This window comes from Microbacterium flavescens (genome assembly GCF_018588945.1).
Taxonomy (GTDB): domain Bacteria; phylum Actinomycetota; class Actinomycetes; order Actinomycetales; family Microbacteriaceae; genus Microbacterium; species Microbacterium flavescens.
In genome coordinates this window covers 284,645-341,102 of the sequence record NZ_JAFIWA010000003.1, presented here as the reverse complement: position 1 = coordinate 341,102, position 56,458 = coordinate 284,645, and the positions used below count along the sequence as shown (strand labels likewise).

The 56,458-nt window shown below is 69.7% G+C and carries 55 protein-coding genes and 4 tRNA genes (2 of these 59 cut by a window edge); 15 read left to right on the top strand and 44 right to left on the bottom strand.

Annotated elements, in window-relative coordinates:
- From carB to JX005_RS08430, 22 genes are all read right to left on the bottom strand, one after another.
- On the bottom strand, positions 1–719 hold the 5' portion of the coding sequence (carB, locus tag JX005_RS08535; protein WP_214467056.1) for a carbamoyl-phosphate synthase large subunit. The gene continues 2,569 nt to the left of window position 1, outside the view; only the first 719 of its 3,288 coding nucleotides appear in the window; the start codon lies at positions 717–719; its stop codon lies off the left edge, out of view.
- A complete protein-coding gene (carA, locus tag JX005_RS08530; RefSeq protein ID WP_214467055.1) occupies positions 719–1,891 on the bottom strand; it encodes a glutamine-hydrolyzing carbamoyl-phosphate synthase small subunit in 1,173 nt (390 codons plus the stop codon). Before carA ends, carB begins: the two co-directional genes overlap by 1 nt.
- Positions 1,888–2,397 carry a PH-like domain-containing protein gene (locus JX005_RS08525; protein WP_214467054.1) on the bottom strand — a complete coding sequence of 170 codons (510 nt, stop codon included), beginning with the start codon at positions 2,395–2,397 and terminating at the stop codon, positions 1,888–1,890. Before JX005_RS08525 ends, carA begins: the two co-directional genes overlap by 4 nt.
- The gene (locus tag JX005_RS08520) at positions 2,394–3,740 is read right to left on the bottom strand and encodes a dihydroorotase (RefSeq protein WP_214467053.1); all 1,347 of its coding nucleotides are present in this window, start codon (positions 3,738–3,740) and stop codon (positions 2,394–2,396) included. Before JX005_RS08520 ends, JX005_RS08525 begins: the two co-directional genes overlap by 4 nt.
- Positions 3,737–4,723 carry an aspartate carbamoyltransferase catalytic subunit gene (locus JX005_RS08515; protein ID WP_214467052.1) on the bottom strand — a complete coding sequence of 329 codons (987 nt, stop codon included), beginning with the start codon at positions 4,721–4,723 and terminating at the stop codon, positions 3,737–3,739. The genes JX005_RS08520 and JX005_RS08515 overlap by 4 nt, the downstream gene beginning before the upstream one ends.
- On the bottom strand, positions 4,720–5,250 hold the full coding sequence (gene pyrR, locus JX005_RS08510) for a bifunctional pyr operon transcriptional regulator/uracil phosphoribosyltransferase PyrR (RefSeq protein ID WP_214467051.1): 531 nt from the start codon (positions 5,248–5,250) through the stop codon (positions 4,720–4,722). The genes JX005_RS08515 and pyrR overlap by 4 nt, the downstream gene beginning before the upstream one ends.
- 122 nt (positions 5,251–5,372) lie before the next feature.
- Positions 5,373–5,912, bottom strand: coding sequence for a DoxX family membrane protein (locus JX005_RS08505; protein ID WP_214467050.1), 540 nt, complete (start codon positions 5,910–5,912; stop codon positions 5,373–5,375).
- Between the two features lie 176 nt (positions 5,913–6,088).
- Complete coding sequence (locus JX005_RS08500; RefSeq protein ID WP_214467049.1) at positions 6,089–7,663, bottom strand: Rieske 2Fe-2S domain-containing protein; 1,575 nt, start codon at positions 7,661–7,663, stop codon at positions 6,089–6,091.
- Positions 7,664–7,771: 108 nt separating this feature from the next.
- Entirely contained in the window at positions 7,772–8,182 is a 411-nt protein-coding gene (nusB, locus tag JX005_RS08495; protein ID WP_214467048.1) for a transcription antitermination factor NusB, read from the bottom strand.
- Between the two features lie 3 nt (positions 8,183–8,185).
- Positions 8,186–8,746 carry an elongation factor P gene (gene efp, locus JX005_RS08490; protein ID WP_214467047.1) on the bottom strand — a complete coding sequence of 187 codons (561 nt, stop codon included), beginning with the start codon at positions 8,744–8,746 and terminating at the stop codon, positions 8,186–8,188.
- A gap of 98 nt (positions 8,747–8,844) precedes the next feature.
- Positions 8,845–9,303, bottom strand: a complete 459-nt coding sequence (gene aroQ / locus JX005_RS08485; RefSeq protein WP_214467046.1) for a type II 3-dehydroquinate dehydratase — start codon at positions 9,301–9,303, stop codon at positions 8,845–8,847.
- A 12-nt stretch (positions 9,304–9,315) separates the two neighbouring features.
- Positions 9,316–10,620, bottom strand: a complete 1,305-nt coding sequence (locus JX005_RS08480) for an ion channel protein (RefSeq protein WP_214467045.1) — start codon at positions 10,618–10,620, stop codon at positions 9,316–9,318.
- A gap of 101 nt (positions 10,621–10,721) precedes the next feature.
- Complete coding sequence (gene aroB, locus JX005_RS08475; RefSeq protein ID WP_214467044.1) at positions 10,722–11,798, bottom strand: 3-dehydroquinate synthase; 1,077 nt, start codon at positions 11,796–11,798, stop codon at positions 10,722–10,724.
- The gene (locus tag JX005_RS08470) at positions 11,795–12,340 is read right to left on the bottom strand and encodes a shikimate kinase (RefSeq protein ID WP_214467043.1); all 546 of its coding nucleotides are present in this window, start codon (positions 12,338–12,340) and stop codon (positions 11,795–11,797) included. Before JX005_RS08470 ends, aroB begins: the two co-directional genes overlap by 4 nt.
- Positions 12,324–13,553: a chorismate synthase gene (gene aroC, locus JX005_RS08465; protein WP_214467042.1), complete on the bottom strand. Its 1,230-nt coding sequence runs from the start codon at positions 13,551–13,553 to the stop codon at positions 12,324–12,326. The genes JX005_RS08470 and aroC overlap by 17 nt, the downstream gene beginning before the upstream one ends.
- Positions 13,554–13,588: 35 nt before the next feature.
- Complete coding sequence (locus JX005_RS08460; RefSeq protein ID WP_214467041.1) at positions 13,589–14,461, bottom strand: shikimate dehydrogenase; 873 nt, start codon at positions 14,459–14,461, stop codon at positions 13,589–13,591.
- On the bottom strand, positions 14,428–16,149 hold the full coding sequence (gene mltG / locus JX005_RS08455; protein ID WP_214467040.1) for an endolytic transglycosylase MltG: 1,722 nt from the start codon (positions 16,147–16,149) through the stop codon (positions 14,428–14,430). The genes JX005_RS08460 and mltG overlap by 34 nt, the downstream gene beginning before the upstream one ends.
- Before the next feature lies 1 nt (position 16,150).
- On the bottom strand, positions 16,151–16,618 hold the full coding sequence (gene ruvX, locus JX005_RS08450; protein ID WP_214467039.1) for a Holliday junction resolvase RuvX: 468 nt from the start codon (positions 16,616–16,618) through the stop codon (positions 16,151–16,153).
- Positions 16,615–19,272, bottom strand: a complete 2,658-nt coding sequence (gene alaS / locus JX005_RS08445; RefSeq protein ID WP_214467038.1) for an alanine--tRNA ligase — start codon at positions 19,270–19,272, stop codon at positions 16,615–16,617. The genes ruvX and alaS overlap by 4 nt, the downstream gene beginning before the upstream one ends.
- Positions 19,273–19,334: 62 nt before the next feature.
- A complete protein-coding gene (locus tag JX005_RS08440) occupies positions 19,335–19,619 on the bottom strand; it encodes an ATPase (RefSeq protein WP_214467037.1) in 285 nt (94 codons plus the stop codon).
- Between the two features lie 170 nt (positions 19,620–19,789).
- Positions 19,790–20,419 (bottom strand): 30S ribosomal protein S4, encoded by a 630-nt coding sequence (rpsD, locus tag JX005_RS08435; protein ID WP_214467036.1) that lies wholly within the window; start codon positions 20,417–20,419, stop codon positions 19,790–19,792.
- Positions 20,420–20,616: 197 nt separating this feature from the next.
- Positions 20,617–21,900, bottom strand: coding sequence for a replication-associated recombination protein A (locus JX005_RS08430; protein WP_214467166.1), 1,284 nt, complete (start codon positions 21,898–21,900; stop codon positions 20,617–20,619).
- A 217-nt stretch (positions 21,901–22,117) separates the two neighbouring features.
- Here JX005_RS08430 and JX005_RS08425 point away from each other — a divergent pair, with 217 nt between their 5' ends.
- From JX005_RS08425 to JX005_RS08415, 3 genes are all read left to right on the top strand, one after another.
- Positions 22,118–22,420, top strand: a complete 303-nt coding sequence (locus tag JX005_RS08425; RefSeq protein WP_214467035.1) for a dioxygenase — start codon at positions 22,118–22,120, stop codon at positions 22,418–22,420.
- A gap of 102 nt (positions 22,421–22,522) precedes the next feature.
- A complete protein-coding gene (locus JX005_RS08420; RefSeq protein ID WP_307858533.1) occupies positions 22,523–24,184 on the top strand; it encodes a DUF349 domain-containing protein in 1,662 nt (553 codons plus the stop codon).
- Positions 24,185–24,267: 83 nt separating this feature from the next.
- Entirely contained in the window at positions 24,268–24,822 is a 555-nt protein-coding gene (locus JX005_RS08415) for a type IV toxin-antitoxin system AbiEi family antitoxin (protein ID WP_214467034.1), read from the top strand.
- On the opposite strand, the gene JX005_RS08410 is transcribed toward JX005_RS08415, so the two are convergent.
- The 12 genes from JX005_RS08410 to pdxS form a co-directional block, all read right to left on the bottom strand.
- Positions 24,809–27,058 carry a RelA/SpoT family protein gene (locus JX005_RS08410; RefSeq protein WP_214467033.1) on the bottom strand — a complete coding sequence of 750 codons (2,250 nt, stop codon included), beginning with the start codon at positions 27,056–27,058 and terminating at the stop codon, positions 24,809–24,811. The genes JX005_RS08415 and JX005_RS08410 overlap by 14 nt on opposite strands.
- 54 nt (positions 27,059–27,112) lie before the next feature.
- Positions 27,113–28,105 (bottom strand): protein translocase subunit SecF, encoded by a 993-nt coding sequence (gene secF, locus JX005_RS08405; protein WP_214467032.1) that lies wholly within the window; start codon positions 28,103–28,105, stop codon positions 27,113–27,115.
- Positions 28,105–29,844, bottom strand: a complete 1,740-nt coding sequence (gene secD, locus JX005_RS08400) for a protein translocase subunit SecD (RefSeq protein ID WP_214467031.1) — start codon at positions 29,842–29,844, stop codon at positions 28,105–28,107. The genes secF and secD overlap by 1 nt, the downstream gene beginning before the upstream one ends.
- A gap of 40 nt (positions 29,845–29,884) precedes the next feature.
- A complete protein-coding gene (locus JX005_RS08395; protein WP_214467030.1) occupies positions 29,885–30,328 on the bottom strand; it encodes a preprotein translocase subunit YajC in 444 nt (147 codons plus the stop codon).
- 83 nt (positions 30,329–30,411) lie between these two features.
- On the bottom strand, positions 30,412–31,440 hold the full coding sequence (gene ruvB / locus JX005_RS08390) for a Holliday junction branch migration DNA helicase RuvB (protein WP_214467029.1): 1,029 nt from the start codon (positions 31,438–31,440) through the stop codon (positions 30,412–30,414).
- Positions 31,433–32,053, bottom strand: a complete 621-nt coding sequence (gene ruvA / locus JX005_RS08385; protein ID WP_214467028.1) for a Holliday junction branch migration protein RuvA — start codon at positions 32,051–32,053, stop codon at positions 31,433–31,435. The genes ruvB and ruvA overlap by 8 nt, the downstream gene beginning before the upstream one ends.
- Positions 32,054–32,102: 49 nt before the next feature.
- The gene (gene ruvC, locus JX005_RS08380; RefSeq protein ID WP_214467164.1) at positions 32,103–32,666 is read right to left on the bottom strand and encodes a crossover junction endodeoxyribonuclease RuvC; all 564 of its coding nucleotides are present in this window, start codon (positions 32,664–32,666) and stop codon (positions 32,103–32,105) included.
- 78 nt (positions 32,667–32,744) lie between these two features.
- On the bottom strand, positions 32,745–33,503 hold the full coding sequence (locus tag JX005_RS08375; RefSeq protein WP_214467027.1) for a YebC/PmpR family DNA-binding transcriptional regulator: 759 nt from the start codon (positions 33,501–33,503) through the stop codon (positions 32,745–32,747).
- A gap of 125 nt (positions 33,504–33,628) precedes the next feature.
- Entirely contained in the window at positions 33,629–34,162 is a 534-nt protein-coding gene (locus JX005_RS08370; protein ID WP_214467026.1) for a DUF1697 domain-containing protein, read from the bottom strand.
- Positions 34,163–34,166: 4 nt separating this feature from the next.
- Complete coding sequence (locus tag JX005_RS08365; RefSeq protein ID WP_214467025.1) at positions 34,167–34,688, bottom strand: hypothetical protein; 522 nt, start codon at positions 34,686–34,688, stop codon at positions 34,167–34,169.
- Between the two features lie 32 nt (positions 34,689–34,720).
- Positions 34,721–35,317, bottom strand: coding sequence for a pyridoxal 5'-phosphate synthase glutaminase subunit PdxT (pdxT, locus tag JX005_RS08360; RefSeq protein ID WP_214467024.1), 597 nt, complete (start codon positions 35,315–35,317; stop codon positions 34,721–34,723).
- A 13-nt stretch (positions 35,318–35,330) separates the two neighbouring features.
- A complete protein-coding gene (gene pdxS / locus JX005_RS08355; protein WP_214467023.1) occupies positions 35,331–36,221 on the bottom strand; it encodes a pyridoxal 5'-phosphate synthase lyase subunit PdxS in 891 nt (296 codons plus the stop codon).
- A 117-nt stretch (positions 36,222–36,338) separates the two neighbouring features.
- On the opposite strand from pdxS, the gene JX005_RS08350 reads away from it, so the two are divergent.
- Positions 36,339–37,682 (top strand): aminotransferase class I/II-fold pyridoxal phosphate-dependent enzyme, encoded by a 1,344-nt coding sequence (locus JX005_RS08350; protein WP_214467022.1) that lies wholly within the window; start codon positions 36,339–36,341, stop codon positions 37,680–37,682.
- 7 nt (positions 37,683–37,689) lie between these two features.
- Positions 37,690–38,541, top strand: coding sequence for a pyridoxal kinase PdxY (gene pdxY / locus JX005_RS08345; RefSeq protein ID WP_214467021.1), 852 nt, complete (start codon positions 37,690–37,692; stop codon positions 38,539–38,541).
- 44 nt (positions 38,542–38,585) lie between these two features.
- On the opposite strand, the gene JX005_RS08340 is transcribed toward pdxY, so the two are convergent.
- A complete protein-coding gene (locus JX005_RS08340) occupies positions 38,586–39,143 on the bottom strand; it encodes an HIT family protein (RefSeq protein ID WP_307858532.1) in 558 nt (185 codons plus the stop codon).
- Between the two features lie 65 nt (positions 39,144–39,208).
- The gene (thrS, locus tag JX005_RS08335; RefSeq protein ID WP_214467019.1) at positions 39,209–41,200 is read right to left on the bottom strand and encodes a threonine--tRNA ligase; all 1,992 of its coding nucleotides are present in this window, start codon (positions 41,198–41,200) and stop codon (positions 39,209–39,211) included.
- Between the two features lie 189 nt (positions 41,201–41,389).
- On the opposite strand from thrS, the gene JX005_RS08330 reads away from it, so the two are divergent.
- Positions 41,390–41,602: a KTSC domain-containing protein gene (locus tag JX005_RS08330; protein WP_214467018.1), complete on the top strand. Its 213-nt coding sequence runs from the start codon at positions 41,390–41,392 to the stop codon at positions 41,600–41,602.
- A gap of 46 nt (positions 41,603–41,648) precedes the next feature.
- Here JX005_RS08330 and JX005_RS08325 read toward each other — a convergent pair.
- The 3 genes from JX005_RS08325 to JX005_RS08315 form a co-directional block, all read right to left on the bottom strand.
- Positions 41,649–41,723: transfer RNA gene (locus JX005_RS08325), tRNA-Val, on the bottom strand.
- A 23-nt stretch (positions 41,724–41,746) separates the two neighbouring features.
- Positions 41,747–41,820 (bottom strand) — tRNA-Cys (locus tag JX005_RS08320).
- A 56-nt stretch (positions 41,821–41,876) separates the two neighbouring features.
- Positions 41,877–41,949: transfer RNA gene (locus JX005_RS08315), tRNA-Gly, on the bottom strand.
- A 155-nt stretch (positions 41,950–42,104) separates the two neighbouring features.
- On the opposite strand from JX005_RS08315, the gene JX005_RS08310 reads away from it, so the two are divergent.
- Both JX005_RS08310 and JX005_RS08305 read left to right on the top strand, forming a co-directional pair.
- Positions 42,105–42,177, top strand: a tRNA-Val gene (locus JX005_RS08310).
- A 135-nt stretch (positions 42,178–42,312) separates the two neighbouring features.
- Positions 42,313–44,550: a glycoside hydrolase family 43 protein gene (locus JX005_RS08305; RefSeq protein ID WP_214467017.1), complete on the top strand. Its 2,238-nt coding sequence runs from the start codon at positions 42,313–42,315 to the stop codon at positions 44,548–44,550.
- An 87-nt stretch (positions 44,551–44,637) separates the two neighbouring features.
- Here JX005_RS08305 and JX005_RS08300 read toward each other — a convergent pair whose 3' ends face one another.
- The 3 genes from JX005_RS08300 to zapE form a co-directional block, all read right to left on the bottom strand.
- Positions 44,638–45,165, bottom strand: a complete 528-nt coding sequence (locus JX005_RS08300; protein ID WP_214467016.1) for a type II toxin-antitoxin system PemK/MazF family toxin — start codon at positions 45,163–45,165, stop codon at positions 44,638–44,640.
- 69 nt (positions 45,166–45,234) lie between these two features.
- Positions 45,235–46,476 (bottom strand): ammonium transporter, encoded by a 1,242-nt coding sequence (locus tag JX005_RS08295; RefSeq protein ID WP_214467015.1) that lies wholly within the window; start codon positions 46,474–46,476, stop codon positions 45,235–45,237.
- Positions 46,477–46,654: 178 nt separating this feature from the next.
- Positions 46,655–47,683 carry a cell division protein ZapE gene (gene zapE, locus JX005_RS08290; protein WP_214467014.1) on the bottom strand — a complete coding sequence of 343 codons (1,029 nt, stop codon included), beginning with the start codon at positions 47,681–47,683 and terminating at the stop codon, positions 46,655–46,657.
- Positions 47,684–47,804: 121 nt separating this feature from the next.
- On the opposite strand from zapE, the gene JX005_RS08285 reads away from it, so the two are divergent.
- Positions 47,805–48,707 (top strand): sulfurtransferase, encoded by a 903-nt coding sequence (locus JX005_RS08285; protein WP_214467013.1) that lies wholly within the window; start codon positions 47,805–47,807, stop codon positions 48,705–48,707.
- A 35-nt stretch (positions 48,708–48,742) separates the two neighbouring features.
- A complete protein-coding gene (locus JX005_RS08280) occupies positions 48,743–49,183 on the top strand; it encodes a SufE family protein (protein ID WP_214467012.1) in 441 nt (146 codons plus the stop codon).
- A 13-nt stretch (positions 49,184–49,196) separates the two neighbouring features.
- On the opposite strand, the gene JX005_RS08275 is transcribed toward JX005_RS08280, so the two are convergent.
- The gene (locus JX005_RS08275; RefSeq protein ID WP_214467011.1) at positions 49,197–50,417 is read right to left on the bottom strand and encodes an alpha/beta hydrolase family protein; all 1,221 of its coding nucleotides are present in this window, start codon (positions 50,415–50,417) and stop codon (positions 49,197–49,199) included.
- Positions 50,418–50,442: 25 nt separating this feature from the next.
- Between JX005_RS08275 and JX005_RS08270 the strand changes: the two genes are divergently transcribed.
- The 4 genes from JX005_RS08270 to JX005_RS08255 all read left to right on the top strand — a co-directional run bounded on the left by JX005_RS08270 (position 50,443) and on the right by JX005_RS08255 (position 55,662).
- Positions 50,443–51,033: a DUF3000 domain-containing protein gene (locus JX005_RS08270; RefSeq protein ID WP_214467010.1), complete on the top strand. Its 591-nt coding sequence runs from the start codon at positions 50,443–50,445 to the stop codon at positions 51,031–51,033.
- Positions 51,026–52,225 (top strand): ribonuclease D, encoded by a 1,200-nt coding sequence (locus tag JX005_RS08265; protein WP_214467009.1) that lies wholly within the window; start codon positions 51,026–51,028, stop codon positions 52,223–52,225. Before JX005_RS08270 ends, JX005_RS08265 begins: the two co-directional genes overlap by 8 nt.
- Before the next feature lie 72 nt (positions 52,226–52,297).
- Positions 52,298–53,503, top strand: coding sequence for a thiolase family protein (locus JX005_RS08260; RefSeq protein ID WP_214467008.1), 1,206 nt, complete (start codon positions 52,298–52,300; stop codon positions 53,501–53,503).
- Positions 53,504–53,514: 11 nt separating this feature from the next.
- A complete protein-coding gene (locus JX005_RS08255) occupies positions 53,515–55,662 on the top strand; it encodes a 3-hydroxyacyl-CoA dehydrogenase NAD-binding domain-containing protein (protein WP_214467007.1) in 2,148 nt (715 codons plus the stop codon).
- Between the two features lie 82 nt (positions 55,663–55,744).
- On the opposite strand, the gene JX005_RS08250 is transcribed toward JX005_RS08255, so the two are convergent.
- Positions 55,745–55,981: a PLDc N-terminal domain-containing protein gene (locus JX005_RS08250; RefSeq protein ID WP_214467006.1), complete on the bottom strand. Its 237-nt coding sequence runs from the start codon at positions 55,979–55,981 to the stop codon at positions 55,745–55,747.
- A gap of 40 nt (positions 55,982–56,021) precedes the next feature.
- Between JX005_RS08250 and JX005_RS08245 the strand changes: the two genes are divergently transcribed.
- Positions 56,022–56,458: the 5' portion of an N-acetyltransferase gene (locus tag JX005_RS08245; protein ID WP_214467005.1), read on the top strand. It continues 178 nt past the right edge of the window; 437 of the gene's 615 nt are visible here — the first part of the coding sequence; its start codon is at positions 56,022–56,024; the stop codon falls past the right edge of the window.

Below are 56,458 nucleotides of genomic sequence, written 5' to 3'. Positions count from 1 at the left end.
ACCGGGTCGACGTTCTCGATCGAGCACACGACGACGGTGTTGTCGGCGGTGTCGCGCATGAGCTCGAGCTCGTACTCCTTCCAGCCGAGGATCGACTCCTCGAGGAGCACCTCCGTCGTCGGGGAGTCGCGCAGGCCGGCGCCGGCGATGCGGCGCAGGTCGTTCTCGTCGTACGCGAAGCCCGAACCGAGACCGCCCATCGTGAACGACGGACGCACGACGAGCGGGTAGCCGAGCTCCTCCGCGGCGGCGAGCACCTCGTCCATGGTGTGGGCGATGCGGGATGCCGCGACATCGGCACCCGCGTCGAGCACCAGCTGCTTGAAGATCTGGCGGTCCTCGCCCTTGTTGATCGCCTCGAAGTCGGCTCCGATGAGCTCGACGTCGTACTTCTCGAGGATCCCGTGCTTGTGCAGGTCGATCGCGGCGTTGAGTGCCGTCTGGCCGCCGAGCGTCGGCAGGATCGCGTCGGGACGCTCCTTCGCGATGATCGTCTCGATCACGCGCCAGTTGATCGGCTCGATGTACGTCGCGTCGGCGAAATCCGGGTCGGTCATGATCGTCGCCGGGTTCGAGTTCACGAGGATGACGCGGACGCCCTCCTCGCGCAGCACGCGGCACGCCTGGGTGCCGGAGTAGTCGAACTCGCACGCCTGGCCGATGACGATCGGGCCGGAGCCGATGACGAGGACGGAGTTGATGTCGTCGCGCTTGGGCATCAGTTGTCGTCCTCCCGGACATCTTCGGTGGTTGAGCGAGTGCTCTTCACCAGCTCCGCAAAGCGGTCGAACAGGTAGTTGGCGTCGTGCGGTCCAGCGGCGGCCTCCGGGTGGTACTGCACCGAGAACGCCGGGATGTCGAGCGCCCTCAGCCCCTCGACGACGTTGTCGTTCAGCCCGACGTGGCTGACCTCGACGCGGCCGTAGCCGTTGGGGCTGTCGAACTCCCCCTCGACGGGGGCATCGACGGCGAAGCCGTGGTTGTGGGCGGTGATCTCGACGCGCCCGGTGGACTTGTCGAGCACCGGCTGGTTGATGCCTCGGTGGCCGAACGGCAGCTTGAAGGTGCCGAGACCCAGCGCGCGGCCGAGGAGCTGGTTGCCGAAGCAGATGCCGAAGAAGGGCAGCCGGTCGTCCAGCACGCCGCGCAGCAGCTCCACATGGTCGCCGGATGCGGCCGGGTCGCCCGGGCCATTCGAGTAGAAGACGGCGACCGGGTCGATGGCCCGGATGTCGTCGATGGTCACGTCCTGCGGGAGGACGTGCACGTCGAAGCCGCGCGCGGCGAGGTTGTCCACGGTCGCCTGCTTCACGCCGAGGTCGAGTACGGCGAGGTTGCCGATGCGCTCCCCCGTGGCCGGGGTCACCTGGGCGGCGGACACCGACACCTGCGCGGACAGGTTCATCCCCGCCATCTGCGGCGCGTCGCGGACGAGCTCCAGCTGCCGCTCGGGGTCGAGGGATGCGGCATCTCCCGAGAAGATCCCGCCCCGCATGCTGCCGGTCGCGCGGATGTGACGGGTGACCGCCCGCGTGTCGATGCCGCTGATGCCGACCACCCCGTCGCTCACGAGCGCGTCGTCGAGCGACTCGTCGGCGCGCCAGTTCGACACGACCCGGGATGGGTCGCGGACGATGTAACCCGACACCCAGATGCGGCGGGACTCCGGGTCCTCGTCGTTCATGCCGGTGTTGCCGATGTGCGGCGCGGTCTGCAGCACGATCTGGCCCGCGTACGAGGGATCCGTGAGGGTCTCCTGGTAGCCGGTCATGCCGGTGGCGAAGACGACCTCGCCGAGGGTGGTGCCGAGTGCGCCGTAGGCGCGGCCGACGTGGCGGGTGCCGTCCTCGAGGACGAGCACCGCGGGGTCGGACTGGAACAGGGAGGTCATGCGTCGGATCCCGTCTGGGTGGAGGTGCCGATGCCCGCGATGTCGTCTGCCACGGAGCGAGCCGAGACAGTCTGCGGACGGAGATAGGAGTCGACGACGGTGCCGTCGTCGAGGCGCCAGGAGAGGCGCAGGAGGCCGTCGCGCTCGACGACCCGGTCGATGGCGACGGTCGCCTGACCGGCGCCGACGATGCGGTCGGCGTCGATGAAGACGCGCGGGTGGCCCGTGAGATCGAGGGCGATCCCGGCATCGGCGATCGTGAGGTCTGCGCGCGACCGGTAGGCGAGGCCGCGGATCGAGAGTCGTTCGAGGGGCTGCTCGTGCCGGGTCGTCGCGACATACAGCACCGGCAGGACGGACCGGATCGCAGCGCCGGGCGGGATCTCCGCGACCGGAGCGCGCAGGCCGCTGTCACGCCGGCCGCGGCGCAGCCACGCCCACGTCCCGAGGGCGAGCAGCACGAGCGCTGCGCCGACCATGATCAGGATGGCGTTCTGCTGGCTCACGCGCGCACTCCCGGTGCGTCGAGCACGACGCCGTCGACGACGGTCGGGATGCCGGCGTGGAGGGTCCAGCGCACCTCGCCAGGAAGCTCCCGGCCGAGGTACGGCGAGTTGACGCTGCGGCCGCGCAGGTCGGCGGTCGAGAACGTGCGCACCGGCGCGGCGTCGTAGAAGGTCAGTGATGCCGGCTGCCCCTCGGTCAGGGGCGTGCCGTGCCCGCCGAGCCGCCCGATGCGCGCGGGCTCGCGCGACATCACGCGGGCGACGTCGCCCCACGTCAGCAGTCCGGTGTCGACCATCGCCTGCTGCACGACGCGCACCGCGCTCTCGAGACCCACCATGCCGTTGGCCGCCGCGTGCCACTCGCAGGCCTTCGCCTCGGCGGGGTGCGGCGCGTGGTCGGTCGCGACGATGTCGATGGTCCCGTCGGCGAGGCCCTCGCGCACCGCGAGCACATCCTCTTCGCGACGCAGTGGCGGGTTCACCTTGAAGCGCGCGTCGTAGTCGCGCACGAGTTCGTCGGTCAGCAGCAGGTGGTGGGGCGTCACCTCGGCGGTCACGTCGACGCTGCGTCGCTTGGCCCAGCGGATGATCTCCACCGAGCCCGCCGTCGACAGGTGGCAGACGTGCAGGCGCGACCCGACGTGCTCGGCCAGCAGCACGTCGCGGGCGATGATCGACTCCTCGGCGACGGCGGGCCAGCCGGCGAGGCCGAGCTCGGCCGACACCGCCCCCTCGTTCATCTGGGCGCCCTCGGTCAGGCGCGGATCCTGCGCGTGCTGCGCGATCACGCCGTCGAAGGCCTTCACGTACTCCAGCGCGCGGCGCATGATGAGCGGATCCCACACGCAGAAGCCGTCGTCGCTGAAGACGCGCACCTGGGCGCGGGAGTCCGCCATCGCCCCCAGCTCGGCGAGCCGCTCGCCCTTCTGGCCGACGGTTACCGCGCCGATCGGTTGAACCGTGACGAACCCGGCGGCCTCGCCGAGAGCGAGCTCCTGCTCCACGACGCCGGCGGTGTCGGCGACGGGCGACGTGTTGGGCATGGCGAACACCGCGGTGTAGCCGCCGGCCGCCGCCGCCCGAGAGCCGGTGAGGATCGTCTCGGATGCCTCGTAGCCGGGCTCCCGGAGGTGCGTGTGCAGATCGACCAGGCCCGGGAGGAGCACCAGTCCGTCCACGTCGACGACCGTCGCGCCGGCACGGCTCAGCCCGGTGCCGATCTCGACGATCGAGCCGTCCGCCACCAGGACGTCGGCCGCGTTGGAGCCTTCGATGAGCGCCCCGCGGAAGAGCAGGGTCTCGGCTGTCGAGTCGCCGTTCGCGACGGATCGAGACGCGCTCATCGTGGGTTCTCCTTTTCTGCGCCCGCTCGCGGGTCGTGGCCGCTCTCCGCTCCTGCCAGCAGCAGGTAGAGCGCGGCCATGCGCACCGAGACGCCGTTCGCGACCTGCTCGAGCACCGTCGAGCGGGGCGAGTCCGCGGCCTCTGCGGAGATCTCCAGTCCCCGGTTCATCGGCCCGGGGTGCATCACAATGCTATCTGCCCCGAGGGCCTCGAGACGCCGCGCGTCCAGACCCCAGCGGCGGGAATACTCCCGTTCAGTGGGGAAATACGCCGCATTCATGCGCTCCGCCTGAATCCGCAGCATCATGAGCGCGTCGGGCTCCCCCGCGATGGCCTCGTCGAGGTCGTAGACGATGCGCGCGGGCCAGGCCGAGACATCCTGCGGGATCAGCGTCGGCGGGGCAACGAGCGTCACATCGGCGCCGAGGGTGTCGAGGAGCCAGACGTTGGAGCGTGCGACGCGTGAGTGCAGGATGTCGCCGACGATCGTCACCCGGACTCCGGAGAGGTCGCGACCGCGGCTGTCCGCGCCGAACCGCCGCTTGCGGATCGTGAAGGCGTCGAGCAGCGCCTGCGTGGGGTGCTCGTGGGTGCCGTCGCCCGCATTGACGACGCCGGCGGTGATCCAGCCGCTCGTAGCGAGGGTGCGCGGAGCCCCGGAGGCGCCGTGACGGATCACGACGGCGTCGGCGCCCATCGCCTGGAGCGTCTGAGCGGTGTCCTGGAGAGACTCCCCCTTCGACACGCTCGAGCCCTTGGCGGAGAAGTTGATGACGTCCGCGCTCAGGCGCTTCGCCGCCGCCTCGAACGAGATGCGGGTGCGCGTCGAGTCCTCGAAGAACAGGTTGACGACCGTCCTGCCACGCAGGGTCGGCAGCTTCTTGACCTCGCGCAGCTGCGTGTCGGCCATGTCCTCGGCGACGTCGAGGATGCGCAGCGCGTCGCCGCGTGACAGCGTCTTGGTGTCGAGCAGGTGCCTCATGACTCGATCGTCACCTCCTCGGCCCCGTCGATCTCGGCGAGGCGGACGTTCACGCGCTCGTCGCGGGCGCTGGGGAGGTTCTTCCCGACGAAGTCGGGTCGGATGGGCAGCTCGCGGTGACCGCGGTCGACCAGCGTGGCAAGTCGCACGGCGGTCGGCCGCCCGATGTCCTGCAGGGCATCGAGGGCGGCGCGGATGCTGCGGCCGGAGAACAGCACGTCGTCGACGAGCACGACCACCCGGCCGTCGATTCCGCCCGGCGGGATGGACGTCGGCTGCGGGGCACGGGTCGGGTTGCGGTGCAGATCGTCGCGGTACATAGTGACGTCGAGTGCGCCGACGGGTATGGAGACGCCGCCGAAGTCCTCGACGAGCCCGGCGATGCGGTGTGCGAGGGTGACGCCTCGAGTGGGGATGCCCAGGAGGACCAGATTGTCGGGGCCCCTGTTGGACTCGAGGATCTCGTGGGAGATCCGAGTCAGGGCCCGTGCGATGTCGGCCTGGTGCAGCACGGTGCGCGTGCTCATCCGCCGCTCCCTTCTCCGCCTCACAGGACGGGGTTAAAGGTTGCTGGTGATCGTGGACCAGTCTAGGACACGACGAAGGCCGATCCCGAGCCGGGATCGGCCTCCGCCGTGTCGAGTGCGACTCAGCGCCGCGCGGCGGGCCCACGAAGCACGCGCGAGGCGACGACGAGGGCTGCGGCGATCAGCACCACGTTCTTGAAGATGTACTGGCCGGTGAGCGTCGGGCCCGCGGGGCCGAAGACCTCTGCGGGCAGCAGCACGATCGGAGACAGGATGCCGACGTAGGCCAGCCCGAGCACCAGCAGGCCGAAGCGAGCGAATGCTCCGCCGGCGATGAGCAGCACCCCCGCGGCCACCTCGATCACGGCGGTCGCGATCATCGCGGCCTGTCCGCTGACGAGGCCGAAGGTGAGCTTCTCCCACGTCTGGCTCACGAGCGCCTCCATCGGGCTGACGCCCGGGAAGAGCTTCAGCGCGCCGAAGACGGCGAAGACGGCTCCGAGGGCGATGCGCAGCGCCGGGATGCTCCACCGCTGCAGTGAGGCCTTCACCGCCGCCTCGGCGCGGGCTTCGCCCGCGAGCAGGGTGCGGAGCGGGTTCGGGCGGCTGACGGATGCGGAGCCGACGGCGCCAGCGGGGCCGTGGACGGGAACAGTGGTCATGGCGTGACTCCTTCGGGTTCTGATCGCCCGCGATCGCAGGCACGGTGATCAGGATCCGAATACCCCGCGCGGTGATACGCCGCCGCCCAGATTGGCACCGTCACCACACAAACCCTGCGGAAGAATCCGTCGGTCGTTGTGCGAGACCTACAAAGCCCCGGCGCCTGGCAGGCGGATCACGCAGCGGGAGCCGCGGTGTCGCGCTGCGCGTCCTCGTCGACCCGGCCCGCACGGATCGGGTGCCCCTGGCTCGTGAGGCACCTGCCGCTCGCGAGGTCCCACTTCCAGTCGTGCAGAGAGCAGGTGAGTACGCCGTCCTCGATCTTTCCGGTCTTCGTCAGATCCGCGCGCAGGTGGGGACAGCGGCGCTGCACCATCCAGTCGCCGAGCTGGGCGTCCTCGGTCTGGTCCGTCTGCTCCGCGTACCAGTTCTCGACATACTCGATCCGGTCGCGCGAGAGGCACTTGAGGAAGGTCGTCAGGAACTCGTTGAACTTGCCGCTGCGCCCGACTTCGAACTGCATCGACAGGAAGATCGAGTTCGACCAGTCGATCTCCCGATCGGCGATGTTCGTCGATACGAGGTCGGCGGGGATCGTGTACCAGTAGATGCACTCCTCGCCCGCGTACTCGCGGACCTTCGCCTTCGGGAAGTCCACGACCATGTCGAGGTCGCCGATCCGGAAGCGCACGACGCCGCCGACGCCGTTGCGGATGGTCCGGGCGCGGCGCAGCAGCGGCTCCCACCACTCCTTGATGGCGGCGAGCATCTCATCCGGCGGCAGCACGGCGGCCCGTGAGGCCTCCTCGGCGCGGATCTCGTCCTGCCGGGAGTCGCGCTGCTCTGCCAGGTACGCCCACTTGTCGTCGAAGATGCGGTCGATCTCGGCCTGCGTGTACAGCGTCTGCGTCACGCTGAGCTCGCCGTCGGTCAGCTCGACGACCGTTCCGGGCACGAACTCGTAGCCCTTCTGCTCCGGGCGCAGCTCGGCCATGTGGGCGAGGAACTCGCGCTGGTCGGTGAAGATGGCGTCGTCGTTCAGCCCCGTGCCGTTGTACTTGAACAGCTCCTCGCGCAGGAACATCGGCGGGCCGGCCATCGGGAAGACGTGCTCGGCGTCGACCTTCTCGATGTAGTACATGGCGCGCTTGTTCTGCGCGTCGCGCTTGAGCTTGGCGAAGTTCTGCTTGGAGTCCTGCGGCAGGTCGTAGACCATGGGCCACCAGATGGCGCCCGACACCTGGGTGAAGTACGCCTCCGGCTTCGAGAACGACATCAGCTTCTCGAGGTCGAGGGGGTGCGAGTCGTTCTGGTTGAGGATGCTCGCCGTGCCGTCGTCGACGCTCAGCGAGGAGTCGCCGATCGGTCCGTCGCTGGGCGCCCGCAGCGGCGTGACCATGAGCTTGAGCGGACCGAACTCGAGCGGCACGCCGGCCTGCGTGTAGATGATGTTGTCGTAGCCGAAGGCCCGGAGATCCTGCTCCAGGTCGTCAGTCGGGTAGTCGGGCAGCAGCACCTTGATGTCCTTCGGCACGTGCCGCTGCATGAGGGCGGGGTCGAAGTGGTCGCGGTGCCGGTGCGAGATGTAGAGGAAGTCGGCGTTGCCGTACTTCGCCCAGTCGAGCGCCCGGTTGTCGGGGAACGGGAACCACGACCCGAAGAAGGTCGGCCCGATGACGGGATCGCAGAGGATGCTTCCCCCTGCGGTCTCGATGAACATTCCGGCATGACCGAGGCCCGTGATGCGCATACTCGCTCCTTCCTCGACAAGTCTATGAGAGGCGTTCCCGGGCGCCAGGGCGCGCCGGCCGTGCAAAAGGCGATGCATCGCACCCGCGGGCGCGATGCATCGGCGGTTTCAGGAGGCGCGTGCGATGCGCCCGAGGACTCCGTGCACGAAGGACCCCGAGTCGTCGGTCGAGAACTCCTTCGCGAGCTCGACGGCCTCGTCGATCGCGACGGCGGCGGGCACCTCGTCGTTGTAGAGGATCTCCCACACGCCGATCCGCAGCACGGCGCGGTCGACCGCGGGCATCCGGGCGAGCGACCAGTCCTTGGCGAAGGTCGTGATCTGCTCGTCGATCGCGTCGCGGTTGTCGATCACGCCGTCGACGATCTCACGCGCGTAGAGCCAGGACGCCTCGCGGGCAGGCTCGTTCGCCGCGCGCTTGGCCTCGGCGGCGAGCGTCGAGGGCAGCTCGTCACCGCGGACGTCGGCCTGGAAGAGGATGTCGAGGGCGCGCTTACGCGCCTTGCTGCGGGCGCTCAACGGTCAGTTGACGCGGCCGAGGTAGTCCCCGGTGCGGGTGTCGACCTTGACCTTGGTGCCCGTCTCGAGGAACAGCGGAACCTGGATCTCGTAGCCGGTCTCGACCGTGGCGGGCTTCGTGCCGGCCGACGAGCGGTCGCCCTGCAGGCCCGGCTCGGTGTAGGTGATCTCGAGCACGACCGACGCCGGCAGCTCGATGTACAGCGGGTTGCCGTTGTTCAGCGCGATCTGGACCTGCTGGTTCTCGAGCAGGAAGTTCGCGGCGTCGCCGACGGTGGCGGCCCCGACGGTGATCTGGTCGTAGTCGGCGACGTCCATGAAGACGAAGCCCTCGCCGTCGTTGTAGAGGTACGTGAAGTCGCGGCGGTCGACGTTCTCGGTCTCGACCTTGGCGCCGGCGTTGAACGTCTTGTCGACGACCTTGCCCGACATGACGTTCTTGAGCTTCGTGCGGACGAACGCGCCACCCTTGCCGGGCTTCACGTGCTGGAACTCCACGACGCTCCAGAGCTGCCCGTCGATGTTCAGGACGACGCCGTTCTTGATGTCTGCGGTGGATGCCATGGGGGTGGTGGTTCCGTTCGTGAGGAGAAGTGGCCGATCACGGCCCGACAGTGCATTCTACGGGATGCCGCGACGAGACCCCTCGGCGCGGCATCCGCTCATCCCTCCGCCTGTCCGGTGATCACGGCGATCAGGCGGTCGATGGCGGCGGCATAGCCGGCCACACCCTCGCCGGAGACGTGGACGACCGCGACGTCGGCGACATAGGAGTGGTGGCGGAAGGGCTCGCGGGCCTTGACGTCGGAGATGTGCACCTCGGCGACCGGCAGGGCGACGCCGGCCAGCGCGTCGCGGAGGACGACCGAGGTGTGCGTGAGGCCGCCGGGGTTGATGACGATGCCCGCGCAGTCCCGACGTGCCTCGTGGATCGCGTCGAGGAGGACTCCCTCGTGGTTGCTCTGGACGGCGCGCACCTCGAAGCCATGGGCTGCCGCCGCGTCGGCTGCGAGTGCCTCCACGTCGTGGAGCGTGGCAGATCCGTAGATCTCCGGCTCACGCGTGCCCAGGAGGTTGAGGTTGGGACCGTTGACGAGGAGCAGTCGGTGAGGCGTGGTCACCTCGTCACGCTATCAGCGAGCGGTTCCAGCATCCGGGTCAGCGCCAGCGCGCTCCGGCACGGCCTCCCTAGGGACGATCTGGAAGGCGGGCATCCTCGACACGAGGAGCCAGGCGGGCAGGATGATCACGCACAGCATCGGCAGCAGCGTGATGTCGTCGGGAATGGCCACGCCGAGGAAGATCGCGAGCCATCCGTCGCGGGCGAACACCAGGATGACGCCGACGACGGCGCAGGCGACGGCCAGGCCGAGCGGGATCCCCGGGATCAGCGTGTGCCCGAGCAGGCCGAGCGCGACGCCGATGAACGTGGCAGGGAAGATCCGCCCGCCGCGGAAGAGGGCGCCTGCCGCCACCAGCAGCGCCAGGATCTTGATGCCCGCGATCACCGCGAGCTGCCCGGCATCGTAGGCGTCGGGATCCTGAAGGAGCTCGCCGATCTGCTCGAGGCCCTTGAACATCGTGATCGGGCCTCCGATGAATCCGAGGATTCCGAGGAGGAAGCCGCCCACGAGCGGGATGAGGATCGGATGCCGCAGCCCGTGCAGCGCCCGCCAGACCATCGGGAAGAGGAACAGCGCGATGAGCGCGATCCCCACGGAGGCGCAGGCCACGACCGCTCCGGTGAGCAGGTCGATCGCCTGAGGACTGCCGTACTCCGGCAGGCCGAACGAGAGCGGCGGCGACCCGAGGAGGTGCATCGTGACGGCACCCGCGCCCGCCGCGGCGACGGGGAGGAAGAGCTTGTCCCACAGCGACCCGCCCTTGGCCGCCGCCACGATCCCGGTGAACAGCAGCGCAGCCGCCACCGGCGTGCCGAAGAGCGCTCCGACGGTGGCCGCGCTGGCGATCAGGACGGGGATCTGGGTGGGAACCTTCGGCAGGAACCGTGCGAACAGGGTGACGACGATCGCGACGTTGATCGCGATGATCGGGTTCTCGGGGCCAAGACTCACACCGCCGGCGAGGCCCAGGACGGTGACCGCCGCCAGCCCCGGAAGCGCCCGCAGTCTCAGCGGCGGGGAGATCAGCTCGGTGGTGGCCGAGTCCGGTCCACCGTGACCCGGCAGGAAGCGGAGTCCGATGCCGACCGCCAGCCCGGTCATGGTCAGGACGAGGATGATCCACCAGCCGCTCGGATCCACGCCCAGCGCACCGGGGAGCGATGTCCACAGCACGCCGCTCAGAAGATCAGACAGCTGCTCGAGCGCCCACAGCAGGACAGCCGCGAGCGCACCGAGAAGCAGCGCCGGGATCGCGAGCACCAGCATCTGCCGCGGCGATGCGCCGCCTTCGTCCGGGGTCGGTGCAAGGCTCATCCGGCGTGCTCTCTCTTGGTGGGACCCGTGCGACGTGCGCCGCCCGTGCCCTCATCCTGCCGGATGCGCCCTCCCACTCCGCGGGTGATCTTCGCGGAGTGCTACCCGGCGACCTCCTGGTAGGCGGCGAAGAGCAGGGATTCGTCGGGCGCCTGCAGCACGGTCGGCTTGGCGATGTCGTCCAGGACGATGAAGCGGAGCATCCCGCCACGGCTCTTCTTATCGCGCTGCATCGAGGCCTGCAGGGTCGGCCAGGCACCGGCGCGATACGTCGTCGGCAGGCCGAGGGAGGAGAGGATGTCGCGATGGCGCTGCGCCGCGGCATCCGGCAGTCGTCCCGCCAGTCGCGACAGCTCGGCGGCGAAGACCATCCCGACCGAGATCGCGGCGCCGTGACGCCACCGGTAGCGCTCGGCGTGCTCGATCGCGTGACCCAGCGTGTGGCCGTAGTTGAGGATCTCGCGCAGGCCCGCCTCGCGCAGGTCCTCCCCCACGACCCGGGCCTTCATGTCGATCGCGAGTTCGATCGTGCGCCGGAAGGCGTCGCTGCGCGGATCGGTCGCCGTCTGGGGGTCGGCCTCGACGAGGTCGAGGATCTCGGGCGCCCAGATGAAGCCCGCCTTCACGACCTCGGCGTAGCCGGCGACGCGCTCGTTGCGCGACAGCGAGTCGAGCAGGTCGAGGTCGCACACGACGGCGCGCGGCGCCCAGAACGCTCCCACGAGGTTCTTGCCCTCCGCGGTGTTCACGCCGGTCTTGCCGCCGACGGCGGCATCGACCATGCCCAGGACGGTCGTCGGCACCTGGACGATCTCCACTCCGCGCAGCCACGTGGCCGCGACGAACCCGGCGAGGTCGGTCACCGCGCCGCCGCCGAAGCCCACCACGGCGTCGGTGCGCGTGAAGTCCGCCTTGCCCATGACCTGCCAGCAGAAGGCGGCCACTTCGATGCGCTTGCCGGCCTCGGCGTCGGGGATCTCGGCCAGCAGCACCTCACGGTCGCCCTTGAGCGCGTCGCGGAGGGACTCCGCCTGCGCCGCGAGCGTGGGCGGGTGGATCACCAGCACCTTGCGGGCGGCGGCCGGCAGCGCATCGCCGACGGTGCTCAGGATGCCGCGCCCGACCGTGATCGCGTAGCTGGCGTCACCGCTCACCGAAATGGTCGTGGCGTCTGTCATGACTCTCCCTCGCTCTGTGCCGGCGGCGTGGCGTGTTCGGGGCGCGCCCAGGCCACGATGCGCTCGACGACGTTCTGGAGCGGGCCGTTCGACGTGTCGAACGTGGCATCGGCCAGCTGCTCGTAGATCGGGCGCCGCTCCTCGTAGATCCTGGTCCACCGCGTGAGCGGATCCTCGCCGTCCAGCAGCGGGCGGCTCGATCCGCGCACGCGATGAGCGACGACCCGCGGCGCGACGGTGAGCAGCACGACGCGGTGGTGCGCGAGATCGGCGCGGGTGTCGGCGTCGAGCACGGCGCCGCCGCCGAGCGAGACGACTCCCCCGCCTGCGAGGCCCTCCGTGACGGCTTCCCGCTCGAGGGCGCGGAAGTGGGCCTCTCCGTGCTCCGCGAACAGCCGCTCGATGGGGCCGTGCGCGCGGACGACCGCGGCATCGGTGTCGAAGAACGGCAGCTCGAGAGCGCGTGCGACCCGCTTCCCGACGCTCGTCTTGCCCGCGCCCATCGGGCCGATGAGGACGACGGCGCTAGAGGGCGAGGTCATGCTGGGCGAGCGCGGCGTCGCTGGCGCCGGCTGTGCGGAGCGCGTCGGGGATCGCGGCGACGTAGGCCTCGAGGTTGCGGCGGGTCTCCGCGACGCTGTCGCCGCCGAACTTCTCCAGGACGACATCGGCGAGGACGATCGCGACCATGGCCTCGGCCACCACTCCAGCGGCCGGCACGGCGCAGACGTCGGAGCGCTGGTGGTGCGCCGACGCGGTGTCGCCGGTGGCGACATCCACCGTCCGCAGCGCCTTGGGCACCGTCGCGATGGGCTTCATGCCGGCCCGCACGCGGAGGACCGTCCCGGTCGACATCCCGCCTTCGGTGCCGCCGGCCTTGTCGGACGACCGGGCGATGCCGTCACCGGTCGCGAAGAGCTCGTCGTGCGCCTGCGAGCCGCGGCGCGTGGTCGTGAGGAAGCCGTCGCCGACCTCGACCCCCTTGATCGCCTGGACGCTCATGAGCGCCTGGGCGAGCTTGCCGTCGAGGCGGCGGTCCCAGTGGACGTGCGATCCGAGCCCCGGCGGCAGGCCGTAGGCGAGCACCTCGACGATCCCTCCGAGCGTGTCGCCGTCCTTTCGGGCGTCGTCGACCTCGGCCACCATGCGCTCGCTCGTGGCGGCGTCGAAGCAGCGGAGCGGATCAGCATCGAGCGCCGCGACGTCATCCGGCGTCGGCAGCGTCGCCCCGTCGGGAACCCGGACGGGGCCGATCGACAGCGTGTGGCTGACGAGGCGGATGCCGAGCTCCGACAGGAACGCCCGGGCGACAGCTCCGAGGGCGACGCGCGCCGCCGTCTCTCGGGCGCTCGCACGCTCGAGGATCGGTCGTGCCTCGTCGAAGTCGTACTTCTGCATCCCGACCAGGTCGGCGTGGCCCGGGCGCGGGCGCGTGAGCGCGGCGCCGCGACCGCGGGACTTCTCGGTGAGCTCGACCGGCTCGGGGCTCATGACCTCGACCCACTTCGGCCATTCGGTGTTGCCGATGCGCAGGGCGATCGGGCTGCCGAGGCTGGTGCCGTGCACGACGCCGGAGGAGATCGTCAGCTCGTCCTGCTCGAACTTCATGCGCGAACCGCGGCCGTAGCCGAGCTTGCGACGCTCGAGGTCGGCCTGGATGGCGGCGCCGGAGATCGGGACGCCCGAAGGGAGTCCCTCCATGATGGCGACGAGTTCGGGGCCGTGCGATTCGCCGGCCGTGAGCACGCGGAGCATTGGTCCAGTCTCCCACGTGCGGGAGGACCGTTACGTCAGACCGTCGTCTCGAGGGCGCGGCGCATCGCGGCGATCGCGGCCTCCTCGTCGGGCAGCGGCGCCTCGACGTCGCCCGTCGCGAAGATCCGCACCTGCAGCACCGCCTGGTGCAGCAGCATCCCGAGGCCCGGCACCGCTGGTGCGCCGACGCGCTGCCACGCCGCGGACAGCGTCGTCGGCCACTGCCCGTACACGACGTCGAACAGCAGGCCGCCCGATGTCGCCAGAGCGTCGGCCGCGGCATCCGCCACCGGTGCGTCGCCCGGGAGCGTCGCGATCGTGACGGGCACGGAAGGGCGAGCGGATGCCTCGAACGGCGTCGTCGTCACGTCGATGTGCAGGCGCCGACCGAGCTCGGCGAGTCGCGTGACTGCTTCGGGGCGTCGGGCGACGACGTCGACGCGCCTCGCGCCCAGTTCGGAGAGCGCGACCAGCGCGGAGGTGGCCGTCGCGCCTGCGCCCACGATACGGGCCTCGTCGACGCGCGTGATGTGCTCGTCGGCGAGGGCACGCACGAGGCCGCCGACGTCGGTGTTGAAGCCCCGCGGTCCGCTGCCGTCGAGGAGCAGGGTGTTGACCGCGCCGGTCAGCTCGGCGCGGCGGTCGAGCCCGCCGGCGGCGGCATGGGCGACGCCTTTGAGCGGCATGGTGAGCGAGAGGCCCCGCCAGGACGCATCGAGGCCCGCGAGCTCGCTCGCGAAGGACGCCTCGTCGACGCGACGTCTGCCGTACGACCACGGCAGCCCGAGCACGGCGTAGGCCGCGGCGTGGAGCTGAGGCGACCGGCTGTGCGCGATCGGATCGCCCCACACCTCGAGGCGCGTGGCGCGGGCGGTCAGCACCCCGAGTCCGGGTGAGCCTCGCACCATTCGATCCACTGGGCACGAGCGCGCTCGTGATCGGCCAGATTCGTCGTGAACACCGTCTCGCCGGTGTCGAGGTTCACCGTGACGAAGTACATCCAGTCACCGCCGGACGGGTTCATCACCGCCGAGATCGCCGCGTCGCCCGGGTTGGAGATCGGTCCGACGGGAAGGCCGGCATGCACGTACGTATTCCACGGATTCGGGTCGAACTGCGCCTCCTCCGATGTGCTCGCCGAACCGTCGTGCATCTCACCGAAGCCGTACTGCGCCGTCGAGTCCATCTGAAGCAGTCCGAACGTCTCCTGATTGTCCGGATCCATGCGGTTCGCGATCACCGTGGCGACCTTCTGCATGTCGGCCTCGTAGCGGGCTTCGCGCTCGATGATGGAGGCGACCGTGAGCACGCGCTGCCGATCGTCGGCAGCCACTCCGGCCGCGTCGAGAGACTGCACCGTGCGGTCGACGAGCGTCTGGATGACCTGCTCGGCCGTGACATCGGGGTTGAAGGTGTAGGTCGCGGGGAAGAGCCAGCCCTCGAGAGGCTGCCCGCCCGCCGCGACGATGTCGGGATCGGGCGTGACGCCGTAGACGGACGAGTCCGCCACGGCCGCCTGGAAGTCCTCGAGCGGGATGCCCGTGCCCTCCGCCAGCAGCGGCAGCGACTGCTCGACGGTCAGCCCCTCGCGCAGCTGCGCCGTGTTCTCCATCTTGTTCGCGGGGTCGAGCAGAGCAGTCAGCGCCGCCTCAGACGTCATCTGCTTCTGAAGCTTGAAGACGCCCGGCACGAACGGCGGGTTCTCGCCCGAGTCGATCAGGTAGTCGTAGAACGCGTCGGGGGTCTTGGTCACGCCCGCGTCGTAGAGGGTCTGCGAGATCGGCATGCCGGTGTCGCCCTCGTTCACCGTGACGAAGACCTCGCCGTTCGCGAGGCCCTCCTCGAAGTCCTTCGGCTCCTCCCAGCCCATGACCTCGCGCACCTTGTCCTCGTACGTCGTCCAGACGTACCAGGCGCCGCCGGCGACGCCGCCGAGGATGAGCAGGATGACGCCGAGCGCGATCCAGCCGCCGATGCGCCGCTTGCGCTTGTCCTTCGGGGGCGGCGGCGCGCCCAGGTCGTCAGTGGAGCTGTGGCCGCTGAAGAGGTCCTCGAGGGTCGGCGAACCCGCCGACCGCCCGCTGGCGGCCGAAGCACGGGCGGCGAACGACGAGTCCGCCGGAGCCTCGGCCGCCGGCACCACCGGGGTGGAACCCGTCCGGCTGTACGGCAGCGCTGGGGCAGCCTCGTCGGCGATCATCCAGGAGTCGTCGTCTTCTTCGTCGGAGACGCTCGGCGTGTACGGGCGCGGGTGCGCCAGCATGCCCGACTCGTCGAGCACGGCATCGGTCGGGGGCTGCGCGGGCACGGCGACCGTCGGCGCCGGCTCGGCGGCCCGCTCGCGAGGCGCCGGCTCGTGCGGTGCGGCGGGTGCAGGCGTGTCGCTGCCGGCTGAGCCGAGCCCGGCCGCCGCTGCGCGCAGTTCCCGGCGGGACCGCGGTGCGGTTTCCGCCGCTGCCGTGTCGTGGCTGCCGCGATCGCCCGGACGCGCGCCGTAGCCGGCGTCGTCCCCGGTGCGTCGGAGGTCGCGGGAACGAGGGTCGGGAAGCTTGCCGAACAGATCCGCGAACGGATCTCCAGACGGGGTCTCGGGCATGTCAGGCGGGCTCCTGGGGGACGGGGGTGCCGGGTGGTCGGCCGGTGCTCTTCTCGACGTCGAGTGCTTGCTGGAGCAGCACGACCGCGGCGACCTGATCCACAATGCTACGAGAAGATCGCTGTGATCGACCCGAATCGCGCAGAGCCGCATGGGCGGAGACGGTCGAGAGCCGCTCGTCGACGAGCCTCACGGGCAGAGCGGATGCCGCGGCCACGGCCGCCGCGAAGTCCCGGGCGTCGGCGGTGGAGGCGGTGTCCTCACCTCGGAGATTGAGCGGCAGCCCCACGAGGATCTCGACGGCGGAGTGCTCGTCGGCGAGTGCCGTGACGCGCGCCACCGCACCGTCGTCCCGCGTCACGGTCTCGACGGGCGTGGCCAGCAGCCCGTCCGGATCGCATCGCGCAACGCCGACACGCGCCTTACCGACGTCGATGCCGAGACGTACCCCGCGACGGAACCCGCTCACGCGCCGAGCGCGTCCTTCACCGCGGTGAGCGCCGCAGGCAGGGCCGAGGCATCCGTCCCCCCGCCCTGGGCGATGTCGTCGCGACCGCCCCCGCCACCGCCGAGAACCGCAGCCGCGGCTTTCGCGAGCGGTCCGGCCTTCGCGCCGGCCGTCCGTGCGGCGTCGTTCGTGGCGACGATGACGACGGCGCGGCCGCCGACCTCGGCGCCGAGCGCGACGACGGCAGCCTGCGCGCCGAGACGCTCGCGCACCTGCAGAGCCAGCGAGCGGACGTCGTCGGCGGACGATGCCGCGCCGAGCGACTCGGCGACGACCAGCTGGCCGCCGACCGTCGACGCGGACGCAGCGAGTGCCGGGAGACGATCGCCGAGGGCCTTGGCCTCGAACGAGGCGATCTTCTTCTCGGCCGCCTTGAGGCTGGCGGTCAGCTCGGCGATCCGAGCGGGCAGCTGGTCGCGAGGCGTCTTGAGCGACGAGGTGAGCTGCGACACGATCGCCCGCTCTGCCGCGAGGGAGCGGAAGGCGTCCAGCCCGACGAGCGCTTCGACGCGTCGGTTGGACGCGCCGACCGACGACTCGCCGACCAGGCTGATGAGCCCGACCTCGGCGCTCGTCGACACGTGCGTTCCCGCACACAGCTCGCGCGACCACGGGCCGCCGATGTCGACCATGCGCACGGTGTCGCCGTACTTCTCGCCGAAGAGGGCCATGGCGCCGAGCGACTTGGCCTCGTCGAGCGCGAGCACGCGGGTGGTCACTGCCAGGTTGTCGCGGACCGCGTTGTTGGCGATCTCCTCGATCTCGCTCTTCGTCGCATCCGAGAGGGACTGGCCCCAGGTGAAGTCGAAGCGCATGTACCCCGCCCGGTTGAGCGAGCCCGCCTGCGTGGCCGTCTTGCCGAGGGTGTCTCGCAGCGCGGCGTGCACGAGGTGGGTCGCGGAGTGCGCCTGGCGCGCGGCGCGGCGGTTCGCCGCATCCACCACCGTCGTCGCGGGCTGGTCGAGGGCGACCTCACCGGTAGTCACCTCTACCGTGTGGCTGATGAGGCCGGCGACCGGCTTCTGCACGTCGAGCACGTCGAGCTCGTAGCCGGGCCCGATGATCACGCCCTTGTCGGCGACCTGGCCGCCCGACTCGGCGTAGAGCGCCGTCTCGGCGAGGATGACCTCGGCGATCTGACCCGTCGCGGCGCGGCTGACGGACGCGCCGTCGACGAGGATGCCCAGCACCCGCGACTCGGTCTCGAGGTCGGTGTACCCGGTGAAGACCGTCTCGCCCTTCGCGCGGAAGTCGCGGTAGACGCTCGTGTCGGCCAGCTGACGCTTGCGCGACCGCGCGTCGGCCTTCGCGCGTGCGCGCTGCTCCTGCATGAGCGTGTCGAACGCGGCGCGGTCGACCGTGAGCCCCGCCTCCTCGGCGATCTCGAGGGTCAGGTCGATCGGGAATCCGTAGGTGTCGTGGAGCAGGAACGCCTCCGCACCGGCCAGCGCGGTGCCGCCGTCGCGCTTGGTCTGCGCGACGGAGTCGTCGAGGATGCTCGAGCCGGCGGCGAGCGTGCGGAGGAAGGTCTCCTCCTCTGCCAGCGCGTACTGCGAGATGCGGGCGTAGTCCGCCTCGACCTCGGGGTAGACGTCCTTCATCGCGTCGCGCGACGCGGCGAACAGTTCGGCGAACGTCGGGCCGTCCACGCCCAGCTGGCGCATGGAACGGATCGCGCGGCGCATGAGGCGACGCAGGATGTAGCCGCGCCCGTCGTTGGAGGGCGTCACGCCGTCGGACATGAGCATCAGCGAGGAGCGCACGTGGTCGGCTACCACGCGGAAGCGGACGTCGTCGACGTGATCGGCTCCGTAGGTGCGGCCCGAGAGGGCGACGGCGCGATCGAGCACGGGACGCACCTGGTCGGTCTCGTACATGTTGTCGACGCCCTGCTTGATGAACGCGATGCGCTCCAGCCCCATGCCGGTGTCGATGTTCTTGTTCGGCAGCTCGCCGACGATGTCGAAGTCGTACTTCGAGCGGACGTTCGTGATCTCGTACTGCATGAAGACGAGATTCCAGATCTCGACGTAGCGGTCGTCGTCGGTGGCGGGACCGCCGTCGATGCCGTACTCCGGTCCGCGGTCGAAGAAGATCTCCGAGCACGGACCGGCCGGACCGGGAAGACCGGTGCTCCAGTAGTTCGTGTCCTTGCCGAGCCGCTGGATGCGCTCCTCGGGCAGGTCGGTGAGCTTCAGCCAGAGGTCGTGGGCCTCGTCGTCCTCTTCGTAGACGGTGACCCAGAGGTCCTTCTGGTCGAAGCCGAGTCCGCCCTCGGACTCGGGGCTCGTGAGGAGGTCCCACGCGTAGCGGATCGCGCCCTCTTTGAAGTAGTCGCCGAACGACCAGTTGCCGAGCATCTGGAAGAACGTGCCGTGACGCGGCGTCTTGCCGACCTCTTCGATGTCGTTCAGCCGGATGCACTTCTGGTTGTCGGCCGCGCGCGGGTACGGTGCCGGCACATCGCCGCTCAGGTACGGGATGAACGGCACCATGCCGGCGACGGTGAAGAGCAGGGCCGGGTCGTCCGTCACCAGGGAGGCGGAGGGGACGATCGTGTGCCCGTTCTTCTGGAAGTAGTCGAGGAAGCGCTGGGCGATCTCGGCGGTCTTCATTCGGGATCCTCGCAAAAGCGCGCGGTCCACTCCCCCGTGAAGGGGGCAGCGGGTCCGCTGGGTCAGTCGGTGAGCTTCTTGGCCGTGTCGGCCGCGGTGTCGACGGCTTCGGATGCCGCGGCCCGGGCGGCCTCGACGGCGTCGGCGGCCGCATCCTTCACATCGTCGACCAGGCCCGACATGTGGGCCTCCTGCTCGCGGTACGCGTCGCCGATGCGGTCGGTGAACTCGGTGATGCGGGCATCGACCTCGGCGAGGATCTCGTGACCCCGCGGGTCCTTGTTCATGAGGTGTGCGACGACGAACCCGCCGGCGATGCCGAACAGGAACCACAGCACGTTCTTCATGTCACCACTTCCTCGCGGAGCCGCGGGGCGCGGCATCCCACCATCGTAGGCGGAAACGACGGAGGGCGTCGGGAATCCCGACGCCCTCCGTGTGTGCTTGCGTGCGGTTAGCGGGCCGCGTGTCTCGATACGGTCGCAAAGCGACCTACTCGACAACCGACTTCGGCGCTCTATCGAGCGGCGTAGTACTCGACGACCAGCTGGACGTCGCCGACCACGGGGACCTCGGCGCGCTTCGGGCGACGCACGAGACGCGCCTGAAGCTTGTCGAGCTCGACCTCGAGGTAGGCCGGAACGGGCGGCAGGACCTCGGCGTGACCGCCGGCGGCTGCGACCTGGAAGGGCTCGGTGCCCTCGCTCTTGGCCTTGACGTGGATGATCTGACCCGGCTTCACGCGGAACGACGGGCGGTCGACGAGCTGGCCGTCGACGAGGATGTGACGGTGCACGACGAGCTGGCGCGCCTGTGCGGTCGTGCGGGCGAAGCCCGAACGGAGCACGAGGGCGTCGAGACGCATCTCGAGGAGCTCGACGAGGTTCTCACCGGTCAGGCCCTGGGTGCGGCGGGCCTCGTTGAACGTGTTGCGCATCTGCTTCTCGCGGATGCCGTACTGCTCGCGCAGACGCTGCTTCTCGCGGAGACGGACGGCGTAGTCGCTGTCCTGCTTGCGCTTGGTGCGGCCGTGCTCGCCCGGAGCGTAGGGACGCTTCTCGAGGTAGCGGGCGGCCTTCGGGGTGAGTGCCACGCCGAGGGCGCGGGACAGACGGACCTTGCGGCGGTCCTGGGACTTCGTTGCCACGAAGTGTTCCTTTCGATGACGCGGCCGTGTCGATCACGGCTCGCGGACGTATCTCGGTCTCTTCGCCCTGTCCGGGATGCACGCCGGGGCATGCCGGAAGGTAGGTGAAGAAGAGAGGGGATGCCCGAAAACTCGGTTTCGAGCCGGTCAAGTCTAACAGACAGCGGTTCGGCGACGAGGAGAGCGGATGCCGCGCCTCAGCGGTCCTCCGCCAGGATGCGCCGGATCTTCTCGAGCCGCGCCTGCACGTCGCGCTCCTGGCCGTGGTTGGTCGGCTCGTAGTAGCGCCGGCCGCGCAGTTCGTCGGGCAGGTACTGCTGCGGCGAGACACCCACCTCGGAGTCGTGCGGGTAGACGTACCCCTTGCCGTGGCCGAGTCGCTTCGCACCCGGGTAGTGCGCGTCGCGGAGGTGCACCGGCACGCGGCCGAAGCCGCCCGCCCGCACCTCGGCGATCGCCGCGTTGATCGCCAGATAGGCGGCGTTCGACTTCGCCGTGGTGGCGAGATACGCCGTCGCCTCGGCCAGCGGGATGCGCCCTTCGGGCATGCCGATCAGCTGCACGGCGTCGGCGGCGGCCACCGCGATCTGCAGCGCCTGCGGATCGGCGAGCCCGATGTCTTCGGCCGCCGAGATGATCAGGCGGCGCGCGATGAAGCGCGGGTCCTCCCCTGCCTCGATCATGCGCGCGAGGTAGTGCATCGCGGCGTCGACGTCGGAGCCCCGGATCGACTTGATGAACGCGCTGATCACGTCGTAGTGCTCATCGCCCTGACGGTCGTAGCGCAGCAGGGCTCGATCGACGGCCTGGGCGACGTGCTCGGGCGTGATCTGCGGAGGCTCGGACTCGTCGTCTGTGGGTTCGGCGAAGGAGGCGGCCGCCTCGAGCGCGGTGAGCGCGCGCCGCGCGTCGCCCGATGACAAGCGCACCAGGGCATCACGGGCCTCGTCGGTCAGCGCCACGGCGCCGGCGAGGCCCCGGGCGTCGGCGACCGCGCGGTCGATCAGCAGGCGCAGGTCGTCGTCGGTGAGCGGCTTGAGCGTCAGCAGCAGTGAGCGGGACAGCAGCGGCGAGATCACCGAGAACGACGGGTTCTCGGTCGTGGCGGCGATGAGCACGACCCAGCCGTTCTCGACACCCGGCAGCAGGGCATCCTGCTGCGCCTTGGTGAACCGGTGGATCTCGTCGAGGAAGAGGATCGTCGACTGTCCGTACAGGTCGCGCTGCGTGAGCGCCTCCTGCATGACTTCGCGGACGTCCTTCACTCCGGCGGTCACCGCCGACAGTTCGACGAACCGGCGCCCGGACGAGCGCGCGATCGCCTGCGCGAGCGTGGTCTTGCCGGTGCCCGGGGGTCCCCACAGGATGACCGACGTCGCCGCACGGGCCGCGGCATCCGGATTGGCCAGGGTGACCAGCGGCGATCCGGGGCGCAGCAGATGCCCCTGCCCGGCGACCTCCTCGAGGGATGTCGGGCGCATCCGCACCGCCAGCGGGGTCTGTCCCTGGAAGAGAGCGGTCGGCGCGCCCGCGCTGCCCGACGCTCCGCGCGGAGCGCGCGAAGAGGAAGTCGAGCTGGTCACCTTCCCAGGCTAGTCCGCGCCTGCGACGACGGGAGCGGCGCGTGTTTTGCCGCCGGTGAGGGCGCACCGTAGGATCAACCCGGCCCGGGCACCGACCCGGAGCGGAGGAGGATCCGTGGCTAACGGTGGCAAGGATCGCGGCTCGCGCGAGTCGCGGGAGCGTGCACGGCTCTATCAGGCACGAGTGGACTTCCACAGGGGACAGTCGCGTCGCCGCACCCGTGACAACCTCATCGCGGGCATCGCCGGCGGCGTGCTGGTCGTCGGCATCCTCGCCGTCCAGACCGCGTACTTCGTCGCCGGACCGGGTGCCCCCGAGCCCACGCCGACGCAGACGTCGACTCCGAGCGTGACCCCGGCGCCGACCGTGCCGACGCCGACGCCCACGACGAGCGCCACACCGACTCCCACGCCGTAGGAACTCGGTCGCTCGACGCATCTGAGCGGACGGCTCCCCCGTACTAGGCTTGGGGACCGTCCATCCCCCACAGGCGGCGTGAGCCGCGATGAGGTGCATCCCGTGACTGCCGCAGCAGAGTCCACTCCCGAGTCCACCGGTCCCGTGACCGACGACGTCCAGCCCGAGACCGAAACCGTCGACGCCGACGCTGTCGGGTCGGAGGCCGCGGACGCCGTTCAGCCCGAGGCGGAAGAAGCCGTCGAAGCCGAGCCCGAGGCCGGCGAAGCCGTGCCCGAGGCGGAGGTCGTCGAAGCCGCGCCCGAGTCCGAGCTCGGTGAGCCCGAGGGCGGCGAGACCGAGCCCGAGGTCGCCGAAGCTGAAGCCGGGACCGCCGACGCCGCCGAGCCCGAGGCCGACGTTGTCGAGCCCGAGGTCGCCGAAGCCGCCGCGACCGAAGCCGAGCCTGTCGAGCCCGAGCCTGCGAAGCCTGCTGCGCCCGCCGGGCCGGTTCCGACCCCGAGGCCGCGCGCCACGATCGCGCCGAAGATCCCGTCGCCGACCGAACCGTGGGGTCGCGTCGAGGACGACGGCACAGTGTCGGTGCGCGAGGGCGACGAGTGGCGCGTCGTGGGTCAGTTCCCCGATGGCTCTCCCGAGGAGGCGCTCGCCTACTTCGAGCGCAAGTACGCCGACCTGGCCAGCGAGGTGACCCTGCTCGAGGTGCGCCACCGCCGAGGCGGAGCGTCGGCGTCGGATCTCCGCGCCGCCGCCAAGGCTGTGTCCGCCAAGCTCGACGGCGCCGCCGCCGTAGGCGACCTCGCGAGCCTCGAGGCGCGCGTCGCCGCGCTCACCGAGACGCTGGCCGCGGCATCCGAATCCGAAGCCGCCGCCGCGCGCGAGGCTGTCGACGAGGCGGTCCGCGCACGCACCGAGCTCGTCGAGAAGGCCGAGGCCCTCGCCGCCCGCGACCCGCGGTCGGTGCAGTGGAAGCAGGCCACGGCCGAGCTCAACGAGCTGTTCGAGCAGTGGCAGGCGCAGCAGCAGAACGGCCCCCGTCTGCCGAAGTCCGCCGCCCAGCAGCTGTGGAAGCGATTCCGCGACGCCCGATCGACGGTGGACAAGCACCGCCGCGAGTTCTACGCAGAGCTCGACGAAGCCCACAAGGGCGTGCGCGAGCGCAAGACCAAGCTCGTCGAGAAGGCGGAGGCGCTGGCGCCCAAGGGTGAGGACGGCATTCCCGCCTACCGCGAGCTGCTCGATCAGTGGAAGACCGCCGGCCGCGCCGGCAAGAAGGTCGACGACGCCCTCTGGGCGCGCTTCAAGGCCGCCGGCGACGCCCTGTACGCGGCGCGGATCGAGCGCGAGTCGGCAGACGCCGAGGCATCCCGCGAGAAGATCGAGGCCAAGCGCGCACTCCTGGTCGAGGCGAAGGCCGTGGGCGACGAGCGCAATCTCGGCAAGGCGCGGACGCTGCTCACGGGCATCCAGCGGCGCTGGGACGAGATCGGCCGCATCTTCCCCCGCGACGCGGAACGGTCGCTCGACGACGACCTGCGCAAGATCGAGCAGGCGCTGCGCACGCGCGAGGACGCCGACTGGAAGAGCAACAACCCCGAGACCAAGGCGCGGGCCAACGACATGACGCGCCAGCTGACCGACGCCATCGAGAAGCTCGAGAACGAGCTCGAGGCGGCGAAGAAGGGCGGCGATAAGAAGGCGATCGCCGACGCGACCGACGCCCTCGAGGCACGCAAGGCCTGGCTCAAGGCCGTCGGCGGCTGACCCCGGCCTCCGTTCCCGCCGGGTTGTCCACAGCCCGGCGGGAACGACCTCGGGCTCCCCGGCCGGTGAGGCACACTGCCGCTATGGCCTCGCCGTTCCTCTATTTCATCGATGACCGTCTCTCGCTGGCCGAGCTCATGGCGGCCCGCCTCGACGGCGACGTGGTCGAGTTGGGCGACGCCTACATCCCGGCCGACGCGATCGAGACCCGAGCGCTGCGTGCGGGCTCGCTGACCGCGCTCCTCGGCGACACCCTGGCCGCCACGCACCTGACGGCGGCATGGGTGCACGGCGCACTGGCCGAGCCGCCCGCGACCCACACCGTTCAGCGCGCCGTGCCGCGGAGGCTCCACCACGTGCCGAGCCGCAGTCTCGTGTACCGCGATCTCGCCGTCGACCCTGCTGACCTCGACACGATCGGCGGGGTTCTGGTCACCTCGCCGGTGCGCACGCTCGAAGACCTCTGCCGCGTCGGAGACGACGTGCACGTTCGTGCCGCCCGTCAGCTCGCCGTCGGGCGGCGCGAGCTCATCGATGCGGCTCTCGCGCGGCTGGAAGGCGGGTCGCTCCCCCACAAGCGCGCCGCGATCGTGCTCCTGCGCGGTCTGGCGGCTGCTGAAGGCGCTACGACGACGTGACGCGGTAGACGTCGTAGACGGCGTCGATCCGGCGCACGGCGTTGAGGACGCGGTCGAGGTGGACGATGTCGCCCATCTCGAACACGAAGCGGCTGAGAGCCAGCCGGTTGCTGGAGGTCGAGACCGACGCCGACAGGATGTTGACGTGATGCTCGCTCAGCACCCGCGTGACGTCGCTGAGGAGGCCGGAGCGGTCGAGCGCCTCGACCTGGATCTGCACGAGGAACACGCTCTTCGTCGTCGGCGCCCACTCCACGTCGATGAGGCGCTCGTGATCCGACATGAGCGACTTCACGTTCGTGCAGTCCGTCCGGTGGACCGACACGCCGCTGCCGCGCGTGACGAAACCCATGATCTCGTCGCCGGGGACCGGCGTGCAGCACTTCGCGAGCTTGACCAGGATGTCGGGCGCCCCCCGCACCAGGACGCCGGAGTCGCCTCCGCGCGGCTGCCGCGGGCGTCCGACGCCGGGCAGCTCGATCGGGCCGGTCGACGTGTCGTTCGCACTCACCAGCGCGGTGACCTTCTCGATCACCGACTGCGTGGAGACGTGGCCCTCGCCGACGGCCGCATAGAGGGCGGAGACGTCCTCGTAGCGCAGCTGGTGGGCGACCTCGGTGAAGGAGTCCTGGCTCATGAGCCGCTGCAGCGGCAGGTTCTGCCGGCGCATCGCGCGGGCGATGGCCTCCTTGCCCTGCTCGATGGCCTCCTCGCGCCGCTCCTTGGTGAACCACCCGCGGATCTTGTTGCGCGCACGCGTGCTCTTGACGAAGCCGAGCCAGTCCTGACTCGGGCCGGCGTCCGGGTTCTTCGAGGTGAAGACCTCGACCACGTCACCGCTCTTGAGCTCCGACTCGAGGGGCACCAGGCGCCCGTTGACTTTCGCACCCATCGTGCGATGGCCGACCTCGGTGTGGACGGCATAGCCGAAGTCGACCGGCGTCGCACCCGCGGGGAGCCCGATGACCCGGCCCTTCGGCGTGAAGACGTAGACCTCTTTCGCGCCGATCTCGAACCGCAGCGAGTCGAGGAACTCGCCGGGGTCGGCGGTCTCGGCCTGCCAGTCCGAGATGTGCGCGAGCCACGCCATGTCAGTGTCGAGGGCCTTCGGATCGCCCTTGCCGCCGTTCATCCGCTCTTTGTACTTCCAGTGCGCCGCGACGCCGTACTCGGCCTGCTGGTGCATCTCGTTGGTGCGGATCTGGATCTCCACCGTGCGCCCGCCCGGTCCGATCACGGTCGTGTGGAGCGACTGGTAGAGGTTGAACTTGGGTGTGGCGATGTAGTCCTTGAAGCGGCCGGGAAGCGGCGTCCAGCGTGCGTGGATCGCTCCCAGCACGGCGTAGCAGTCGCGCACGCTGCCCACGAGGATGCGGATGCCGATGAGGTCGTAGATGTCGTCGAACTCGCGGCCGCGCACGATCATCTTCTGGTACACCGAGTACAGCTGCTTCGGACGCCCCATCACACGGCCGCGGATGCGGAGCTCCCGCAGGTCGGTGTCGACGGAGTCGATGACGTTCTGCACGTACTGCTCGCGCTGCGGGGTGCGCTGACGGACGAGGCTCTCGATCTCTGCGTACAGCTTGGGATGCAGCACGGCGAACGAGAGGTCCTCGAGTTCTGACTTGATCGCCTGGATGCCGAGGCGATGGGCCAGCGGAGCGTAGATCTCGAGTGTCTCGGTCGCCTTCTTGCGCGCCTTCTCGGGCGGCACGAAGCCCCACGTGCGCGCGTTGTGCAGGCGGTCGGCGAGCTTGATGAGCAGCACCCGGATGTCGCGCGACATCGCCACGATCATCTTGCGGACCGTCTCGGCCTGGGCGCTCTCGCCGTACTTCACTTTGTCGAGCTTCGTGACCCCGTCGACGAGCATCGCGACCTCATCGCCGAACTCCGCGGTCAGCGTGTCGAGCGCGTAGCCGGTGTCCTCCACGGTGTCGTGGAGCAGTGCGGCGGCGATCGCCTTGGGGCCCAGCCCGAGATCGGCAAGGATCTGGGCCACCGCCAGCGGGTGGGTGATGTACGGCTCGCCGCTCTGACGGGTCTGACCGCTGTGGGCCTTGTCGGCGACGGCATACGCCCGCTCGATGATCGACAGGTCGCCCTTGGGGTGGTGCGTGCGCACCGTCCGCAGAAGCTGCTCGACGTCGTCCCGCCGCGCCGAGCGGGAGAAGATGCGCGGAACGAGGCGGCGCAGGGACGAGGTCTGGGCGGGAGGGACGGTCTCGGTCATCCGATCCCCTCCCCTCCGCTGGACCTCACAATCCTACGCCCGCGTCGTCGCGCCTCAGGCCGGGACGCCCGCCAGCTCGCGCGCGGCCATGATGCGCTCGTCACGCGTCTTGATCGCGGGCTCGCCCTCCCGCAGCAGCGAGTACAGCGGAGCGGCGACGAAGATCGTCGAGTACGCGGCCACGATCGTTCCGACGAAGATCGACAGCGAGAGGTCGGTGAGCGTCTGGGCACCCATCCACAGCGCGCCGATGAACAGGATCGCTCCGGTCGGCAGCACGGCCACGACCGTCGTGTTGATCGAGCGCACGAGCGTCTGGTTCACCGCGAGGTTCACGGACTCGCCGAACGTACGGCCCGACACCTCCCCGTCCTCGCTGGTGTTCTCGCGGATCTTGTCGAACACGACCGTGGTGTCGTACAGCGCGTAGGACAGGATCGTGAGGAATCCGATCACCGCCGCGGGAGAGATCTCGAACCCGAACAGCGCGTACACGCCGACGGTGATGATCAGGACGTCCACGAGGCCGATGATCGCCGAGACCGACATCTTCCACGTGCGGAAGTAGAGCGCGAGGATCAGGAAGGTCAGTGCGAGGAAGATCGCCAGACCCCACAGCGACTGCCGCGTGACGTCGGCTCCCCAGCTGGGACCGATGAACGAGGCGCTCACCTCGCTGGCGGGCACCTCGTACGCCTCGGCCAGCGCGGTCGCGACCTCGCGGCTCTCGGCATCCTCGAGCTGGTCGGTCTGAACGCGCACGGCGTCCTCGCCGATGGTGACGACCTTGGTGGTGGCATCCGGGACCACGCTCTGGACGGCCTCCGTCGCAAGCGACTGGTCGACCGGCGTGCTCACGCCGCTCACGGTGAACTGGGATCCGCCGGTGAACTCGATCGAGAACTGCATCGGGCGGAAGAGCGGCACCAGCGCCGCCCCGATCACGAGGATCGCCGCGATGAGGAACCACAGGCGACGGCGCCCGATGAAGGGCAGCGAGGTCTTGCCGGTGTAGAGGTCGTTGCCGAATTGGCTCATGGAGCGCATCAGTCGTCTCCCTCCTTGGCGGTCGTGCCGGGTTTCGACTTGTCGGACGACGTGGCCGCCGCGAGTTCGGCCTGCTTGCGCTCGGCGATCGTCTGCCGGCGGACTGCCTCACCACGGGACTTCACGGCGCGCCGGCCGGCGGTCGTCGTGGAGGTCGCGGCGACCGGCTCGCGGAACTGCGCGCGGCCGCGGTACACGGCGCCGAGTGCGGTCGGGTCGAGCCCCGAGAGCGGATGCCCGCTGCCGAAGAACCTCGTGCGTGCGAGCAGCTGCATCACCGGGTGCGTGAACAGGATGAAGATGAGGACGTCGATCGCGGTCGTGAGTCCGAGCGTGAACGCGAAGCCCTTCACCGTGGCGTCGGCCAGGATGTAGAGCACGACGGCGGCCAGGATGTTGATCGATTTCGAGATGTAGATCGTGCGCTTGGCGCGGTCCCAGCCGTCCTCGACCGCGCTGGTGATCGACTTCCCGTCGCGCAGCTCGTCTCTGATGCGTTCGAAGTAGACGATGAACGAGTCTGCGGTGAAGCCGATGGTCACGATGAGGCCCGCGACGCCGGCCAGCGACAGGCGGAAGCCCATGCGCCACGCGAGGATGCAGAGCGCCAGGTACGTCAGCACGGCCATCACGGCGAGCGACGCGATGATCACGAACCCGAGCGCCCGGTAGACGATCAGCGAGTAGAGCGCGACGAGTGCGAGACCGATGAGACCGGCGATCAGGCCGATCTGCAGCTGCTGCGAGCCGAGCGTCGCCGAGATCGAGTTCGAGCTCTCGACGGTGAAGCTCAGCGGCAGAGCGCCGTACTTGAGCTGGTCGGCGAGGATCTTCGACGTCTCCTGGGTGAAGCTGCCGGTGATGCTCGGGTCGCCGCCGAGGATGACCGCGTTCATCGAGGGCGCCGACAGGACGTACCCGTCGAGCACGAACGCGAACTGGTTGAGGGGCGCTTCCGCGCCGTAGAGGCGCTGGCTGATCTCGCCGAAGATGCGCGTGCCCTCTTCGTCGAAGCGCAGGTTGACCGCCCACAGGCCGTTCTGCTGCTGCAGACCGAACGTGGCGTCGTCGATCGACGAGCCGTCGAGCTCGACCGGGCCGAGGATGTACTTGGCCGTGCCGTCGGGGTCGCAGGTGATGAGCGGCTGGTCGGCCGGTGCCTCAGCCGGCTCGTTCGACGGGTTGGCGCAGTCGTACGCCAGGAACTCCGCCTGAAGCTTGGGTGTGATCCAGGCCATGTCGCTGCCGTCGGTCGGCTCAGCGGTCGGCGTGGCCTCGAGCGTCGGGTCGGGAGTCGGGAACGGCGTCTCCTTGCCGTCCTCGCCCACGAAGGACGTCACCGGTGAGCCGGTGTACAGCACCGCACGCAGCTGCAGCTGCGCCGAGGCCTCGATGCGGTTGCGCGTCTCCTCGTCTGCCTGACCGGGGATCTGGACGACGATCTGGTTGCCGGCCTGGGTCGTGACGTCGGCCTCGCCGACGCCCGAGGCGTCGACGCGCTGGCGGATGATCGTGACCGCCTGGTTCATCTGCTCTTCGGACGGAGCGGCGCCGTCCTCGGTCTGCGCCTCCAGCACGATCTGCGTGCCGCCCTGGAGGTCGAGCGCGAGCTCAGGCGTCCAGGAGCTCTCCTGGAAGACGTAGACGCCGAGGGCGTTGATCGCGGCGAGGAGCGCCGTGATGACGAGGAGGCCGGTCAGCGCGCGCCACGCATGCCGGACGGGAGTGGAAGTCGCCACTGATTCCGCTTTCTGGAAGGCAGCCCCGAGGGGCCGGTGGTCAGGCCTGGGGCTTGGTGCCGGGCTCGGCGTCCGGGTCGGCGTCAGCCTTCGCGGGGGTCTCGGTGACGTCGTCGCTCAGCAGCGGCGCCGGCTCGGCGGCGCCCTCGGCCGGAGCGGTCGCCGTCGGGACGAAGTCGTCCTCGGTCTGCTGCTCGACGGTCGGAGCGACGATCCGGAGGATCGCCTGGCTGTGCACCTTGATGTCGACGCCCGGGGCGATCTCGACGATCGCGGGCTGGTCGAGGTTATCGGGGTCGTACGACACGATCGTGCCGTAGAGCCCGCCCTGCATCAGCACCTCGGCACCGGGCACGGTGTTGCGCGCGCGCTCCTCCTGCTCGAGCTTCTGCTTCGCCATCCGTCGGCGCGAACTCCAGAACATGAAGACCAGGAGCACGACCAGCAGAATGATGAGGCCGTAGTTGGTGAAGAACTCGTTCATGGAGGTGAGGTGACCTTTCGGGTCAGGCGCGCACCAGGGCGGCGCTGCCTGCGAGGAGGAGGGTAGGCGAAAGCCTCCAGTGATTATAGGTCATCGAAGCCGAGCACCGATTCGACGGGCCGGGCGCCCAGATGCGCGTAGGCCTCGGGCGTCGCGACGCGGCCGCGCGGCGTTCGTCCCATGAAGCCGATCCGCACCAGGTAGGGCTCGACGACCGACTCGATCGTCTCCGCCTCCTCGCCGACGGCGACCGCCAGCGTGCCGAGCCCCACGGGGCCGCCGCGGAACCTGCGCACCACCGCGTCGAGCACGGCGCGATCGAGCCGGTCGAGCCCGATGGAGTCCACGTCGTACAGGTCGAGCGCCGCGTCGACGAGCGCCGTGTCGGCCTCCTGGCCATCGCCGTAGACGATCAGGTAGTCCCGCACGCGTCGCAGCAGGCGGTTCGCGATACGGGGCGTTCCGCGGGAGCGCCGGGCGATCTCCGCGCGGGCCGAGTGCGGCACCGACACCCCGAGCATGGCCGCCGATCGCTCGAGGACCCGCTCGAGCTCTTCGGGCTCGTAGTACTCGAGGTGGGCGGTGAACCCGAAGCGGTCGCGCAGCGGGTTCGGCAGCAGCCCCGAGCGCGTCGTCGCGCCGACGAGCGTGAACGGAGCGAGATCGAGCGGGATGCTGGTCGCGCCGGCGCCCTTGCCCACCATGATGTCGATGCGGAAGTCCTCCATCGCGAGGTAGAGCATCTCTTCGGCGGATCGCGCCATGCGATGGATCTCGTCGATGAACAGCACCTCGCCCGGGGTGAGGCTCGACAGCAGCGCCGCGAGATCGCCGGCGTGCTGGATGGCCGGACCGCTCGAGAGCCGCAGCGGGCGCGCGCTCTCGTGCGCCACGATCATCGCGAGGGTCGTCTTGCCGAGGCCGGGCGGGCCGGACAGCAGGATGTGGTCGGGCGGGCGCTGCTGGATGCGCGCGGCGTCGAGCAGCAGCTGCAGCTGCCCGCGCACCTTCTGCTGCCCGACGAACTCGGCAAGGGATGTCGGGCGCAGCGCGCCCTCGATCGCCAGCTCGGTCTCGTCGATCGGCTCGCCGGCGTCGCGAAACTCATCCACCGACCGGCTCCTTCCGCGCGGGGCCGAGGACCGACAGCGTGAGGCGCAGCAGCGCCGGGACGGACGCGCGGTCGCTGGGGGCGGCGTCGCCGGCGACGGACTCGACCGCCTCCGCGGCGACGCGCTCCGACCAGCCGAGGCCGATGAGCGCCTGCACCACCTGCGCGGGGACGGCGGACGAGGCATCCGCTCTGCTCGTCGACGCCGGGTGCGAGGCGAACACCTTGCCGGCGAGCTGGACGACGATGAGCTTGGCCGTCTTGGGACCGATGCCCGAGACGCGGCGGAACGGCGCGTCGTCGTCGGCGCCGACCGCGTCGGCGATCTGCGGGACGGTGAGCGTCGCGAGCACGCCGAGAGCCGACTTCGGCCCGACGCCGGTGACTCCGAGAAGCTGGGTGAAGACCGTCAGCTCGTCGCGCTCCTCGAAGCCGAAGAGCGACAGCGCATCCTCGCGGACGATCAGGTTCGTGTGCAGCATGATCGGCTCGCCCAGACGTGCGCCACGCGACACCTGCGGCGTCACGGCGACCGACAGTCCGACTCCGCCGACCTCGACCACGATCGAATCCTGCTCGATATGCAGCACGGTGCCGCGGACTGACGAGATCATTCTCCGAGCCTACGGGCGCGTTCGGACGTTTGTTCGAGCGACACGCATGTCAGCGGCGGGAGAGGCGCTCGGCGTCGGCCCAGGCCCGCTGCGCGGGCGTGAGGGGTCCGGATGCCGCTCCCGACGTGGTCCCTCGGCGCCACGCGTGGCAGAGCGCCAGCGCGAGCGCGTCGGCCGCGTCGGCCGGCTGCGGCAGTGCGTCGAGCCGCAGCACGCGCGCGACCATGGTCTGGACCTGGAGCTTGTCGGCGGCCCCGTAGCCGGTGACCGCCGCCTTGACCTCAGACGGGGTGTGCGTGGCGGCGGGAAGCCCGCGCTCCCCCGCGACCAGCAGCGCGATGCCGCTCGCCTGAGCCGTTCCCATCACGGTCTGGCGGTTGTGCTGGGCGAACACGCGCTCCACGGCGACCACCTGGGGTCCGTGCTCGTCGATCACCGCGCGCAGTCCGGCCGCGATCAGGGCCAGCCGCTGCTCGATGGCCGCGCCGGGATCGGAGCGGACCACGCCGACGTGCACGAGCCGTGCGGAGCGGTCGGGCGCGACGTCGACGACCCCCACGCCGCAGCGCGTCAGCCCGGGGTCGATGCCCAGGACGCGCAGCGTGCCGCGCACGGGAGGAGTGGTCACTCCCCCACGCTAGGCGCGACGTCGGCGCGACCGATCCAGGCGCGCCATGATCGCGGGCGCGGGCTACTCGTCGTTCTCGAGCTCGGCCTGGACCTCGGGGCTGAGGTCGAAGTTGGTGAAGACGCTCTGCACGTCGTCGCTGTCTTCCAGAGCGTCGATCAGGCGGAAGATCTTGCGCGCGGTGTCGGCGTCGATCTCGACCTTGAGGTTCGGCACGAACTCGACGTCGGCCGACTCGTACTCGATGCCCGCGTCCTGCAGAGCGGTGCGGACCGCGACCAGATCGGTGGCCTCGGTGATGACCTCGAAGCCCTGGGCGTGCGATTCGACCTCTTCGGCGCCGGCCTCGAGGACGGCCATCATGACGTCGTCCTCGCTGGTGCCCTCGTCGGAGACGACGATGACGCCCTTTCGCGTGAAGTTGTAAGCGACGCTGCCCGGGTCGGCGAGGGTGCCGCCGTTGCGGGTGAGCGCCGTGCGCACCTCCGCCGCCGCACGGTTCTTGTTGTCGGTGAGGCACTCGATCATGAGGGCGACGCCGTTCGGGCCGTAGCCCTCGTACATGATCGAGAGGTACTCGACCGACTCGCCGCCGATGCCGGCGCCGCGCTTGATGGCGCGGTCGATGTTGTCCTTGGGGACCGACGTCTTCTTCGCCTTGAGGACGGCGTCGAACAGTGTCGGGTTGCCCTGCAGGTCGGGACCGCCCAGTTTCGCGGCGACCTCGATGTTCTTGATGAGCTTGGCCCACGACTTGGCCCGGCGTGCGTCGATGACCGCCTTCTTGTGCTTCGTCGTGGCCCACTTGGAATGCCCGGACATACTTCTCCTGATCAGCTCGACGGCGGCTCTCCCGCCCGGCCGCGGCCGACCGCGCATCGGGGTCCGGCCACCGGCTGACCATTCTAAACCTGCCCCGCCCGCGGCGTGAGGCGGCGATCGGCCGGTCAGCCCAGGATCCGGCGGAGCGTGCGCAGGTTGCGGTTCGTGGTGCGGGGCTTGTAGGCGGCCTTGGCGAGCAGCTTCGCGAACGGGGTGTCGACGGTCGTCCCCTTGACCGGATTCCAGTAGACGACGCCCGGCCCCGGCGCGACAGGGTCCGCCGACGGATCCAGCTCGGTCGCGCCGCTGACCAGCTCGTCGCGCGTCGCGTCGTCGACGCAGAAGATCACCCAGGGCTGCCGCGACGCGTCCGTGTCGTCGAACGGGAAGGCGTCGGCGGCCGTCGCGAGCTCCCGCGCCGTGACGAGCACGATCCAGGCGTCGTAGCCGAATCGGTCGCCGAGCGCCTTCTCGATCGCGCTCTTGAGCTTCGGACGAGCGGATGCCGCGTCCCCGGCCTCGAACACCACGTTGCCGCTCGCGAGCACCGTGCGCACGGCGTCGAACCCCAGCTCGGCGAACACGTCTTTCAGGTCGGCATTGCGGATCGTGATGCCCCCGACATTCACCCCGCGCAGGAGCGCCACCCAGGTCGTCATCGGATCAGAGGGCGAACTCGAAGCCGAAGCGCGACGACAGCAGGGCGACGAGGTCGCGCGGGACCTTCGTGAGGTAGGCAGGCGCCGGCGCGAGCGTCTGGGGAGAGCCGATGAACGGGAAGTAGACGGGACCGTCGGTGAGCGCCTCGACCGCATCGCGCACGGCGACGATCTCTCCCCCGATGCGGCGAAGCCCCGCGAGCGTGATCGGGCTGGCCAGCCGCAGCGTGTCGCTCACGGGCATGCGCCAGTGCGGCAGGTCGTCGCCGCGACGAGACCGCGTCTCCTCGCCGAGAGGACCGAGGACACGGCCCCATGCGGCGATCCCGGGAACCGGAAGCGTGCGGTCCCAGACGAACAGCGTGTCGCCGGGCTGGGTGAATCCCACGAGCTCGTGCGACCATTCGAACCGGCGATCGTCCCCCGACTTGGGCGCGGACAGTGCGTCGCCCACGATCCCCCGCGACGGGGCGATCATCCAGTAGCGCTCCTCGGGACGCTCGCGCCACCAGTCGTTGATCGTCATGCTGGAAATCTAACCCGAGCCCGCACAGCCGGTCAGGCGGAACGCACGGTGTCGAGGAACAGCCGGTGGAATCGGTGCTCGCCGGTCACCTCGGGGTGGAACGCGGTCGCGAGCAGGTTGCCTTGCCGCACCGCGACGATCCGGCCGTCGTCGAGCTGAGCGAGCCGCTCCACGTCCGCACCCGCCTCCTCGACGAGCGGCGCCCGGATGAAGACCGCGTGGACGGGCTCGTCGCCGAGGATCGGAACAGCCAGATCGGTCTCGAACGAGTCCACCTGGCTCCCGAACGCATTGCGCCGGACGGTCACGGCGAGTCCGCCGAACGTCTGCTGGCCCGCGATTCCGTCGGTGATGCGGTCGGCCAGGAGGATCATGCCGGCGCACGTCCCGTACACCGGAAGTCCTCCCGCGATCGCGTCACGCACGGGCTCTCGCATTCCGAAGGCGCGCGAGAGCTTGTCGATCACGCTGGATTCGCCGCCCGGGATGACCAGGCCGTCGACGGCGGCGAGCTCCTCCGGCCGTCGCACCGGCACCACGTCGGCGCCGAGCCCCGAGAGCACGCGTGCGTGCTCTCGGACGTCGCCCTGCAGGGCGAGGACGCCGACGTGGGGACGCGACCGCGTCATGAGGCGGAGCCGGTCACCAGCCGCGCTCGGCGAGGCGGTGCGGAGCAGGGAGGTCGGAGACGTTGATCCCGACCATCGCCTCGCCGAGGCCGCGCGACACGTCGGCGACGACCTTGGCGTCGTCGTAGAACGTCGTCGCCTTCACGATCGCCGCCGCGCGCTGCGCGGGATTGCCCGACTTGAAGATGCCCGAGCCGACGAAGACGCCGTCGGCGCCCAGCTGCATCATCATCGCCGCGTCTGCCGGAGTCGCGACGCCGCCGGCCACGAAGAGCACCACGGGAAGCTTGCCGGTCTCGGCGACCTCTGCCACGAGGTCGTAGGGCGCCTGGAGCTCCTTCGCCGCGACGTAGAGCTCGTCCTTCGTCAGCGACCGGAGCCGATTGATCTCGCCCGAGATGGTGCGGATGTGCTTCGTGGCCTCCGAGACGTCGCCGGTGCCGGCCTCACCCTTCGAGCGGATCATCGCCGCACCCTCGGTGATGCGGCGAAGCGCCTCGCCGAGGTTCGTCGCCCCGCACACGAACGGGACGGTGAAGCCCCACTTGTCGATGTGGTTGACGTAGTCCGCCGGCGACAGCACCTCCGACTCGTCGATGTAGTCGACGCCGAGCTCCTGCAGCACCTGTGCCTCGACGAAGTGGCCGATGCGCGCCTTCGCCATGACGGGGATCGACACCGCGTCGATGATGCCGTCGATCATGTCGGGGTCGCTCATGCGCGAGACGCCGCCCTGGGCCCGGATGTCCGCGGGGACGCGCTCGAGCGCCATCACGGCGACGGCGCCGGCGTCTTCGGCGATCTTCGCCTGCTCGACCGTGACGACGTCCATGATGACGCCGCCCTTGAGCATCTCGGCGAGTCCGCGCTTGACGCGTCCGGTGCCGGTGTCGACAGTGCTCACAGCGATTCCCTTCGGAAGGTCGCGCGACAAGGCGCGACGCGAGTGTGGATCGGGTTTGACCTAGGCCAAAAGATATCATGTACCGCGACCTAGACTCGGACCGCGAAAGGCGGTGCCATGGACCTCGAGATCAGCGGCCGATCCGCATCGGAGATCGCCGACAGTCTGCGCTCCCTCATCGAGCGCGGGATGCTGCGACCCGGCGACCCGCTCCCCTCGGTGCGCGCGCTGGCCGACGAACTCGGCGTCAATCGCAACACCGCGGTCGCCGCCTATCGGCAGCTGACCCAGGCGGGCGTCATCGTGACCCGGGGGCGCGGCGGAACGCACGTCGCCGACCACTCGGCCGTCGCCCAGGAGGGCTTCGCCGCCGACAGCGTGCTGCGCGACGTCGGCACCGGCAATCCCGATCCCGACCTGATCCCCCCGATAGAGCAGGCGCTCGCCCGGGCGGCCGGCCGGCCGGTGCTGTACGGCGAGCCCGTCATCGATCCCGACCTCGAGGCCTGGGCGCAGCGGTGGATGACCGAGGGGCTGGAGGTCGCGGCATCCGCTCGCCTCACCATCACCAGCGGGGCCGCCGACGCCGTCGAGCGGCTCCTGGCGCAGGCGCTCACCCGCGACGACGCCGTCGCCCTCGAGGACCCCTGCTTCCTCGCCAGCATCCACACCGTGCGACTCGGCGGCTACCGGCCCGTCCCCGTGCCCGTCGACGACGAGGGCATGACCGTGGACGGGCTCCGCCGTGCGCTGGAAGACGGCGTCCGCGCGGTCGTGTGCACTCCGCGCGCGCAGAACCCGACGGGCGCGAGCCTGTCGGAGCGCCGAGCGGCCGAGCTGCGCGCGCTGCTGCGGAACCACCCCTACGTGCTGGTGATCGAGGACGACCACTTCTCGATGCTCTCGCGCCGCCCGTACCACTCGCTCATCGGACCGGGGCACCGGCGGTGGGCGCTCGTGCGCTCCGTCTCGAAGTTCCTCGGGCCCGACATGTGCCTCGCCGTGACGGCATCCGATCCCGAGACCGCCGACAGGCTCGCGATGCGCCTGACGCCCGGCACCACGTGGGTCAGCCACCTCCTCCAGCGGCTGGTGCACGCGCTGGTGAGCGACACCGCCACGGCGTCCGCCATCGAGAGCGCGGGCGTGCACTACGCCGAACGGAACGCCGCATTCGCCGAGCGACTGGCCGCGCACGGGCTCGCCGCCGAAGCCGGCGACGGCCTCAACCTCTGGGTCGCACTCCCGGCCCCCGCCCGATCGGTGTCGGAGCAGCTGATGCGCCGCGGCTGGCTCGCGCGCACGGGCGACGAGTTCGTCCTCGCCGTCGGAACTCCGTCTCGGCGGCTGCGACTGACGGTCCACGATCTCGACGACGACGACGCCGAGAAGCTCGCCGCAGACCTCGCGGCATCGGTCCGCGCCGCTCGCGGACGACCCGTCCTGGCCGAGGTGGGATGATCGAGCGGTGAAGATCCTCTCGATCCAGTCGGCCGTCGCCTACGGCCACGTGGGCAACTCGGCCGCCGTCTTCCCGCTCCAGCGCATCGGCGTCGAGGTCCTCCCCGTCTACACGGTGAACTTCTCCAACCACACCGGCTACGGCGCCTGGCGCGGGCCGCTCATCGATCCCGACGACGTGCGCGCGGTCATCCTCGGCATCGAGGAGCGCGGCGCCTTCCCGCACATCGACGTCGTGCTGTCCGGCTATCAGGGCGGCGAGGGCATCGCCGACGTCATCCTCGACACGGTGCAGCGCGTCAAGCAGGCCAACCCGTCGGCGGTGTACTCGTGCGATCCCGTGATGGGCAATGCCAAGTCGGGCTGCTTCGTAGCCCCGGCCATCCCGATCCTGCTGCGCGATCGCGTCGTGCCGGCTGCCGACATCATCACGCCCAACCAGTTCGAGCTGGGCTTCCTCACCGACACCCAGCCCGACACCCTGGACTCGACCCTCGCCTCCGTCGAGCTGATCCGGGCCACGGGGCCCCGCACCGTGCTGGTCACGAGCGTCGAGCGCCCTGACGCGCCGGAGGACACCATCGAGATGCTCGCCGTAGACGACTCCGGCGCCTGGATCGTGCGCACCCCGCACATCCCGATGAAGACCAACGGCTCGGGCGACGTGACCGCGGCGCTCTTCACGGCGCATTACCGCGGCACCGGCGACCTCGGCTACGCGCTCGCGCGCACCACGTCGAGCGTGTTTGACCTGCTCGAGCGCACGCACACGTCGGGTGAGCGCGAGCTCCAGCTCGTCGAGTCGCAGGAGGCGTACGCGCACCCGCGGATGCAGTTCGACGTCACCCGAGTGGCGTGAGAGATGAGCGGATGCCTCGGCCGAGGCATCCGCTTCACTCGTTCTCAGTCGTGCCAGGCCTCGGCGACGGTGCGGCGCACGTCGCCGAGAAGCTGCGGCAGCGCCTTCGTGCGGGCGATGATCGGGAAGAAGTTGGCGTCGGACGCCCACCGCGGCACGACGTGCTGGTGGAGGTGCTCGTCGACGCCGGCGCCCGCCACGCTGCCCTGATTCATGCCGATGTTGAAGCCGTCGCAGTGTGAGACGGACCGCAGCACGCGCATCGCCTGCTGGGTCAGCGCGCCGATCTCGGCGATCTCCTCATCGGTTGCCTGGTCGTAGGTGGCGATGTGGCGATACGGGCAGACCAGCAGGTGGCCCGAGTTGTACGGGAACAGATTCAGCAGCGCGTAAGCCGTGCGGCCGCGCGCCACGATGAGGCCGTCCTCATCGGACTTGTGCGGCGCCTCGCAGAACGGGCATGCGGCCCGGAGCGGGTCGGGTCCGGCCTTGATGTAGGCCATGCGGTGCGGGGTCCACAGCCGCTGGAACCCGTCGGGCACGCCCGGGAGCGTCGCCGCGTCGATGAGCGCGGCGTCCGCCTCCTGGGGGGCGTCGCTCACGAGCCCTTCGACAGGCTCAGGAACCGAGACTTCGCTGTCGCGACTTCCCGCAAGCGGGGCGTCGCTCACGCGAAGTCCTCAGCGCCGTTCACGAGGGCGTGGGTCGCGATCGCTTCCCGCACGCGGCGGACGGCGTCGCCGATGGGCACGCCGTTCTCCTGAGAGCCGTCGCGGAAGCGGAACGAGACCGTGCCGGCGGCCTGGTCCTGTGCTCCGGCGATCAGCATGAGCGGCACCTTCTGCGTGGTGTGCGTGCGGATCTTCTTCTGCATGCGGTCGTCGCTGTGGTCGAGCTCGGCGCGCACGCCCTCGCCCTTCAGCAGCGCGATGACCTCGCCGAGGTAGTCGGCGAAGTCGTCGGCGACCGGGATGCCCACGACCTGCACCGGGGACAGCCACACCGGGAAGGCGCCGGCGTAGTGCTCCAGCAGGATCGCGAAGAAGCGCTCGATCGAGCCGAAGAGCGCACGGTGGATCATGATCGGCCGCTTCTTCTGGCCGTCGCGGTCGGTGTATTCGAGCTCGAACCGCTCGGGCAGGTTCGGATCGACCTGGACGGTCGACAGCTGCCACACGCGGCCGATCGCGTCACGGGTCTTCAGATCGATCTTCGGGCCGTAGAACGCCGCCTCGCCGGGCACCTCGGTGAGCTTGAGCCCGCTCGCCAGGGCGACGTTGCGCAGCGCGTTGGTCGAGTACTCCCAGAACTCGTCCGAGCCGATCCACTTGTCCTTCTCGTCGTCGCGCATGGAGAGCTCAAGCTCGAACTCCTCCAGGCCGAAGTCGCGCAGCATCGAGATGACGAAGTCGAGGACGCGGGTCGTCTCCTGCTCGAGCTGCTCCGGGGTGACGAAGAGGTGCGAGTCGTCCTGGGTGAAGCCGCGCACGCGGGTGAGTCCGTGCAGGGCGCCGGACAGCTCGTTGCGGTACACCGTGCCGTTCTCGGCCAGACGCATCGGCAGGTCGCGGTAGCTGCGCGCACGCTCCTTGAAGATCAGGATGTGCATCGGGCAGTTCATCGGCTTGAGGTAGTAGTCGACCCCGGCCTTGGTGACCTCGCCGTGCTCGTCGCGCTCCTCGTCGAGGTGGATGGGCGGGAACATCCCCTCCTTGTAGGTGACGAGGTGGTTCGACTGCAGGAAGAGGTCCTGCTTGGAGATGTGCGGCGTGTACACGTAGGTGTACCCGCCCTCGATGTGGCGTCGGCGGGCGTGCTGCTCCATCTCGCCGCGGACGACGCCGCCGCGCGGGTGCCACACCGACAGACCCGAGCCGATCTCGTCCGGGAACGAGAACAGGTCGAGCTCCTTGCCGAGCTTGCGGTGGTCGCGCTTGGCGGCCTCCTCGAGGCGCTGCTGGTAGGCGCGCAGCTCGTCCTTCGTCGGCCACGCGGTGCCGTAGATGCGCTGCAGCTGCGGGTTCTTCTCGCTCCCCCGCCAGTACGCGCCGGCGACTCGCTGGAGCGCCCAGCCGTTGCCGATCATGCGGGTGTTCGGCAGGTGAGGGCCGCGGCAGAGGTCCTTCCAGACGGTCTGGCCGTCGCGGTCGACGTTGTCGTAGATCGTCAGCTCGCCGGCGCCGACCTCGACAGAGGCGCCCTCGGCGGCTTCCTTCGACCCGCCCTTGAGTCCGATCAGCTCGAGCTTGAACGGCTCGTCGACCAGCTCCACGCGGGCTTCTTCGTCCGTCACCACCCGGCGCACGAAGCGCTGGCCTTCACGGATGATGCGCTGCATCTCCTTGTCGATGGCCTTCACATCTTCGGGGGTGAACGGATGCTCGACCCCGAAGTCGTAGTAGAAGCCGTCGGTGATCGGCGGCCCGATGCCGAGGTTGGCCTGCGGGTTGATGCGCTGGACGGCCTGGGCGAGGACATGCGCTGCGGAGTGCCGCAGGATGTTCAGCCCGTCGGGGCTGTCGATGGTGACGGGCTCGACCTCATCGGAATCCTCGACACGCGTGGCGAGGTCTTTGAGCTCGCCGTTCACGCGGAGGGCGACCACAGAGCGGTCGGGGAAGAGGGCGAAGCCGTCGGCGGGGTATGACACGTCAGTCACGGGAAACTCTCCTGGAGGTGGCTCGGATCAAGGCTACTCAGCTTCGGACGCACCACGCGTCCTGCCCGCTCAGGCGCCGAGCGTTCGCGTGCCGGCTGTCACAGCCCCGGCCACGTGCGTCGACACGACGAGTTCCATGCGTCGAGTCTATCCAGACGACCCGCGCGACCCGCGCGTACGCTCGGCAGCATGAGGCGGCGGAGCATCGAGTCCCGGGCGATCGCGTCGGTCGGCTACGACCCCGCCATGGCCATCCTCGAGATCGAGTTCACTTCCGGCGATGTCTACGAGTACTTCGCCGTTCCTCCCTCGGTGCACGACGGTCTGCTCGCCGCCGAGAGCCCCGGGCGCTTCTTCCAGTCGCGCATCCGCCAGAAGTACCCCGATCGCCAGAAGCGCTGAGACTGCGGGAAAAAGCAAAAACCCCCGGAACTCCGGGGGTTTTCAGTGGTGCGCGATACTGGGATCGAACCAGTGACCTCTTCCGTGTCAGGGAAGCGCGCTACCGCTGCGCCAATCGCGCCTGTACAGGCTATTCAATTCGAGTGGAGGTGGCGACGGGATTCGAACCCGTGTAAACGGCTTTGCAGGCCGGTGCCTAGCCGCTCGGCCACGCCACCGCGTGTGGTTTGACCCCACGTGCCGTGACTCCCTCGAAAGGAAATCCCTGCACTCGAGCGGATGACGAGACTCGAACTCGCGACCCTCACCTTGGCAAGGTGATGCGCTACCAACTGCGCTACATCCGCATTTCGCTCCCGGGATTCGCACCCCGGGCACTTGAACGACTTTATCCCACGAACGGCGGAGTGCAAAACCGAGCGTGGCCCGCGCGTGTCATCCGATCGGCGTCTGAGGCACCCTCCCGCATCCGGTAGTATCGAGTCTCGGCCCCCAGGGCCACGGGCGATTGGCGCAGTTGGTAGCGCGCTTCCTTCACACGGAAGAGGTCATCAGTTCGAGTCTGGTATCGCCCACAGTCAGACCCCCGCCGCGGCGGGGGTTTCGTCGTCTCCGAGCGTGAGGATCCTCTCACCGCCCTAGCGAATGTGAGCGGTAACGCGTTAGCCTGGCGCCCGAATCTCCTGCACCATCCGGAAAAGAGGGCACCGATGCCGAACATTCCATCTCCCGCCTCGCCGCACCGAAAGCCGAGGCGGCGCACCGCAGCCCGGATCCTGTCGCTCGCGACGACGGGCGCCTTGGGCGTGGCCATGCTGGCAGCCTCGCCGGCGATGGCTCAGCTCCCCGAGGTCCCGGCCGAGTCCGCGACCCCGACCGCGTCCGCCGCCGCTCCCGCAGCCGCTGGTGAGGAGGAGCAGAAGTACGAGCGCTACGTCTTCGCGTCCTTCCATGGCGGCGACGACGGCGGCAGGAACGGCGAGCAGATCTGGATCAGCGCGTCCAAGGGGAACGACCCTCTCAACTGGTACGAGCTGAACTACGACGAGGGCACGTCCGTCTCCCAGCCGATCCTCCAGACGGTGACCCCGCCCCGGGGCGAGACCGGCCTTCGCGACCCCTCCCTCATCCGTTCCGCGGACGGCGAGAAGTTCTTCCTGCTCGCAACCGACCTGAAGACGTATCAGGACGGCCAGTCGTGGTCTTACCGACAGTCGAAGGGCTCGCGCAACCTCGTGGTCTACGAGTCCGACGACCTCGTGAACTGGTCGGAGCCCCGCTTCATCAAGGTCGAGGACGACCACGCCGGCAACGTGTGGGCGCCTGAGGCGTTCTACGACGAGAAGACCGGTCAGTACATCGTCTTCTGGGCGTCGAACCTGTACCCGACCGACGACATCGAGAACCGCAACACCTCGCAGATCTCGTACAACCGCATCCGGGTGGCCACGACGACCGATTTCGTCACGTTCAGCGAGCCGACCACGTGGATCAATCTCGATCGATCGACCGGCCGACAGGGCTGGGGAATGATCGACACGACGATGATCGCGACGGATGACCGCGTCTACCGTCTCACCAAGGACGAGAACGGCTTCCGCGTCCTTCTCCAGTACATCGACTCGCTCGACGACCTCTACGACACGTGGGGTGCCGAGGAGACCACCCCGCACGTGGTGAACCGCAACCCGATCAATCCGCTGACGGAGAACCCGAACGCGTGGACCATGGTGGGCAACCCCAACGGCTCGAGCAAGTGGCAGATCCCGGGCCTGTCCGGCGGCAACCTCGAGGGTCCGCTCGTCTTCAAGGACAACGTCGAGGACAAGTGGTACGTCTTCATCGACTACGCGTCCGGCGGCGGGTACGTCGCGTGGACCGCGGACTCCATGGACACACCGCCGAACGAGTGGGAGTACCTCGGCCAGTCGTGGTGCAACACGACCGGCCTCTCGAGCACGTGCGACGCCCCCTCGGAGACGTCGCCGTACTGGTCGCTTCCCGTCAGCCCGCGTCACGGCTCCGTGCTGCCCGTCACGCTCGAGGAGTGGGAGGGCGTCATGGCGCACTACAACTCCCCCGTCCACGTCGAGGCGTCCCTCGTCGACTCCGACGGCGCCGCCGTCGAGAATGACACCTGGCTGAACGAAGCGCCGAGCCTCAAGGTCGACTGGACCGACTTCAACGACACGGGTCTGTCGCCGGCATGGCTCCGCCTGATCGAGGGGCACAACGGCGGCGCCCGCGTGGTCGCGGAAGAGTCCATCACCACCGGGATCACGCAGGGCATGACGGTGCCGGTGAACGCGGTCGAGGGGACCAACTGGGCCCAGTTGGAGTACCGGGATGCCTCGCTCGGCGGTGATGCGGTCATGCTGTGGACCACTGATGTGCCGTACAAGCTGGACACCACGGCGCCCGACGTCGACGTGCAGGTCGACGGCTGGGACCTCACCGTGACCGCGACCGATCCGGTGCCCGCCAACGGCGCGGAGAACTCCGGCCTGGCGTCCTGCGAGTCCCGGGTGGATGACGGGGAATGGGCGGAATGCGAGGAGAGCTCGGTTCTCCCGGCATCCATCGTCGATCGGACCGTCACGGTCCGCGCGACCGACAACGCGGGGAACGTGACCACCGAGACGGCTGTCGTGGAGGGCAGCGGACTCGTCTCCGCGTCGGTGGATCACCGCTGCGTCGGCTCGAAGGTCATGCTGATCGTCACCGTGACCAACACCGAGTCCGCTCCCGTCACCTCCACGGTGACCACTCCGTACGGATCGCGCCCGATGCCTTCGCTCGGCGAGGGGAAGTCGCGCTCGCACGCCTTCACGACGCGCGCGGCCGACATCCCGGACGGATCGGTCGAGATCGCGAGCACCGCCACGATCGGCGGTGAGACGGTCAGCGTGAAGGAGGTCGTCGAGTACGCATCGGCCGACTGCGGCTGAGCGCAGCGCACAGCGTCGAGGGGTGCGCCACCGGTTCGTCCGTGGGCGCACCCCTCGTCCCGCGTCGGCACCGCTCTCGGCGGCGGGCTAGACCGCCGCGCTGTCGGAACGCCACCCGTAGCGGCGCCCGAGCGCTGCGGCGACCTGCGCGAACCGGTCGGGCTCGAGGACGGATGCCTCGCGCCGCATGCCCGACCGGTGCACGCGGTAGATCTGCTCGATGTCGACCCACGATGGCCGGCCCTGAGCGTCCCACGCACCTGAACCGAGGGCGAGGTAATCGCGGTCCCCGTCGTGCGCCTTGCTCGTGAGCCGGACGGCATAGACCCAGTCCGCGTCTTCTCGTGCGATCACGAGCACCGGCCGGTCCTTGCCGCGCCCGTCGCGCTCGTCGTACGGCACCCAGGTCCAGATCACCTCCCCGGCATCGGGGTCGCCGTCCACGTCCGGGAGGTAGGTGATGCGCAGCGCGTTCGCGTCCGGAGGGACGATCTCGACGGTGGCGGTGTCGCCCGACCGGCCGGGCTCATCGTCGGCACCGACCACGGAGCGGGTGCTCGCGCGGGTGGGCCGGAAGAGCTGCGCGATACGGCTGAGCAGTCGAGGTTGCGTCACCTGGTCACCCTAGCGCCGACGACGAGGGGCGCCGCGGATTCCCGCGACGCCCCTCGTTCGATCGATGCGTCAGACGCGCTCGTCGAGGAGGTATCCCTCTTCGCCGTGCACGACGGTGTCGACGCCGGCGAGCTCGTCCTCGTTCTTCACGCGGAAGCCGATCGTCTTCTCGATGACGAATCCGATCACTGCGGCCACGACGAACGAGTAGATCAGCACCCCGAATGCGGCGATCACCTGGACGACGAGCTGGTCGGCCCCGCCGCCGAGGAACAGGCCGGTCTCGGTGGCGAAGAAGCCGAGGTAGATCGTTCCGATGAGACCACCGACGAGGTGGATGCCCACGACGTCGAGCGAGTCGTCGAAGCCCCACTTGAACTTCAGCTCGACCGCCAGCGCGCAGACCGCGCCGGTCACGATGCCGAGCACGAGCGCCCAGCCCGGAGCCAGGTTCGCGCACGCCGGGGTGATGGCGACCAGACCCGCGACCGCGCCGGAGGCGGCGCCCACCGACGTGGGCTTTCCGTCCTTGAACTTCTCCACGATGATCCAGCCGATGACGGCGGCCGCGGTCGCGCCGAGAGTGTTGATCGCGATGAGGCCCACGCCGCCCATGTCCTCGGAGAGCCATTCGGCGCCGGCGTTGAAGCCGAACCAGCCGAACCACAGGATCGCCGCACCCAGCAGCGTCAGCGGAACGTTGTGGGGCTTGAGGATGCCCTTCTGGAAGCCGATGCGCTTTCCGAGGACGATCGCGAGGGCGAGCGCGGCGGCACCGGCGTTGATGTGCACCGCGGTGCCTCCGGCGTAGTCAATGACGGCCACGCCGCTCTCCTCACCGAACAGCGTCGTGCCGAGGTTGTACACCCAGCCACCGCCCCAGACCCAGGCGGCCACGGGGAAGTAGACGAGCGTCGCGAACAGGCCGGCGAAGATCATCCAGGCGCCGAACTTCGCGCGGTCGGCGATCGCGCCCGAGATCAGCGCGACGGTGATGATCGCGAAGGTCGCGCCGTAGGCGGTTCCCAGCAGGCCGACGTTGGCGTCGTCACCGGCTGCCAGGTTGGCCAGCCCGAAGTCGCTGAAGGGGTTGCCCGCGAAGCTCCAGGTGCCGTCGACGACGCTCATGTTGGCGCCGTAGAGGATCCAGAGCACGCTCACGAGGCCGAGCGCGCCGAAGCTCATCATCATCATGCTGACGACGCTCTTGGCCTTGACCAGGCCTCCGTAGAAGAACGCCACGCCGGGCGTCATGAAAAGGACCAGGGCTGTCGCTGTGACTGCCCAGGCGATGTTGCCGGGTGCGTCCATGAGTGATTCCTCGCATCGGGTTGGTGACAGGGGTGCGAGTCGTCACGGGTCCGTCTCGCACTGGCGCCAGTCTGGCGAGCGTGGGTTTCACCCGGCGTGCGAGTCGTGTTTCCCGCTGGTTACGCGAGGGGCGTGTGCGTAAACATCGTGTTTCGCACAGGCCGAAGTCGGCAGAGAATCAGGCGAGAGTCGACGCAACGAGCCGTGAGATCGCCCGCAGGTACTTCTTGCGGTAGCCGCCCGCGAGCATCTCCTCGGGGAAAACGAGGTCGAGTGAGACGCCCGTCGCGCGGATCGGCAGCTCGGCGTCGTACACGCGGTCGATGAAGGCGACGAACCGCAGGGCGGCCGACTGGTCCGTGAAGGGCTCGACGTCGCGCATCCCGACCGCTGTCAGGCCGTCGATGAGGCGGATGTACCGCGACGGATGCACCTTGGCGAGGTGGGAGACGAGGTCGGCGAAGGGGTCATCCGAGACGAGACCCGAGGCCGAGGCATCCGCGATCGCCGCTTCGTACTGGGGCTGGGTCAGGACCGCCGCGTGCCCGTCGACCGCACGATGCCGGTAGTCGGTGCCGTCGATGCGGATCGTCTGGAAGCTCGACGCCATCGCGTGGATCTCCCGCAGGAAGTCCTGTGCCGCGAAGCGCCCCTCGCCGAGGGCGTTGGGAGGGGTGTTGGATGTCGCGGCCAGCCGGGTCCCGGATGACACGAGCTCCCCGAGCAGACGCGTCATGACCATCGTGTCGCCGGGATCGTCGAGCTCGAACTCATCGATGCACAGCAGATCGGCGCCGCGGAACAGGTCGACGGTGTTCTTGTAGCCGAGCGCGCCGACGAGCGCGGTGTACTCGATGAACGATCCGAAGTACTTCCGGCGGGCGGGCAGCGCGTGATAGACCGCGGCGAGGAGGTGCGTCTTGCCGACGCCGAACCCGCCGTCGAGGTAGACGCCCGGCCGGGTCTCCGGACGCTTGGCCTTGCGGAAGAAGCCGCCCTTGGCCGGCTGGCCCGCACCCGAGAAGGCGAGCAGGTGGTCTTTTGCCTCCTGCTGCGACGGGTAAGCCGGGTCGGCGCGGTAGGTCTCGAAGGTCGCGTCGGCGAACTGCGGAGGCGGAACGAGGGCCGCGACCATCTCGGCGCCCGCGAGCTGCGGCGCCTGCTCCACGAGGTGCACGATGCCGGTGCGGCTGGTGGAGGCGGTCATGCGTGTCCTGTGTCGATGTCTTACGGGAAGGCGGTGAGTCCGGACCCGGGAATCTAGGGTGTCATCGGACGGTTCCAACCCTAGTCGTCACACTCTCACGCCCCGACCCGAGGAGCAGCCCATGTCCGTCGAGACCGACACAACATCCGCGAAGTTCGCCGACTACGCCGAGCCCGGCCGGCTCGTCACCGGCGACTGGCTCGAGCAGCGACTGGGCACGCCCGGGCTGGTGGTGGTCGAGTCCGATGAGGACGTGCTGCTGTACGAGACGGGGCACATCCCCGGCGCGGTCAAGGTCGACTGGCACACCGAGCTCAACGACCCGGTCGTGCGCGACTACGTCGACGGCGCCGGGTTCGCGCAGCTGCTCAGCCGCAAGGGAATCGGCCGCGACGACACCATCGTCATCTACGGCGACAAGAACAACTGGTGGGCTGCGTATGCGCTGTGGGTGTTCTCGCTGTTCGGACACGAGGACGTCCGCCTGCTCGACGGCGGCCGCGACAAGTGGATCGCCGAGGACCGCCCGCTCACGACCGAGCGCACCGTCCGCCCGGCGACGGAGTACCCGGTCGTCCAGCGCGACGACCGCGAACTGCGCGCCTATAAGGACGACGTGCTCGCACACCTCGGCAGCCCGCTGATCGACGTGCGGTCGCCGGAGGAGTACGACGGCTCGCGCACCTCCGCCCCGGCCTATCCCGAGGAGGGCGCGCTGCGCGCAGGCCACATCCCGACCGCCATGAGCGTGCCGTGGGCGCGCGCGGTCGCGGAGGACGGCGGGTTCAAGACGCGAGCGGAGCTCGACGCGATCTACCGCGACGAGGTGGGGCTGCAGGACGGCGACTCCGTCGTGGCCTACTGCCGCATCGGCGAACGCTCCAGCCACACGTGGTTCGTGCTCAAGCACCTCCTCGGCTTCGACGACGTCCGCAACTACGACGGGTCGTGGACCGAGTGGGGCAGCGCGGTGCGGGTGCCGATCACGGCGGGCTCCGAGCCGGGCGAGGTGCCCGGGCGCTGAGCCTGGGCCCTCCTGCACGTGAAATGATGGCGGGGATGTCAGACCCCGTTTTGCCCGCGAGCCTCGCCGAGATCCGCGACGAGTTCCTCGAGCTGCCCGAATCCGATCGCCTGCAGCTCCTGCTGGAGTTCTCGCAGGAGCTCCCGCCCGTGCCGGCCGAGTACGAGGGGCACCCCGAGCTCTACGAGCGCGTGGCGGAGTGCCAGTCCCCCGTGTTCATCGTGATCGACGTCGACGATGAGGGCGTCGTCGCGATGCACGCGACAGCTCCGCCCGAGGCTCCGACGACCCGCGGGTTCGCGAGCATCCTCGCCCAGGGCATCACCGGCCTCAGCGTGGACGAGGTGCTGGCGATCCCCGCAGACTTCCCGCAGAGCATCGGCCTCACGCGGGTGGTGTCGCCACTGCGCATCTCCGGCATGACCGGGATGCTCATGCGCGCCAAGCGCCAGGTGCAGGCCAAGCGCGCCGCCTGAGACGTCGCGGCGGTCAGTCCCCGGCGGATGCCGGCACGGCGCTGAGATCGCGGCCGGCCAGCCACGCGCGGATGCGTGCGCTCCAGCGCTCCTGGTCGTAGTTCCAGAGCTTCGTGTGCCGCGCCACCTCGAACACCTCGAGCTCGACGATGTCGGGCCGCGCCGTGACGAGGTCGTGCGACGCGTCGGAGGGGACGAAGCCGTCGTCATCGCTGTGGAGGATGAGGATCGGATGCCGCAGCTCACGCGCTCGTGCGACGACGTCCAGGCGATCGAACGGGATCGCACTGCCCGCGCGCGTGATGGGCGTCGCCCACTCGGTCTGCAGGGCGCCGATGGCGAGCCCGCTGACCGTCGGCGGGACCTTCATCATGCGCGCCTGGTACTGCAACACGACCCGCCAGTCGATGACCGGCGACTCCAGGATGAGTCCGGCGATCGCATCGCGGTGCGGCGAGTTCAGCGACACCTGCAGCGCGATCGCCCCGCCCATCGACCACCCCATGAGGATGATGCGCCGTGCGCCGCGCCGGCGTGCGAAGCCGACCGCGGCGTCGACGTCGCGCCACTCGGTCGCACCCAGCGTGTACGTGCCTGCTCGGCTGCGCGGTGCCTCGCCGTCGTTGCGGTACGAGACGACGAGAGAGGTGATGCCCGCCTGGTGGAAGATCGGCACCGCGCGGAGGCATTCGGCGCGCGTCGTCCCCCGCCCGTGCACCTGGATGACCCACACGTCGCCCTCGCCCGACGGGAACAGCCACGCGGGGCACGGACCGACCGACGAGCCGATCAGCTCGGGCGTGAACGGCAGGTGCAGCTCAGAGGGGCTGTCGTAGTACCAGCCGCTGAAAGCAGCGTCGGGCGACAGCCGCGCATCGGAGCCGATGTGGGTGAGGAGCTTGCGCTTGACGCTCGCGTCGTCCTCGGAGAGCACCGAGCCGAGCTTGACGTAGTTCGACGTGCCGCTGGTGAACAGGCCGTAGCGTCCGGGCAGCTCCGTGTCGGGCGTGCGGGTCAGCGTGATCGTCTGCGCCGCCGTGTCCAGCGACAGGATGCGCGTGTCGGGCAGCCGCACGGCAGGGGTGACCACACGTCGGGCCATGTGCACCGACGCGACGGCAACGGCCGAGAGCACGCCGGCGAGGGCCACGCTGATCACGGTGAGCGCGGCACGGATCCCGGCGAGGAGACTGGGTGATGCGCCGCCCATAGCGGCGCGCCTGGAGGCGACCATCGAGGCCTCACTCTAGTCTGTCCGCGTGGCTGAGCATCGTCCCCCGGCGGCTACGACGCCGTTCTCGCAGGTGGCCGAGCAGGTCCGCGCGATCGAGTTCCGCGGCGACCTCTCCGTCCGGGAGATCCCCGCGCCGTCCGGACTCGCGGCGTTCTCACTCGCGCTCGCCGGCGACGTCCGCCCCGAGGCGGAGAGCATCGACTCTCCGTACGGGACGGGAAGATTCATTCTGCTTCACGACCCCGACGAACCCACGCAGTGGAACGGTCCGTGGCGCATCGTGTGCTTCGCACAGGCGCCCCTGGAGCCAGACATCGGCGTCGACCCGCTCCTCGCCGACGTGGCCTGGGCGTGGCTGACCGATGCCCTCCAGTCACGGCGGGCCGGCTTCCACTCCGCCTCCGGCACCGCGACCAAGACACTGTCCAAAGGCTTCGGCTCGCTCGAGCACGAGGGCGATGGGGCTCAGATCGAATTGCGCGCCTCGTGGTCCCCGGAAGGCGCGATCGCGCCGCACGTGGAAGCATGGGCTGAGCTGGTGTGCATGCTCGCGGGTCTTCCCCCGGGCTCGGAAGGGATTGCAATGCTGGGTTCTCGCAGGGCGACGCGTGACTGAATACCTCGTCATCGATCGGCTCGACGACCTGATCGACGCGTCTCGGCGCCTCGGCGACGGGCATGGCCCCGTCGCCGTCGACGTGGAGCGCGCGTCCGGGTTCCGCTACTCGCAGCGCGCCTACCTGATCCAGGTGTACCGGCGCGGGGCGGGCGTCTTCCTCTTCGATCCGCCGCCCATCGGCGACTTCAGCTCGCTCCAGGCGGCGATCGGCGACACCGAGTGGGTGCTTCACGCGGCGAGCCAGGATCTCCCGTCGCTGCGAGAGCTCGGCCTGGAGCCGGCGTCGATGTTCGACACGGAACTGGCCGCCCGACTCCTCGGTCACGACCGCGTGGGCCTCGGAGCCGTCGTCGAGGACACCCTCGGCATCACCCTCGCCAAGGCCCACTCCGCGTCGGACTGGTCCACGCGGCCGCTCCCCCAGTCGTGGCTGGAATATGCGGCGCTGGACGTCGAGCACCTCATCGACGTGCGCGACGCGCTCGTGGCCGAGCTCGAGGAGCAGGGCAAGACCGAGTTCGCCGCCGAGGAGTTCCAGGCCGTGCTCGAGCGCGAGCCCAAGCCGCCGCGCGATGAGCCGTGGCGCCGTCTCAGCGGCCTCCACATGGTCCGGGGGCGCAAGGCGCTCGCTGTCGCCCGCTCGCTGTGGACGGCGCGGGAGGACTACGCCCGCAGCCAGGACGTCGCCCCGGGTCGGCTCGTCCCTGATCGCGCTCTCGTGGCGGCCGTCCTCGCCGACCCCAAGTCCAAGCAGGAGCTCGCCGCGATCAAGGAGTTCACCGGCCGGGCCAGCCGTACCCAGCTCGATCGATGGTGGGCGGCCTTCGAGGAGGGGCGGACCACCACCGACCTCCCGCTCGAGCGCGCGACCGGAGGCGATTCGCTGCCCCCGCCGCGCGCCTGGCCCGACCGCAATCCGGAGGCCGACGCGCGGCTGAAGGCGGCGAGGCCGGCTGTCGAGCAGCTCGCGGAGACGCTCCACATGCCGACGGAGAACCTCCTCACCCCCGACCTGCTGCGCCGCGTCGCCTGGGCTCCGCCTGTGCCGCTGACCGCGGCATCCGTCGGCGAAGCCCTACTCGCACTCGGTGCGCGACCGTGGCAGATTGCGCAGACCTCACAGGTAATCGTCGATGCCTTTGTGGATTCCGTGCAAGAGCCCGCGACGGCGCCGGAAACGGCTTCGTAGGTTTCCGCCACCCGTTTTTCCTGCGGTCCGCCGCGATCCTAGGCTGGCGCTATCCCTATTTTTGGAGGCAGAGTGGCCGAGATCTCGGACGTCTTCTTCGTCGATGGAATGCGCACCCCCTTCGGGCGCGCCGGCGAAAAAGGCATGTACTGGAACACCCGAGCGGACGACCTCGCCGTCAAGGCGACGATCGGGCTCATGGAGCGCAACCCGAACGTGCCGAAGGAGCGCATCGACGACGTCGCCATCGCCGCGACGAGCCAGACCGGCGACCAGGGACTGACGCTGGGCCGGAGCGTGGCCATCCTGGCCGGACTCCCCCAGTCCGTCCCCGGTTTCGCGATCGACCGCATGTGCGCCGGCGCCATGACGAGCGTCACGACGATGGCGGGCTCCATCGGCATGGGCATGTACGACTTCGCCCTCGCCGGCGGTGTCGAGCACATGGGCCACCACCCGATCGGCGCAAACGCCGACCCCAACCCGCGGTTCGTCGCCGAGAAGATGGTCGACCCCGGCGCACTCAACATGGGTGTCACCGCGGAGCGCATCTTCGACCGCTTCCCGCATCTGACCAAGGAGCGGTCCGACCGGTTCGGCATGCTCAGCCAGCACAAGGTGCAGGCGGCGTACGACGCCGGCAAGATCCAGCCCGACCTCGTGCCTGTCGCGATCAAGGACGCGGAGGGCTCGTGGGGCCTCGCCACCGAGGATGAGGGCCGTCGCCCGCAGACCACGATGGAAGACCTCGCGAACCTCAAGACGCCGTTCCGTCCGCACGGACGTGTGACCGCCGGCACCTCGTCGCCGCTCACCGACGGCGCGACGATGTCGCTGCTGGCCGGCGGCGGCGCCGTGAAGGAGCTCGGGCTCGCGCCGAAGATGCGGCTCGTGTCCTTCGCCTTCGCCGGCGTCCAGCCCGAGATCATGGGCATCGGGCCCATTCCGTCGACCGAGAAGGCGCTCCGGAAGGCCGGCCTGACGATCGACGACATCGGGCTGTTCGAGCTCAACGAGGCGTTCGCCATCCAGGTGATCTCCCTGCTCGACCACTTCGGCGTCGCCGACGACGACCCGCGCGTGAACCCGTGGGGCGGCGCGATCGCCTTCGGTCACCCGCTCGCGGCCTCGGGCGTGCGCCTCATGATCCAGCTGGCGGCCCACTTCGCCGAGCGCCCTGACGTCCGCTACGGCCTCACCGCGATGTGCGTCGGCCTCGGACAGGGCGGATCGGTCATCTGGGAGAACCCGCACTACGACGGCAAGAAGAAGAAGTAGGAGCCCGCCGCATGACGAACTACGACGAGATCGACTTCTCGCCGCTGAACGCCCTCGCCGACGGAGAGGTCGTCACGCACTCGCGTGTGCGCGACATCCGCCTCCCCTCCGGCAAGGTGCTCGCGCTGATCACTCTCGACAACGGCCGGGATCACACGCGTCCCAACACGCTGGGCCCGACGACGCTCACGCTGCTCGGCGAGACGCTCGATGCGCTCACCGCACGCGCGGCCGCCGGCGAGATCCACGCCGTCGCGGTCACCGGAAAGCAGTACATCCTGGCCGCGGGCGCCGACCTGTCCGACATCTCCCGCGTGGGCTCGAAGGACAACGCGCGGCTGATCGCGCAGCTCGGCCACCACGTGTTCGGCAAGCTCGGCGCCCTCGGCGTGCCGTCGTTCGCCTTCGTCAACGGGCTCGCGCTCGGTGGCGGACTCGAGATCGCGCTGAACTCCACATATCGCACCGTGGATGCCTCGGCCGCCGCGATCGCCCTGCCCGAGGTGTTCCTCGGCATCATCCCCGGCTGGGGAGGCGCGTACCTCCTGCCGAACCTGATCGGCATCGAGAACGCGCTCGAGGTCGTCATCTCGAACCCGCTGAAGCAGAACCGCATGCTGAAGCCTCAGCAGGCGTTCGACTACGGGATCGTCGACGCGATCTTCCCGGCGGCGAACTACCTCGAGGACTCGCTCTCCTGGGCCGACCGCGTGCTCACCGGCAAGACCAAGGTCGAGCGCAAGCACGAACCCGGCAAGATCGAGCGGCTCACCAAGTGGCCGATCGCCGTCAAGATGGCGCGCGGGATGCTCGAGTCGAAGATCGGCACCGTGCCCCGGTCGCCGTACGTCGCGCTCGACCTGCTCGACAAGGCGAAGGGCGGCACGAAGGAGGAGGGCTTCGCCCGCGAGGACGAGGCGCTCGCCGATCTCGTCGCGGGCGACCAGTTCGCGGCATCCATGTACGCGTTCGACCTCGTCCAGAAGCGGGCGAAGCGTCCGGTGGGTGCGCCCGACAAGGCTCTCGCGAAGAAGGTGACGAAGGTCGGCATCATCGGCGCCGGCCTCATGGCCAGCCAGTTCGCGCTGCTGTTCGTGCGCAAGCTGCAGGTGCCCGTGCTCATCACCGACCTCGACCAGGCTCGCGTCGACAAGGGCATCGCCTACATCCACGAGGAGATCAGCAAGCTCGAGGCCAAGGGGCGCCTCGACGGCGACGCGGCCAACAAGCTGCGGGCGCTCGTCACCGGCACCACCGACAAGAGCCTCTACGCGGACTGCGACTTCGTGATCGAGGCCGTGTTCGAAGAGGTCGGCGTCAAGCAGCAGGTGTTCGGCGAGATCGAGCAGATCATCGCCGAGGACGCGATCCTCGCGACCAACACCTCGTCGCTGTCCGTCGAGGAGATCGGCGCGAAGCTCGCCCACCCCGAGCGCCTCGTCGGCTTCCACTTCTTCAACCCGGTCGCCGTCATGCCGCTCATCGAGATCGTCAAGACGCCGCAGACCTCCGAAGCTGCGCTCTCGACCGCTTTCGTCGTCGCGAAGACTCTCGGCAAGAACGCGGTGCTCACCGCGGACGCGCCCGGGTTCGTCGTGAACCGCCTTCTCGCGAAGGTCATGGGCGAGGCAGCGCGTGCTGTGTACGAGGGCACGCCGGTCGCCGATGTCGAGAAGGCGTTCGCGCCCCTCGGGCTTCCGATGGGACCGTTCCAGCTCATCGACCTCGTCGGCTGGAAGGTCGCCGCACACGTGCAGGACACGATGGTGGGCGCCTTCCCCGAGCGCTTCTACGCGAACGAGAACTTCCACGCGCTCGCCGAGCTGCCCGCGGTCGTCGAGAAGGACAAGGGCGGACGCGTCACGGGCTGGACGAAGGCGGCCGAGAAGGTGCTCAAGCCGGCGGTCGGCTCGACTCCCGCGGCGGCCGATGAGATCCTCCGGCGCGTGCAGGACGGGCTCGCTCAGGAGATCAAGCTCATGCTCGACGAGGGCGTGGTGCCCGAGGTCGAGGACATCGACCTGTGCCTCATCCTCGGCGCGGGCTGGCCGTTCATCGACGGCGGCGCGTCGCCCTACCTCGACCGCGAGGGGGCGTCGGAGCGCGTCTTCGGCGACACCTTCCACCACCCGGTCATCAAGGGCATCGGCTCGCGCTGACACCCTCCGTGACGAGCGGCCCCGGATTCCGGTCCGGGGCCGCTCGTGCGTGGTCGATGCGGTGGGTGCGCGAACGCGCCGATCACACGGGATGAGCCGGAACGGCGCGACGGCCGATCGACAGCCAGACCGAGGGTCCGACGAGGGGCACGAACAGCACGACGAGTGTCCACACGAGTGCCTGTGCCGAAGTCAGGCGCTTGGCGAGCCGGGAGAGCGTGACCAAGGCCACGATCGTGAGCACGATGATCAACAGCGCAACCACGGACCACACGACGTCGTAGGCGGCCGGGATCAACGGGTTGTGTTCGACGGTCACCGCGCCATCCTATCCGCGCGACCGGTGCTAGCGTGCGGTCATGGGCGAGGCGGAACGCATGCTGCTGATCGACCCCGGGCGCACTGTGCCTCTCGAACCGAGAACAGACGAGTTCTTCCTGCGTCCGATCACGGTCGCGGATGCTGCACGCGACTACGAAGCCGTAATGGAGACGCGCGAGGACCTGCGCGTGTGGGAGCAGTCGTCGTGGCCGGAGGACGCCTTCACGGTGGAGGCGAACGCGAAAGACCTGGCCGATCTCGAGCGACGCCATCTCGAACGCCGCGCGTTCACGTACACGGTGCTCGACCCGGGCGGCGCGGAGTCGCTCGGCTGCGTCTACATCTTCCCGACCACCGCGTCCTTCCTCGCGAAGGCGACGGTGACCGCCGTGTCCGAGGAAGCGGTGTGGGCGGACGTGGACGCCGTCGTGTACTTCTGGATCCGTGCGGCGCGGATCTCGTCGGGCCTGGAGGC

Bases quoted from the DNA above. Each gene is read 5' to 3' on its own strand.
- JX005_RS08480 (WP_214467045.1), bottom strand. From the start codon at position 10,620: ATGAGCCTTGCACCGACCCCGGACGAAGGCGGCGCATCGCCGCGGCAG.
- JX005_RS08285 (WP_214467013.1), top strand. From the start codon at position 47,805: ATGTCCGTCGAGACCGACACAACATCCGCGAAGTTCGCCGACTACGCC.
- alaS (WP_214467038.1), bottom strand. From the start codon at position 19,272: ATGAAGACCGCCGAGATCGCCCAGCGCTTCCTCGACTACTTCCAGAAG.
- JX005_RS08410 (WP_214467033.1), bottom strand. From the start codon at position 27,058: ATGACCGAGACCGTCCCTCCCGCCCAGACCTCGTCCCTGCGCCGCCTC.
- JX005_RS08460 (WP_214467041.1), bottom strand. From the start codon at position 14,461: ATGGTGCGAGGCTCACCCGGACTCGGGGTGCTGACCGCCCGCGCCACG.
- JX005_RS08365 (WP_214467025.1), bottom strand. From the start codon at position 34,688: ATGACGATCAACGACTGGTGGCGCGAGCGTCCCGAGGAGCGCTACTGG.
- secF (WP_214467032.1), bottom strand. From the start codon at position 28,105: ATGCGCTCCATGAGCCAATTCGGCAACGACCTCTACACCGGCAAGACC.
- JX005_RS08470 (WP_214467043.1), bottom strand. From the start codon at position 12,340: ATGACCTCGCCCTCTAGCGCCGTCGTCCTCATCGGCCCGATGGGCGCG.
- aroB (WP_214467044.1), bottom strand. From the start codon at position 11,798: ATGACAGACGCCACGACCATTTCGGTGAGCGGTGACGCCAGCTACGCG.
- JX005_RS08505 (WP_214467050.1), bottom strand. From the start codon at position 5,912: ATGACCACTGTTCCCGTCCACGGCCCCGCTGGCGCCGTCGGCTCCGCA.
- pdxT (WP_214467024.1), bottom strand. From the start codon at position 35,317: ATGACGCGGTCGCGTCCCCACGTCGGCGTCCTCGCCCTGCAGGGCGAC.
- JX005_RS08395 (WP_214467030.1), bottom strand. From the start codon at position 30,328: ATGAACGAGTTCTTCACCAACTACGGCCTCATCATTCTGCTGGTCGTG.
- JX005_RS08280 (WP_214467012.1), top strand. From the start codon at position 48,743: ATGTCAGACCCCGTTTTGCCCGCGAGCCTCGCCGAGATCCGCGACGAG.
- ruvA (WP_214467028.1), bottom strand. From the start codon at position 32,053: ATGATCTCGTCAGTCCGCGGCACCGTGCTGCATATCGAGCAGGATTCG.
- JX005_RS08255 (WP_214467007.1), top strand. From the start codon at position 53,515: ATGACGAACTACGACGAGATCGACTTCTCGCCGCTGAACGCCCTCGCC.
- JX005_RS08440 (WP_214467037.1), bottom strand. From the start codon at position 19,619: ATGAAGAACGTGCTGTGGTTCCTGTTCGGCATCGCCGGCGGGTTCGTC.
- JX005_RS08295 (WP_214467015.1), bottom strand. From the start codon at position 46,476: ATGGACGCACCCGGCAACATCGCCTGGGCAGTCACAGCGACAGCCCTG.
- JX005_RS08375 (WP_214467027.1), bottom strand. From the start codon at position 33,503: ATGTCCGGGCATTCCAAGTGGGCCACGACGAAGCACAAGAAGGCGGTC.
- zapE (WP_214467014.1), bottom strand. From the start codon at position 47,683: ATGACCGCCTCCACCAGCCGCACCGGCATCGTGCACCTCGTGGAGCAG.
- carA (WP_214467055.1), bottom strand. From the start codon at position 1,891: ATGACCTCCCTGTTCCAGTCCGACCCCGCGGTGCTCGTCCTCGAGGAC.
- JX005_RS08305 (WP_214467017.1), top strand. From the start codon at position 42,313: ATGCCGAACATTCCATCTCCCGCCTCGCCGCACCGAAAGCCGAGGCGG.
- JX005_RS08430 (WP_214467166.1), bottom strand. From the start codon at position 21,900: ATGCGCCCGACATCCCTCGAGGAGGTCGCCGGGCAGGGGCATCTGCTG.
- JX005_RS08330 (WP_214467018.1), top strand. From the start codon at position 41,390: ATGAGGCGGCGGAGCATCGAGTCCCGGGCGATCGCGTCGGTCGGCTAC.
- JX005_RS08415 (WP_214467034.1), top strand. From the start codon at position 24,268: ATGGCCTCGCCGTTCCTCTATTTCATCGATGACCGTCTCTCGCTGGCC.
- mltG (WP_214467040.1), bottom strand. From the start codon at position 16,149: ATGCCCGAGACCCCGTCTGGAGATCCGTTCGCGGATCTGTTCGGCAAG.
- JX005_RS08350 (WP_214467022.1), top strand. From the start codon at position 36,339: ATGGACCTCGAGATCAGCGGCCGATCCGCATCGGAGATCGCCGACAGT.
- JX005_RS08370 (WP_214467026.1), bottom strand. From the start codon at position 34,162: ATGACGACCTGGGTGGCGCTCCTGCGCGGGGTGAATGTCGGGGGCATC.
- efp (WP_214467047.1), bottom strand. From the start codon at position 8,746: ATGGCATCCACCGCAGACATCAAGAACGGCGTCGTCCTGAACATCGAC.
- JX005_RS08520 (WP_214467053.1), bottom strand. From the start codon at position 3,740: ATGAGCGCGTCTCGATCCGTCGCGAACGGCGACTCGACAGCCGAGACC.
- JX005_RS08500 (WP_214467049.1), bottom strand. From the start codon at position 7,663: ATGCGCATCACGGGCCTCGGTCATGCCGGAATGTTCATCGAGACCGCA.
- aroC (WP_214467042.1), bottom strand. From the start codon at position 13,553: ATGCTCCGCGTGCTCACGGCCGGCGAATCGCACGGCCCCGAACTCGTC.
- pyrR (WP_214467051.1), bottom strand. From the start codon at position 5,250: ATGAGCACGCGCACCGTGCTGCACCAGGCCGACATCGCACGGGCCCTG.
- JX005_RS08515 (WP_214467052.1), bottom strand. From the start codon at position 4,723: ATGAGGCACCTGCTCGACACCAAGACGCTGTCACGCGGCGACGCGCTG.
- JX005_RS08275 (WP_214467011.1), bottom strand. From the start codon at position 50,417: ATGGTCGCCTCCAGGCGCGCCGCTATGGGCGGCGCATCACCCAGTCTC.